General features: G+C 68.4%; 50 protein-coding genes and 1 tRNA gene (2 of these 51 cut by a window edge). 20 read left to right on the forward strand and 31 right to left on the reverse strand.

All coding sequences use genetic code 11. From position 1 onward, the window contains the following. On the reverse strand, positions 1-223 hold the 5' end (the start) of the coding sequence (locus AU196_RS08860) for an acyl-CoA thioesterase (protein ID WP_082695655.1). Its footprint begins 587 nt before the window's first position; 223 of the gene's 810 nt are visible here — the first part of the coding sequence; its start codon is at positions 221-223; the stop codon falls past the left edge of the window. A 1-nt stretch (position 224) separates the two neighbouring features. Next, the gene (gene polA, locus AU196_RS08865; RefSeq protein ID WP_197415744.1) at positions 225-2,885 is read right to left on the reverse strand and encodes a DNA polymerase I; all 2,661 of its coding nucleotides are present in this window, start codon (positions 2,883-2,885) and stop codon (positions 225-227) included. Positions 2,886-3,071: 186 nt separating this feature from the next. Between polA and AU196_RS08870 the strand changes: the two genes are divergently transcribed. Together AU196_RS08870 and AU196_RS08875 are read left to right on the forward strand one after the other, a co-directional pair. Next, the gene (locus AU196_RS08870) at positions 3,072-3,539 is read left to right on the forward strand and encodes a Zn-ribbon domain-containing OB-fold protein (RefSeq protein WP_059094741.1); all 468 of its coding nucleotides are present in this window, start codon (positions 3,072-3,074) and stop codon (positions 3,537-3,539) included. Next, complete coding sequence (locus AU196_RS08875; RefSeq protein ID WP_059094742.1) at positions 3,536-4,735, forward strand: lipid-transfer protein; 1,200 nt, start codon at positions 3,536-3,538, stop codon at positions 4,733-4,735. Before AU196_RS08870 ends, AU196_RS08875 begins: the two co-directional genes overlap by 4 nt. A gap of 20 nt (positions 4,736-4,755) precedes the next feature. Here the strand turns inward: AU196_RS08875 and AU196_RS08880 are convergent, their stop codons facing one another. From AU196_RS08880 to AU196_RS08905, 6 genes are all read right to left on the reverse strand, one after another. Continuing rightward, on the reverse strand, positions 4,756-5,499 hold the full coding sequence (locus tag AU196_RS08880) for an ABC transporter ATP-binding protein (RefSeq protein ID WP_059094743.1): 744 nt from the start codon (positions 5,497-5,499) through the stop codon (positions 4,756-4,758). Then, positions 5,483-6,310: an ABC transporter ATP-binding protein gene (locus AU196_RS08885; protein WP_059094744.1), complete on the reverse strand. Its 828-nt coding sequence runs from the start codon at positions 6,308-6,310 to the stop codon at positions 5,483-5,485. The genes AU196_RS08880 and AU196_RS08885 overlap by 17 nt, the downstream gene beginning before the upstream one ends. Further along, positions 6,307-7,485 (reverse strand): branched-chain amino acid ABC transporter permease, encoded by a 1,179-nt coding sequence (locus AU196_RS08890; RefSeq protein ID WP_197415745.1) that lies wholly within the window; start codon positions 7,483-7,485, stop codon positions 6,307-6,309. The genes AU196_RS08885 and AU196_RS08890 overlap by 4 nt, the downstream gene beginning before the upstream one ends. A 32-nt stretch (positions 7,486-7,517) precedes the next feature. Beyond that, positions 7,518-8,555 carry a branched-chain amino acid ABC transporter permease gene (locus AU196_RS08895; protein WP_059094746.1) on the reverse strand — a complete coding sequence of 346 codons (1,038 nt, stop codon included), beginning with the start codon at positions 8,553-8,555 and terminating at the stop codon, positions 7,518-7,520. An 82-nt stretch (positions 8,556-8,637) separates the two neighbouring features. Then, on the reverse strand, positions 8,638-9,849 hold the full coding sequence (locus tag AU196_RS08900) for a branched-chain amino acid ABC transporter substrate-binding protein (protein ID WP_059094747.1): 1,212 nt from the start codon (positions 9,847-9,849) through the stop codon (positions 8,638-8,640). 154 nt (positions 9,850-10,003) lie between these two features. Next, positions 10,004-10,624, reverse strand: a complete 621-nt coding sequence (locus AU196_RS08905; RefSeq protein ID WP_082695657.1) for an ANTAR domain-containing response regulator — start codon at positions 10,622-10,624, stop codon at positions 10,004-10,006. A 61-nt stretch (positions 10,625-10,685) separates the two neighbouring features. Between AU196_RS08905 and AU196_RS08910 the strand changes: the two genes are divergently transcribed. Continuing rightward, positions 10,686-10,759 (forward strand) — tRNA-Leu (locus AU196_RS08910). Between the two features lie 15 nt (positions 10,760-10,774). Here AU196_RS08910 and AU196_RS08915 read toward each other — a convergent pair. After that, a complete protein-coding gene (locus AU196_RS08915) occupies positions 10,775-11,989 on the reverse strand; it encodes a tyrosine-type recombinase/integrase (protein ID WP_082695658.1) in 1,215 nt (404 codons plus the stop codon). A gap of 147 nt (positions 11,990-12,136) precedes the next feature. Between AU196_RS08915 and AU196_RS08920 the strand changes: the two genes are divergently transcribed. The 7 genes from AU196_RS08920 (at position 12,137) to AU196_RS26270 (ending at position 19,920) form a co-directional block, all read left to right on the forward strand. Next, positions 12,137-12,337, forward strand: coding sequence for a helix-turn-helix transcriptional regulator (locus AU196_RS08920; RefSeq protein WP_059094749.1), 201 nt, complete (start codon positions 12,137-12,139; stop codon positions 12,335-12,337). 48 nt (positions 12,338-12,385) lie between these two features. Then, positions 12,386-12,811 (forward strand): hypothetical protein, encoded by a 426-nt coding sequence (locus tag AU196_RS08925; RefSeq protein WP_059094750.1) that lies wholly within the window; start codon positions 12,386-12,388, stop codon positions 12,809-12,811. 568 nt (positions 12,812-13,379) lie between these two features. Continuing rightward, on the forward strand, positions 13,380-13,778 hold the full coding sequence (locus AU196_RS25790; RefSeq protein ID WP_059094751.1) for a hypothetical protein: 399 nt from the start codon (positions 13,380-13,382) through the stop codon (positions 13,776-13,778). Positions 13,779-13,798: 20 nt separating this feature from the next. Beyond that, the gene (locus AU196_RS25795; RefSeq protein WP_197415736.1) at positions 13,799-14,200 is read left to right on the forward strand and encodes a helix-turn-helix domain-containing protein; all 402 of its coding nucleotides are present in this window, start codon (positions 13,799-13,801) and stop codon (positions 14,198-14,200) included. A gap of 6 nt (positions 14,201-14,206) precedes the next feature. Continuing rightward, the gene (locus AU196_RS08940) at positions 14,207-15,100 is read left to right on the forward strand and encodes a major capsid protein (protein WP_059094753.1); all 894 of its coding nucleotides are present in this window, start codon (positions 14,207-14,209) and stop codon (positions 15,098-15,100) included. Between the two features lie 5 nt (positions 15,101-15,105). Continuing rightward, positions 15,106-15,321 carry a hypothetical protein gene (locus AU196_RS08945; RefSeq protein WP_059094754.1) on the forward strand — a complete coding sequence of 72 codons (216 nt, stop codon included), beginning with the start codon at positions 15,106-15,108 and terminating at the stop codon, positions 15,319-15,321. Positions 15,322-15,777: 456 nt separating this feature from the next. Further along, positions 15,778-19,920 (forward strand): transglycosylase family protein, encoded by a 4,143-nt coding sequence (locus tag AU196_RS26270; RefSeq protein WP_286141098.1) that lies wholly within the window; start codon positions 15,778-15,780, stop codon positions 19,918-19,920. Positions 19,921-20,532: 612 nt separating this feature from the next. Here AU196_RS26270 and AU196_RS08955 read toward each other — a convergent pair. From AU196_RS08955 to AU196_RS08965, 3 genes are all read right to left on the reverse strand, one after another. Beyond that, entirely contained in the window at positions 20,533-21,498 is a 966-nt protein-coding gene (locus AU196_RS08955; protein ID WP_059094947.1) for a tyrosine-type recombinase/integrase, read from the reverse strand. Between the two features lie 62 nt (positions 21,499-21,560). After that, positions 21,561-21,830, reverse strand: coding sequence for a hypothetical protein (locus tag AU196_RS08960; RefSeq protein WP_157546171.1), 270 nt, complete (start codon positions 21,828-21,830; stop codon positions 21,561-21,563). 566 nt (positions 21,831-22,396) lie between these two features. Next, positions 22,397-23,425, reverse strand: a complete 1,029-nt coding sequence (locus AU196_RS08965) for an alpha/beta hydrolase (RefSeq protein WP_197415737.1) — start codon at positions 23,423-23,425, stop codon at positions 22,397-22,399. Positions 23,426-23,679: 254 nt separating this feature from the next. On the opposite strand from AU196_RS08965, the gene AU196_RS08970 reads away from it, so the two are divergent. Then, a complete protein-coding gene (locus AU196_RS08970; RefSeq protein ID WP_059094758.1) occupies positions 23,680-24,531 on the forward strand; it encodes a helix-turn-helix domain-containing protein in 852 nt (283 codons plus the stop codon). A gap of 336 nt (positions 24,532-24,867) precedes the next feature. On the opposite strand, the gene AU196_RS25520 is transcribed toward AU196_RS08970, so the two are convergent. From AU196_RS25520 to AU196_RS08980, 3 genes are all read right to left on the reverse strand, one after another. Further along, positions 24,868-25,332, reverse strand: coding sequence for a hypothetical protein (locus AU196_RS25520; protein ID WP_157546174.1), 465 nt, complete (start codon positions 25,330-25,332; stop codon positions 24,868-24,870). Between the two features lie 152 nt (positions 25,333-25,484). After that, positions 25,485-26,801 carry a lipase family protein gene (locus AU196_RS08975; RefSeq protein ID WP_059094759.1) on the reverse strand — a complete coding sequence of 439 codons (1,317 nt, stop codon included), beginning with the start codon at positions 26,799-26,801 and terminating at the stop codon, positions 25,485-25,487. Positions 26,802-26,854: 53 nt separating this feature from the next. Then, entirely contained in the window at positions 26,855-27,673 is an 819-nt protein-coding gene (locus AU196_RS08980; RefSeq protein WP_059094760.1) for a mycofactocin-coupled SDR family oxidoreductase, read from the reverse strand. A 99-nt stretch (positions 27,674-27,772) separates the two neighbouring features. On the opposite strand from AU196_RS08980, the gene AU196_RS08985 reads away from it, so the two are divergent. Beyond that, positions 27,773-29,065 (forward strand): HNH endonuclease signature motif containing protein, encoded by a 1,293-nt coding sequence (locus AU196_RS08985; RefSeq protein WP_059094761.1) that lies wholly within the window; start codon positions 27,773-27,775, stop codon positions 29,063-29,065. Positions 29,066-29,069: 4 nt separating this feature from the next. Here AU196_RS08985 and speB read toward each other — a convergent pair whose 3' ends face one another. After that, positions 29,070-30,011 (reverse strand): agmatinase, encoded by a 942-nt coding sequence (gene speB, locus AU196_RS08990; protein ID WP_059094762.1) that lies wholly within the window; start codon positions 30,009-30,011, stop codon positions 29,070-29,072. 93 nt (positions 30,012-30,104) lie between these two features. Here speB and AU196_RS08995 point away from each other — a divergent pair, with 93 nt between their 5' ends. Continuing rightward, entirely contained in the window at positions 30,105-31,424 is a 1,320-nt protein-coding gene (locus AU196_RS08995; protein ID WP_059094763.1) for an adenylate/guanylate cyclase domain-containing protein, read from the forward strand. Here AU196_RS08995 and AU196_RS09000 read toward each other — a convergent pair. The 9 genes from AU196_RS09000 to AU196_RS09040 are packed head-to-tail and all read right to left on the reverse strand — an operon-like array spanning position 31,390 to position 40,258. After that, entirely contained in the window at positions 31,390-32,982 is a 1,593-nt protein-coding gene (locus tag AU196_RS09000) for a phytoene desaturase family protein (RefSeq protein ID WP_059094948.1), read from the reverse strand. The genes AU196_RS08995 and AU196_RS09000 overlap by 35 nt on opposite strands. Continuing rightward, a complete protein-coding gene (locus tag AU196_RS09005; RefSeq protein WP_059094764.1) occupies positions 32,963-33,415 on the reverse strand; it encodes an SRPBCC family protein in 453 nt (150 codons plus the stop codon). The genes AU196_RS09000 and AU196_RS09005 overlap by 20 nt, the downstream gene beginning before the upstream one ends. 29 nt (positions 33,416-33,444) lie before the next feature. Then, a complete protein-coding gene (locus AU196_RS09010) occupies positions 33,445-33,933 on the reverse strand; it encodes a Dps family protein (protein ID WP_059094765.1) in 489 nt (162 codons plus the stop codon). A gap of 55 nt (positions 33,934-33,988) precedes the next feature. Continuing rightward, on the reverse strand, positions 33,989-35,770 hold the full coding sequence (locus AU196_RS09015; RefSeq protein WP_059094766.1) for a DUF2339 domain-containing protein: 1,782 nt from the start codon (positions 35,768-35,770) through the stop codon (positions 33,989-33,991). Positions 35,771-35,827: 57 nt separating this feature from the next. After that, positions 35,828-36,457, reverse strand: a complete 630-nt coding sequence (locus tag AU196_RS09020; protein WP_502687234.1) for a response regulator — start codon at positions 36,455-36,457, stop codon at positions 35,828-35,830. Between the two features lie 19 nt (positions 36,458-36,476). After that, positions 36,477-37,622, reverse strand: coding sequence for a MacS family sensor histidine kinase (macS, locus tag AU196_RS09025; protein WP_059094767.1), 1,146 nt, complete (start codon positions 37,620-37,622; stop codon positions 36,477-36,479). Continuing rightward, on the reverse strand, positions 37,623-38,375 hold the full coding sequence (locus AU196_RS09030) for an amino acid ABC transporter ATP-binding protein (protein WP_059094950.1): 753 nt from the start codon (positions 38,373-38,375) through the stop codon (positions 37,623-37,625). It lies immediately after the preceding gene. Between the two features lie 5 nt (positions 38,376-38,380). Continuing rightward, positions 38,381-39,304 (reverse strand): amino acid ABC transporter permease, encoded by a 924-nt coding sequence (locus AU196_RS09035; protein WP_059094768.1) that lies wholly within the window; start codon positions 39,302-39,304, stop codon positions 38,381-38,383. A gap of 18 nt (positions 39,305-39,322) precedes the next feature. Further along, on the reverse strand, positions 39,323-40,258 hold the full coding sequence (locus AU196_RS09040) for an ABC transporter substrate-binding protein (RefSeq protein ID WP_059094951.1): 936 nt from the start codon (positions 40,256-40,258) through the stop codon (positions 39,323-39,325). Between the two features lie 151 nt (positions 40,259-40,409). Here AU196_RS09040 and AU196_RS09045 point away from each other — a divergent pair, with 151 nt between their 5' ends. The 6 genes from AU196_RS09045 to AU196_RS09070 all read left to right on the forward strand — a co-directional run bounded on the left by AU196_RS09045 (position 40,410) and on the right by AU196_RS09070 (position 47,359). Further along, on the forward strand, positions 40,410-40,994 hold the full coding sequence (locus tag AU196_RS09045; RefSeq protein ID WP_059094769.1) for an HdeD family acid-resistance protein: 585 nt from the start codon (positions 40,410-40,412) through the stop codon (positions 40,992-40,994). Positions 40,995-41,088: 94 nt separating this feature from the next. Next, positions 41,089-42,558 carry a cytochrome ubiquinol oxidase subunit I gene (locus tag AU196_RS09050; protein WP_059094770.1) on the forward strand — a complete coding sequence of 490 codons (1,470 nt, stop codon included), beginning with the start codon at positions 41,089-41,091 and terminating at the stop codon, positions 42,556-42,558. Between the two features lie 14 nt (positions 42,559-42,572). Further along, entirely contained in the window at positions 42,573-43,625 is a 1,053-nt protein-coding gene (gene cydB, locus AU196_RS09055) for a cytochrome d ubiquinol oxidase subunit II (protein ID WP_059094771.1), read from the forward strand. A 23-nt stretch (positions 43,626-43,648) separates the two neighbouring features. Next, positions 43,649-45,214 carry a thiol reductant ABC exporter subunit CydD gene (gene cydD / locus AU196_RS09060; protein WP_059094772.1) on the forward strand — a complete coding sequence of 522 codons (1,566 nt, stop codon included), beginning with the start codon at positions 43,649-43,651 and terminating at the stop codon, positions 45,212-45,214. Beyond that, the gene (locus AU196_RS09065; protein ID WP_059094773.1) at positions 45,201-46,721 is read left to right on the forward strand and encodes an ATP-binding cassette domain-containing protein; all 1,521 of its coding nucleotides are present in this window, start codon (positions 45,201-45,203) and stop codon (positions 46,719-46,721) included. Before cydD ends, AU196_RS09065 begins: the two co-directional genes overlap by 14 nt. Before the next feature lie 11 nt (positions 46,722-46,732). Beyond that, complete coding sequence (locus AU196_RS09070; protein WP_059094774.1) at positions 46,733-47,359, forward strand: DUF4190 domain-containing protein; 627 nt, start codon at positions 46,733-46,735, stop codon at positions 47,357-47,359. Here the strand turns inward: AU196_RS09070 and AU196_RS09075 are convergent. The 6 genes from AU196_RS09075 to AU196_RS09100 form a co-directional block, all read right to left on the reverse strand. After that, complete coding sequence (locus tag AU196_RS09075) at positions 47,356-48,219, reverse strand: acyl-CoA thioesterase II (RefSeq protein ID WP_059094775.1); 864 nt, start codon at positions 48,217-48,219, stop codon at positions 47,356-47,358. The two genes, AU196_RS09070 and AU196_RS09075, sit on opposite strands and share 4 nt — an antisense overlap. An 11-nt stretch (positions 48,220-48,230) precedes the next feature. Continuing rightward, positions 48,231-49,649 carry a pyruvate kinase gene (gene pyk, locus AU196_RS09080; protein WP_059094776.1) on the reverse strand — a complete coding sequence of 473 codons (1,419 nt, stop codon included), beginning with the start codon at positions 49,647-49,649 and terminating at the stop codon, positions 48,231-48,233. A gap of 27 nt (positions 49,650-49,676) precedes the next feature. Next, on the reverse strand, positions 49,677-51,185 hold the full coding sequence (locus AU196_RS09085; protein ID WP_059094777.1) for a glutamate synthase subunit beta: 1,509 nt from the start codon (positions 51,183-51,185) through the stop codon (positions 49,677-49,679). Beyond that, on the reverse strand, positions 51,178-55,734 hold the full coding sequence (gene gltB, locus AU196_RS09090; RefSeq protein ID WP_059094778.1) for a glutamate synthase large subunit: 4,557 nt from the start codon (positions 55,732-55,734) through the stop codon (positions 51,178-51,180). Before gltB ends, AU196_RS09085 begins: the two co-directional genes overlap by 8 nt. 83 nt (positions 55,735-55,817) lie before the next feature. Continuing rightward, positions 55,818-56,231: a DUF2752 domain-containing protein gene (locus AU196_RS09095; RefSeq protein ID WP_059094779.1), complete on the reverse strand. Its 414-nt coding sequence runs from the start codon at positions 56,229-56,231 to the stop codon at positions 55,818-55,820. Continuing rightward, positions 56,221-56,628: an NINE protein gene (locus AU196_RS09100; RefSeq protein ID WP_059094780.1), complete on the reverse strand. Its 408-nt coding sequence runs from the start codon at positions 56,626-56,628 to the stop codon at positions 56,221-56,223. Before AU196_RS09100 ends, AU196_RS09095 begins: the two co-directional genes overlap by 11 nt. Positions 56,629-56,746: 118 nt before the next feature. Between AU196_RS09100 and AU196_RS09105 the strand changes: the two genes are divergently transcribed. Beyond that, positions 56,747-57,671 carry the 5' portion of a long-chain-fatty-acid--CoA ligase gene (locus AU196_RS09105; protein WP_059094781.1) on the forward strand. The gene runs 641 nt beyond the window's last position, so 925 of the gene's 1,566 nt are visible here — the first part of the coding sequence; its start codon is at positions 56,747-56,749; its stop codon lies off the right edge, out of view.

A 57,671-nucleotide genomic window follows, 5' to 3' on the forward strand; every position in this document is an offset into this window, starting at 1 on the left:
CGAAGGAACCGTCGGCGACGGGGGCGGCGAAATTGACTGTGAGCGAGAGCGGTTCACCGATCCGGTCCTGCTGCATCTCGACTGCCCGCAGCAGCACGGCCGCGGTCATGCCGCCGAATGGGCCGACCATGTTGGCCCAGTCCGCCCGGGTGTGGCCGCGCCACCGGCCGGGTTCGTCTGCGGGTTCAAGTGCGACGGCCTCGTCGAACGGGTGCGACGCCACGTCAGTGCGCCGCCGCGTCCCAGCTGCGGCCGTACCCGACACTGACCTCGAGCGGTACGTCGAGCGCGTATGCGCCGCCCATCTTGTCGCGGACCAGCTCTTCGAGCGTGTCGCGCTCGCCGTCGGCCACCTCGAAGAGCAGCTCGTCGTGCACCTGCAGCAGCATCCGCGACGAGAGCCCGGCGTCCTTGATCGCCTGATCGACATTGATCATCGCGACCTTGATGATGTCGGCGGCGCTGCCCTGGATCGGGGCGTTGAGCGCGGCCCGCTCCGCGGCCTCGCGCACGTTGCGATTGCTGCTGTCCAGTTCGGGCAGGTAGCGGCGGCGACCGAACACCGTCGAGGTGTAACCGTCCTTGCGGGCCTGGTCGACGACGTCGCGCAGGTAGTCGCGGATGCCGCCGAACCGGGCGAAGTACTGGTCCATCTGGACCTTGGCCTCTTCGGTGGAGATCTTGAGCTGCGCGGCCAACCCGTAGGCGCTCAGCCCGTAGGCCAGGCCGTAGGACATCGCCTTGACGCGGCGGCGCAGATCCGGCGTCACCTCGTCGATCGGCACGTCGAACGCGCGGGACGCGACGAACGAGTGCAGATCCTCGCCGGTGTTGAAGGCCTCGATCAGGCCGGCGTCCTGCGAGAGGTGCGCCATGATGCGCATCTCGATCTGGCTGTAGTCGGCGGTCATCAGCTCGGTGTAACCCGTGCCGACCACGAAGGCGTCGCGGATGCGCCGGCCAGCCTCGGTGCGGATCGGGATGTTTTGCAGGTTCGGTTCGGTCGAGGACAGTCGGCCGGTCGCGGCGATGGTCTGATTGAACGTGGTGTGGATGCGCCCGTCCGAGGCCACGGAGTTCAGGAGCCCGTCGACGGTGACCTTGAGCCGGGTGGCGTCGCGGTGGGCCAGCAGGTGCTGCAGGAACGGATGACCGGTCTTGTCGAAAAGCGACTGCAGTGCGTCGGCGTCGGTGGTGTACCCGGTCTTCGTCTTCTTCGTCTTCGGCATCTCGAGTTCGTCGAACAGCACCGTCTGCAGCTGTTTCGGGGAACCGAGATTGATCTGCTTGCCGATCACCGCGTAGGCCGCCTCGGCGGCGTCGCGGATCAGGTCGGCGAATTCGCTCTGGAGCTGCCGCAGCTGGTCGACGTCGACGGCGATGCCGATGTGCTCGATCTCGGCGAGCACCCGCTGCACCGGCAACTCCATCCGGCCCAGGAGCGAGGACGAGTCGATGCGGGCCAGTTCCTCGTCGAGGGCGTCGGCGAGGTCGAGCACCGCGACGGCACGCAGAATCAGCGTCTGGACCGCTTGATCGTCGCCGCCCTCACTGTCGTCGAGGAGTGAGAGTTGTTGCTGCGCAGGGTTGTCCGCGCGCAGTTCGCGACGCAGGTAACGCAGGGAGAGGTCATCGAGGCTGAAGCTGCGTTGCCCGGGCCGCACCAGGTAGGCGGCCAACGCCGTGTCGGAGGTGACCCCCGCGAGCTTCCAGCCGCGGCCGGCGAGGTCGTGCATGGCGAGCTTGGCTTCGTGCAGCGCCTTCGGCGGGCCGGGGTCGGCCAGCCACGACGCCAACGCCGCCTCGTCGTCCGGGTCGAGGGAGGACGTGTCGATGTAGCGGCCGTCGCCATCGGCGGCGACGATGGCCAGCGCGGTGGCGTCGGCGTCGTAGGCGAGGTGGGTGCCGACGACCGCGAGCCCGAACCGGTTCCCGAGGCTGTGTTCGGAGAGCCAGGCCGCGAGTTCGCCGCGCTCGAGCGCCTTGCCCCGCACGTCGAAGCCGTGCTCGACCTCGGGCTCGACGGACGCCAGCGTCTCGAACAGGCGGTCGCGCAGCACCCGGAACTCGAGGTCGTCGAACAGCCGGTGGATCTGGTCGCGGTCCCAGGTCTGCATGCGCAGCGTGTCGGGGGTGTGCGGTAGCGGGACGTCCTTGACGAGGTCGGTGAGCTCTCGGTTGAGCACCACGTGGGACAGGTTCGCCCGCAGCGCGTCGCCGACCTTGCCCTTGACCTGGTCGACGTTGTCGACCAGGGCCTGCAGCGACCCGTATTCGGCGATCCACTTGGTCGCCGTCTTCTCCCCCACACCGGGAATGCCGGGCAGGTTGTCGCTCGGATCACCCCGCAGCGCCGCGAAGTCGGGGTACTGCTGCGGCGTCAGCCCGTACTTCTCGAGCACCGCATCCGGGGTGAAACGGGTCAGTTCACTGACGCCCTTGCGCGGGTAGAGCACGGTCACGTCGTCGCTGACGAGTTGCAGCGCGTCGCGGTCACCCGTCACGACGAGCACCCGGTAACCCTCCGTCTCGGCCTGCGTGGCGAGCGTGGCGATGATGTCGTCGGCCTCGAAGCCGGGTTCGGCCAGCACGGCGATGCCCAGCGCGACGAGCACCTCTTTGGTGATGTCGATCTGCCCGCGGAACTCGTCGGGTGTGGACGAGCGCCCGGCCTTGTATTCGGGGTACTTGTCGACGCGGAACGTCTGGCGGGAGACGTCGAAGGCGGCGGCCACGTGGGTGGGCTGCTCGTCGCGGAGCAGGTTGATGAGCATCGCGGTGAATCCGTAGACCGCGTTGGTGGTCAGCCCGCCCTGGGTCTTGAAGTTCTCCGCAGGCAGTGCGTAGAAGGCGCGATAGGCCAGTGAGTTGCCGTCCAGCAGCATCAATGTCGGCTTGTCGTCCGCCTTCGTGGCGGCCGTCTTCTTGGCTGCGGAGGTGCTGACTGGGCTCACGGGCACAACTCTAGGCACCCGCGGTGACATACAGGCGCTCGCGGGGCCATGCCGACACCGTCGCCCGCTGACTGGAACACGTTTCAGTTTTGCCGGTCATCTGGGTACGCTGACCGCGTGTCAGCAGCTTCCACGCAACCGGCGATCGACGGCTGGTTCGGTACCGACGGGTCCGGTGAGGCCTATCTGATCGGCGGCAAATGCCATCAGTGCGGGACCTTCGTCTTTCCCCCGCGAGCGAACAACTGCCCCAACCCCGCCTGCGACGGCGACGACCTCGCCCAGGTCCCGTTGTCCCGGCGCGGAAAGCTGTGGAGCTACACCGAGAACCGGTACGCCCCACCCCCGCCGTATCCGTCCCCCGAACCGTTCGCACCCTTCGCCGTCGCCGCGGTCGAACTGGCCGACGAGGGCCTGATCGTGCTCGGCAAGGTGGTCGAGGGAACGCTTGCCGCCGATCTGAAGGTCGGCATGGAGATGGAACTGACGACCATGCCGCTCTACATCGGCGACGACGGCGTCGAACGGATCGTGCACGCCTGGAGGATCGCGGACGCGAGGAGCGGGGAAGGTCGAGCCCGATGAGCCCCGAACCCGTCTACATCCTCGGCGCCGGTATGCACCCATGGGGCAAGTGGGGCAACGACTTCACCGAGTACGGCGTGGTCGCCGCCCGCGCCGCGCTGGCCGAGGCCGGGCTCGACTGGCGCCAGATCCAGCTGGTGGCCGGCGCCGACACCATCCGCAACGGGTACCCCGGGTTCGTCGCCGGATCGACGTTCGCCCAGAAACTGGGGTGGAACGGCGTGCCCGTCACCTCGAGTTACGCCGCGTGCGCCAGCGGATCGCAGGCGCTGCAGAGCGCCCGCGCGCAGATCCTCGCCGGATTCTGTGATGTCGCGCTGGTGATCGGCGCGGACACCACGCCGAAGGGGTTCTTCGCCCCGGTCGGCGGCGAGCGCAAGAACGACCCCGACTGGCAGCGCTTCCATCTCATCGGCGCCACCAACACCGTCTACTTCGCGATGCTCGCGCGCAGGCGGATGGATTTGTACGGCGCCACGCTCGAGGATTTCGCCGCGGTGAAGGTCAAGAACGCCCGCCACGGCCTCGACAACCCGAACGCCCGCTACCGCAAGGAAAGCTCCGTCGAGGACGTTCTGGCCAGCCCGGTCGTGTCCGATCCGCTCCGGCTGCTGGACATCTGCGCGACGTCCGACGGCGCGGCGGCGCTCATCGTGGCCAGCAGGTCGTTCGCCGAGAAGCACCTCGGCTCGGTCGAGGGTGTGCCCTCGGTGCGCGCGGTGAGCCTGCAGACACCGCAGTACCCGCAGCACCTGCCCGAACTTCCGGACATCGCCACCGATTCGACGGCCGTGGTGCCGGCACCCGAGCGGGTGTTCAAGGACCAGATCCTCGACGCGGCCTACGCGGAAGCCGGGATCGGCCCGGAGGATCTGAGCGTCGCCGAGGTCTACGACCTCTCCACCGCACTGGAACTCGACTGGTACGAGCACCTCGGGCTGTGCCCGAAGGGCGAGGCCGAGCAGCTGTTGCGCAGCGGCGCCACGACGATCGGCGGCCGGATCCCGGTCAACCCGTCGGGCGGGTTGGCGTGCTTCGGTGAGGCCATCCCGGCGCAGGCGATCGCCCAGGTCTGCGAGTTGACCTGGCAGCTCAAGGGTCAGGCCACCGGCAGGCAGGTCGAGGGCGCGAAGGTCGGCGTGACCGCGAACCAGGGTTTGTTCGGCCACGGCTCATCGGTGGTCGTCGCGCGGTAAGCCGCCCCGGGTCCGGTGGCTCAGGCGACACCGAGATACGCGGCGCGGACGCTGTCGTCGTGCAGCAGTTCGCGCGCGTTCCCGGTTCGCGTCACCTCGCCGGTCTCGAGGATGTAGGCACGGTCCGAGCGGGACAGCGCCTGCTGTGCGTTCTGTTCGACCAGCAGCACCGTCGTGCCCTGGGCGTTGATGTCGGCGATGATCTTGAAGATCTGCGAGATCACCATCGGCGCAAGCCCCATCGACGGCTCGTCGAGGAGCAGCACCTTGGGCCGGGCCATCAGCGCCCGCCCGATCGCCAGCATCTGCTGCTCGCCGCCGGACAACGTGCCGCCGACCTGCGAGCGCCGCTCCGCCAGCCGCGGAAACGTCTCGAACACCCAGTCCAACCGCTCGCGATGCTCGGCCTTGGTGGCGAATTTTCTTGCGTAGCAGCCCATCTCGAGGTTCTCGGTCACGGTCATCCCGGGGAACACGCCACGCCCCTCGGGAGCCTGGATCAGACCGTCCGCGACCCGGCGGTGCGCCTTCACCCGTGAGACGTCTGTGCCGTCGAACCACACCGAACCCGAGGTGAGCGGGCGCAGGCCCGAGATGGCCCGCATCATGGTGGTCTTCCCCGCGCCGTTGGACCCCAGCAGCGTGACCAACTCGCCCTCGTGCACCTTGATCGAAACCCCGTGCAGCGCCCGGATCCGGCCGTAGTGCACGACGATGTCGCGGACCTCCAGCAGGACCTTGCGCGGCTCAGTTGATTTCGTCATCAGGCACTCCCAGGTAGGCGGCGATGACCTTCGGGTCCTCGCGGATCTCGGCAGGCAGCCCGTCGGCGATCTTGCGGCCGAACTCCAGAACGACGATCCGGTCGGTCACACCCATGACCAGCCGCATGTCGTGCTCGATGAGCAGCACGGTGTAACCGTCGTCGCGGATCTTGCGGATCAGCTCGATCAGCGCGGCCTTCTCTGCGGGGTTGAAGCCGGCAGCGGGTTCGTCCAGGCACAGCAGTTTGGGTTCGGTGGCCAGCGCGCGGGCGATCTCCAGCCGCCGCTGATCGCCGTAGGACAGGTTCTTCGCCTTCTCCTCGCCGCGGTGCGCGATGCCCACGAAGTGAAGTAATGCAGCCGCTCTTTCGATCGCCGACTTCTCCTCCCGGCGGTGCCGGGGTGTGCGGATCAAGGCCCCCGGCACCGACGTCAGGTGCCGCGCATCGGTGCCGACCATGACGTTCTCCAGCGCCGTCATCTCCCCGAAGAGCCGGATGTTCTGGAACGTCCTGGCGATACCGCGCCGGGTGATCTGGTGGCGTTTGATGCGGCCGAGCGGCTTACCGTCGAACGTCACCGAACCCGAACTGGGGCGGTAGACACCGGTGATGGCGTTGAAGCAGGTGGTCTTGCCCGCACCGTTGGGACCGATCAACCCGAGGATCTCGCCGCGCCGGATGTCGAAGGTCACCGAGTCCAGTGCGGTCAGCCCGCCGAACTTCACGGTGAGGTCATGGGTCTGCAGCAGGGTCTCACCCTCGGCAGCCTCGATATCGCGGTGCACACCGGAGAGTTCCTCGATCGTCATCGCGTCGCCCCCTCGTTCTCGCCGGACGCGCGACGCAACAGGTCGCGCGCCGCCTTGCCGTAAGTGAGCAGTTGCTGGCGCGCCGGGAACAGGCCCTGCGGCCGGAAGATCATCAGCACCACCAGGGCCAGTCCGAAGAACAGGTACTTCAGGTCGCCAAGGTTGATGCCGAGGAAGTGCACGCCCAGAAGGCGATTCGGCAGGTAGACGATGATGAACGCGCCGAAGATCACGCCCAGCTTGTTGCCCTGCCCGCCGAGGACGACAGCGCACAGGAACAGCATCGAGTTGATGATGTTGAACGTCGGCGGCGCCACGTACTGAACCTGCCCGGCATACAGCGCCCCGGAGAGCCCGCCGATCGCGGCGCCGATGACGAACGCCCACAGCTTGAAGCGGAAGGTGTTGACCCCCATGACCTCCGCCGCGTCCTCGTCCTCGCGGACCGCGACCCACGCCCGACCCACCCGGCTGCGTTCGAGGTTGCCGACCAGCAGCAGGATGGCCACGATCAACACCAGGCCGAGCCAGAACCACCAGGTGCCGTAGTTCGCCTCGCCCGTCGAATTGGCCCGGGAGAACACGCCTTCGGGGAGCCGCTCGCTCTCCCCCACGCGCGGGTACTCGACCTCGTTGAGGCCGCGGGGGCCGTTGGTGATGTCGGAGAGGTTGTCGGCGAGCAGGCGGATGATCTCGCCGAACCCGAGCGTGACGATCGCCAGATAGTCACCGCGCAACCGCAGTGTCGGGGTGCCCAGGATGAGCCCCGCGAGCGCGGTCACGGCCATCGCCAGGGGCACACACGCCAGCCACGCCCAGTCCGTCGTCAGCCAGCCACCGGGACCGGCCTGGTTCCACGGGCTGCTGGGGCTGGTCAGGAGCGCGACGGTGTAGGCGCCGACGGCGTAGAAGCCGACATAGCCCAGATCGAGCAGACCTGCCTGGCCCACAACGACATTGAGGCCGATCGCGATGATCGCCACCATCGCGAACTGGGCCATCGTGCCACCGAAGCTGATGCCGGGTGTGTTGAGGAACGGCGGGGTGAACAGCGGCAACAGGGCCAGCACGCCGAACACCAGCACCCCGAACAGCCACTTCATCGGCCGGCTCAGGCTCGCCCACCAGGCGCGTAGGCCGTCACCGGGCGCGAGCAGCTTGTCCATCCTCGTCATGGGCGCCCGCGTCGCACCCCGCTGCTGGTCTGTCATACCCGTGCCTTCCCGAGGCTCTCACCGAGTATCCCCGTCGGACGGAACAACAGGACGAGCACCAGCAGGACGAAGGCGACGACGTCACGCCACTGCGTGCCGAACACGGCCTGCCCGTAGTTCTCCATCACCCCCAGGATGAGGCCGCCGAGCAGCGCGCCGCGCAGGTTGCCGATACCGCCGAGCACCGCGGCGGAGAAGGCCTTGATGCCGAGCAGGAATCCGCCGGAGTAGATGATGCCCTGCGGGACCTTGAGGGTGTAGAGCAGCGCCGCCGCACCGGCCAGCAGACCGCCGATCATGAACGTCAGCATGATGACCCGTTCCCGCGACACCCCCATCAGCGTCGCGGTGTTCGGGTCCTGCGCCACCGCGCGGATGCCGCGGCCGAATTTCGTCCTGTTGATGGCGATGTCGGTGAGCAGGGCGAAGAACAGGGCGGCCCCGATGATCACCAGCGTGACGTTGGAGACGGCCGCGCCGAAGATCTCAAATTGGGTCTTCGGCTGCACCAGCGTGATCGGCTGCTGGGCATTGCTGCCCCCGTAACCCTTGATGATCTTCGGCAGGATGAAGTGGACGAACTCCTGCAGCACGAACGACATGCCGATGGCCGTGATGAGGAAGGTCAGCGGCCGCGCTCCCCGTCTTCGCAGCGGACGGTAGGCCACCGCCTCCAGACCGACGGCCGCAGACCCGGACACCAACATGGCGAACAGCATCGCGATCGCCAGATACAGCACCGTCAGCGCGATGCCTTTGTTGTAGGCGTTGCCCGACGGGGTGAAACCGAGGATGAAGTCGAGACAGAAGTAGGCGCCGAACATCCCCAGCATGAAGATCTCGGAGTGGGCGAAGTTGATCAGCCGCAGCACGCCGAACACCAACGTGTAGCCGACCGCGACCAGCGCATAGATGGCGCCCCACGACAACCCGTCGATCGTCAACTGCCAGAACCCGTTTCGCAGGCCCTCGAGGTTGAAGCTGATATTCGCCGCCAGACAGGCGTACTGGTCGACGCAATCGGCGATCACGGTGCGGTGGGCTCCTCGCGGGTGGGAGTGCTAAGCGAGACGCGTCCGAGCCAAGTGGTTCGGACGCGTCTCGTCTAGTCGATCACTGGACCTTGTACATCCAGATCAGCGTGGTGGTGAGTTCACCCTGCGGTGTCCACTGGTAGTTGCGCGCCACGCCCTGGCCGTTGTAGTTGCGCACGTAGTCCAGCAGCGCCTGGCGGGTGATGGCCCCGGAGTCGATGCCCTTCACCAGGATGGTGCCCAGGTCGTAGCCCTCGGTGCTGTAGGTGCCGGGCTCCTGGCCGAACTTCTGGGTGTACTCGTCGGCGAAGCCGCCGGTGGCCGGGCCGCAGGGGCAGGACAGCAGAGCCTCCTTGGACGCCTCACCGGCCTGCTTGACGAACTCCGGATCCTTCGTGCCGTCGGCGCTGACGAAGGTGCCCTCGAAGCCGCCGTCCTTGAGCTGCTGCACGAACGGCGCGGCCTCCGCGTAGTAACCGCTGAAGAAGACCGACTGCGGGCTGGCACCCTTGACCTGGGTGACGGCGGCCGAGAAGTCCTTGTCGCCCTTCTTCACCGAGATGTTGCACGCCGGGTCCGCGACCGGCCCGAGCGTCTCGCGGACCGCCTGGGCGAGGCCGAGGCCGTAGTCGGTGCTGTCGTCGACGACGCAGACCTTCTGGTGGCCCAGCGTGTTCTTCAGGTAGTTGGCGACCGACGGACCCTGGACGCCGTCGTTGGCCAGGCCGCGGAAGAAGGTCCGCCATCCCTTCTCGGACAGCGTGACGTTGGTCGCCGAGGCGGTCGCGGCGACCAGGCCGGCCTGGTTGAACACGTCGCCGGTTGCGTTGGTCTCACCCGAGAAGGCCGGGCCGACAAGGCCGATCGTGTACTGGTCGTCGACGATCTGCGGGGCGATGGCGCTGGCCTTCTGCGGGTCACCCTCGGTGTCGAACGTCTTGAGCTGGACCTGACAGCCGGGGTTGGCGGCGTTGTGCTTGTCGACGGCCAGCTGCACGCCGTTCTTGATGTTGATGCCCAGCGCCGCGTCCGGGCCGTTGAGCGCGCCTGCCATCGCGATCGAGAGCGGCGGGCAGGTCGCCTTGCCGTCACCGGCCGGATCTGCCGGGGCGGCGCCTTCTGCGGCCTTGACCTCCGCGCCGTTCTCGTCGATCTGGACCTGCTCGACGATCTTCAGATTCGTCTGCGCCGCTTCCTCTTCGGGTGTCGACTGACTGCAGCCGCCAAGGGCGAGCGCCAACAGCCCCGCGCTACCGAGAGCGAATGCGTTCCGTGCCACGCGACCGCGCACGTTTCACCTCCTGGTCGATGTTGTCGTCGGCATCGACTCCCGTGGCCGCAACGGCCTGGGCGCTGACGCTTCCGGTAGAACATAGCCAACACCCGGCCATGGTGCGTGTTGTTGGAAAACGCGCGGCGCGTCCGCGCAGGTGGAACGGGCCGACCTAACCGGCCGACGGCTCGCTCTTGGGGGTGTCCAGCGTCTCGAGCACCACCTCGGCCACCCGCTTCATGGTGGTTCTGCGGTCCATCGCCGCGCGCTGGATCCACTTGAACGCCTCGGGCTCGGTCATCCCCTGATTGGCCTGGAGCAGCCCCTTCGCCCGCTCGACCAGCTTGCGGGTCTCCAGGCGGTCCGAGAGCGTCGCGACCTCTTCTTCGAGCGCGTGGATCTCGCTGAAGCGGCTGACGGCCACCTCGATGGCGGGGATCAGGTCGTTGACGTTGAACGGTTTGACCAGGTAGGCCATCGCGCCGGCGTCGCGGGCCTTCTCGACGAGGTCTCGCTGGCTGAAGGCGGTGAGGATCACGATCGGGGCGATCCGCTTGCCCGCTATCTCCGACGCCGCGTCGATCCCGTCGCGGCGGGGCATCTTCACGTCCATGATGACGAGATCGGGGCGCAGCGCCTCGGCCAGTTCGACGGCCTCCTGGCCGTCGCCGGCCTCGCCGACGATCTCGTAGCCCTCGTCACGCAGCATCTCGGCCAGGTCCATCCGGATGAGCGCCTCGTCTTCGGCGATGAGCACGCGGCGGGGCGTCGGTGAGCCGGTCATGGATGTCATTGTGGCGGTAACCCGGGCGATCAGCGACCTCGGGGCCATCCTCTATGGTGGGAGACCGCACGCCCTCGTATCCCAACTGGCAGAGGAAACGGATTCAAAACCCGTACAGTGTGAGTTCGAATCTCACCGAGGGCACCGCATAGCCGCTGATCAGGCCATACTTCGGCCAGCCGGAACCGTCTTCAGCGCCGGGACCGTCCGCAGACCGTCCGCAGCAGCGTCGAACGCGTCCGCAATCGCGTCCAGATCGTCAGCGAACAAATGCCCGTACCGGTCGAGCGTCATCGTCGCCGTCTTGTGGCCGAGCAGCCGTTGCAGAACCTTCACGTTGCAACCGGCCGCGATCGACAGTGACGCGCAGGTGTGGCGCAGATCGTGCGGCGTTAGAGCGGCCTGGCCGATCGCTTCCGCGGCCGGATCGAATGCCCACCGCAGTTCGCCGATCGTGACGAAGCCGCCGCCGCGGCGCGACGGGAACAGCAGCTCATCCTCGGCGCGGGATGCAGCCTCGGTCGAGAGAAGGTCGGCGAGGAACCTCGGCACCGGCACCGTGCGGGCGCTGTGATTCTTCGTTGGCCCCTCCACGAGTCCGCGGCCCGTCACGTTCGTGACGGATCGCCGAACGCGGATACGACGCGCCGCCAGGTCGACATCACCGACCCGGAGCGCAGCCGCCTCCCCGAAGCGGAGGCCGCAGTATCCGAGGACGAACACGAGCGTCCGGAAGCGGCCGGCGGCGATCGCGAGCCGGTGCAACTGCTCATGCGTCAAAAACCGCTGCTCGACCTCGCCGACGCGCGGCAGCTCGATCCCTTCGGCGGGACTGGCCGGGAGATGCTTCGCACGGACGGCGAACTTCAGCACCGCGCCGACGAGCTGGTGTGTCTGGCGGACCCGTGAGGCGCTGAGTCCGCGGCCCTCGAAACGCGTGGATCCCGTTGCCGACAAGGCGGCGATCCAGACCTGCAAGTCGTCAAAGCGCACGTCCCGCAGCGGCACGTCGCGCCAGCGCGGCAGCACGACGGTATCGAGCAGGGAGCGGTATCCGGCGACCGTCTTCGGCGCGCGGGTCGCCTTCGTCCCGTACCAGCGTTCAGCGATCGCGCCGAACGTGACCACCGCGAGCGCGGGGTCCGTCCATGTGCCGGTCACCTGATCGCTGACTTGTTGGTCGAGCCATCGCTGCGCATCAGTCTTGCGGGCGAAGCCTCGCGCGTGCTCGCGGCCTTGCTCGTCGACGTACCGCGCGCGCCACCGGCTGCCCTTGCCATGGCTCGCGCTCGGAACGCTCTTTGTCGAGCCGTCTGCCTCGCGGACTGTCCTCGTCCAGCGGTCCTCAACGCCTGCTCGGCGATTCCGCTTCATAACTTTTCCTGCCTGTCCTGATCAGCAAAGTATGCGTTGAGCGAATAGTCCACGCGGACAATCAGTCCGAGTTCACAAGCGAAGTAAACACCGACTCCCTAGCGTCCACTGTATCGGCAGTTGCCAACACAGGAAGGCGCAACACAAGTGAGTACGCAGGAAGAGTCGACACCGGAGTTTCTCAGCGCAGCAGACCTCGAGAAACTCACCGGAACACCGAAGGCGACCTGGCGCTATTGGGCGCACACCGGCTACGGACCGCAGTCATTCAAGATCGGTCGCCGCCGGGTGTGGCGGAAGGCCGTCGTCCTCGCCTGGCTCGAAGCGCAAGAGGCCGCCTCGGCATGACACCCGTTCGAACTGTTCGCTCGGTGATCAAGAAAACGGGAGTTCGACGTGGGACGAAGGAATCCGATACAGGTAGTCGGCGAGCCGATCCGGCAAGGCGTCACCTGGATCTCGGACGATCTCATTCGATCAGGCGCACACGATGACGCGCTCGGTTCCGATGGGCTTGTCGTGATGGTGTTCATGCTGTCCTGGGCAATCACGCCAGGCTCGGCGCGGCGACCTTGGGAAACCTCGGCCGCACAGATCTCCGAGCAATTCGGCTGGGGTCTCAACCGCGAACGCGCGAAGCGTGCGCTGGACCGCGCCGTGAAAGACCGCCGCCTGATCATCCGTGAGTACATCCGCGACGGGCAGGTCGTTCCGCGCCGCTGCGCCTATGTCGTGTGCGCCGGCGGCCGCCGATTCACCGACGAAGAGTTGCTTCGGCACTCCGCGCCCGTCTCACTACCACCGAAGGCGAGACCGGTATGACACCCCACCTTGCACGGAATCCGTGCATGTCCCGCGGACCGATGTTGCACGGCTGCCGTGCATGTTCCGTGTGCGGATGTTGCACGGAAACCGTGCATGTTGAACTGAGCGACCTTGCACGACTAGGGGTGCAACATCAGCGCCCGAACCTTGCACGGCAGCCGTGCAACACACCTTGCACCCCCGTGGGTGCAACACAGGACAACCTACCTACGGACTACAGATCCCTTCATGCACTGGCGTGCAAGAAGGCGCGCAAACCCCTACCGCAATTGACCACCCCCACCGGTATGCAAGCCGGGGACGTACGCAACCACCGACCGCGCGCGCGGAGAACGGGATCGAACGCATGATTCGCCATCACGGCCGTGTCCTCGTCCGCGCCTACCTCGATACCCGAGCACTCGGCCGCGCCTGCCCGGTGTGTGGCGCAGCTCCGGCGCGATGGTGCTCCGAGCCGGACGGCCGCGACCGCCGAACCCCCTGCCTCGCACGGACCCGAGAACTCACACCGGCACAAGCCGCGGCGATCGCCGCCGCGGTCACTCAACCCGCAGAAAGGCAACCCATGATCACCGACTACGAAGACGTCCCCGGCGCGAACGCCGCAGCCCGTGCCGGCCGCGCGCGCCAGTTCGCCGCGATGCTGCTCACCGCCGCCCGCAGCGGCGACCAGGACTTCGAGCTGGTCGCCAACCTGAGCGTGGACTACATCCGCGCCGGGTTCACACCCGACGACATCGCGGCCGCCCGGCACGAACTCATCCGCGTCTATGCGCTCGACGACCGCAACCCCGACGACGCGCTTCGCGTGCTTCGCGAGATCGTCGAACCCGTCGTCGACGACAGCGACCCGGGCGATCCGGGCGTCACCGACTACGCGCACGGCGACGCCGCGGACGGCGCGAAGTACGAGGCTGCGGCATGGTTCGACGACGACCAGGGCGACGAGGCGGCGAGCTGGTGATCTGCGCCGTTCCCGCGGGGGTGCTGCTGTCGGTCGACGAGGCGCGGACCGTGCTGGATGTCCTCGAGGCGCAGGACTTCCCGCCGGCGAACGTCCGCATCGCCGCGCTGAACCTGCGCCGCGCGATCGGAAAAACTGGCATCGCCGCGAATCGCGACGCCAGTGGGTCGACCAGGAGAATACCCGCGCAGCGCGTCGCCGACGCCAGCGCGAGCACTGGCATCCCTGCGCGACAACGGAATTCGGCGCAACATGGCTCGCATGCAACCCTCAGCGCCGACGAAGCCGCGGCCGTCCTCGGGATCACCCCGAACGGCGTCCGCGACCTCCGCCGGCGCGGCCGACTACCCGCCGAACGCGTCAACGGCCGCTGGCGGTTCATCGCAGCCAACGTCGAAGCCCGAGCACGAAACGGAGCATGATCACTGATGGCCGGATTCCTCACCCCCGAGCTGAACGGGCTGAACCTCACGGTCAGCGTCGCGTTGAAGCAGCCGAATCGGATCACCGAGCGCATCGCGAATCTGGCCGCCGATCAACTGGTGCTCGACAAGATCTTCCACACGCTCGGCACACCCGTCACCGGCGGCGCGATGCTGTTTAACGAGGTCAAGATCGACGACTACTTCCTCGATCCCAACCAGACCATCGAAGAGCGCGCACCGGGCACCGAGTACCCGATCGTGAAGCGCGTCGACCCACGGCCGCAGCTCGCGAAGCCGCAGGACTGGGGCGGCAAGTTCGCCGTCGAAGACGAACGCGTCCACCGCAACGACACCGAGTACCTGAACGACCAGACGACGCAGCTCACGAACACCATCGTCGAGCGCCTCAACACTCGGGCACTCGAGATCCTCGACGCCGCCGCCGGCACCGGGCAGAACACCATCCCCGGCAATGACTGGATGAACGCATTCACCAGCGGCCCGGAATCAACCCTCACTCCGAACACAGAACTGCCGGCCGCCGACCTGGCCGCCGCGCTGATGGTCGGGAAGAACGAGCGGCTCGGCACGACATACGACACGCTGCTCGTCAACCCGCAGGAAGAGATGTCGTTGCGCGTGGCCTACGGCGACCGGCTCGAAGCGATGCTCCGCAGCCTCGGCCTGACGATGTTCTCCCACGTCCACATCACCGCCGGAACGGCGTGGGTTGTCCAGCGCGGGCAGGTCGGGATCATCGGGTTCGAGGAGATCCTCAAGACCGAGACGTGGCGCGATCCGCACAAGCGCACCAGCTACGTGCAGGCATACGCGGTGCCCGCGATGGCGGTCAACAAGCCCCACTGCGCGAAGAAGCTCACCGGCTTGGCGGGCTGAAGCTGATGCATCGCGGCCCCGGTCCGGATCCCGAATGGATGGCGCGGCAACGCCCGCTCGCGGTGAAGCGCCGCGCCGAACGCGCGCAAGCAGCGCAGCGCCGAGCCGACCGGACCGCCGCACTCGACCGAGCCGAAGCCAGCACGACCGACCTCGGCTGGTTCGACAACACGGCACCGACCACGCCGGCCGCACCGCGTACCGACCTCGGCTGGTTCTGATGCCCGACGACCAGGACGGCGACGAATGGCCGCGCGAACTTCGACGCTGCACCTGCGCGACACGGTCCTACGCGCCCGAGGACCACAGGAACGGCTGCGCAGTCGGGGAGCAGCCGCCCACATCATCGGCGACACCACAGCGTCGACCGTGGGCACCACACCGCCCCTTCTGATGCTCGCGGCGAGCCAGTCCCTTCGCTCGATTGCGGCGGTCGAGTTCCGGGGAGTCGACCGCGTGGTTCGTCTAACCCCAGACTCGCGGCCCCCTTCGCCGCGGGGAACGGCGCAGCGCTGGACGAGGGCAAGTCACGGTTCCGCCAGCGCTGCGCCAACACCCCCGTCGCTTTTCTCAAGGGGCCGGGGTGCCCGACTCCTTCGCGGTGAGTCGGGATTTTTTTTATTTCGACCCGAAACTTCGCGATAACCGCGGCATATAGAAAGGCGTGGTGACACGAAATGACCAGTCCCGGAACAGATATCGGCTACTATGCGCTTCCGATAATCCCTTCGTTCGAGGGTGGGGTCGGCAAGATCTCCCGCGACCTCGATCGCGCCTTCGATGGCGTGTCGAAGTCGGCGTCGAAGGCGATCGCCGGCGGCGTTCAGGACGGGGTCAAGTCGGCCGAGGCGGCGGTGAAGCGGTCATCGGACGCGATCTCGAAGCTGCGCGATAAGGAGGCCGCGGCGGCCGATAAGCTCCGCGTCGCCGAAGCGCGCATCGCAGAGGTACGTGAGAAGGGCGGCTCGTCGCTGGCGCGGGCGGAGGCGCAGCGCAACACGGCGCTTCGGGCGCAGGAGTCCGCCCTGCGGGACATCGAGACACAGAGTCGGCAGCTCGAGCGGGCACAGCAGCGGCTCGCCGATGCGCAGCGCGAAGCGGCCGATCCACCCGGGGCGGCGCGGGCCGGCGGCTGGCTCGATCGGATACGGGAGAAGGCGTCGGAGGCGACGGACGCGCTTCAGGAGATGGCCGAGGGGGCGCTGTCGGGCGGCGGGCTCGAGTCGGCTGGCAGCGGCGGCGGAGACGGCGCGGGAGCGGCGTTCGTCGCCGGCTTCGGCGCGCAGGTGACCAAGCTCGGCACGAAGGCCGGACCGATCGGGCTCGCGATCACGGCGGCGGCCGGCGTCGCGTTGGCGGGTGGCTCGCTGATCGCGCAGCAGGTGCTCGCCGGCATGGACAGGGAAGCCGCGGGCGATCTGGTGCAGGCGCGGCTCGGCGTGGATGACGCCACGATGGCGCGAATCGGGCAGCTCGCCGGCCGGGTGTACGGCCAGAACTTCGGGGAATCGAGTGCGGCCGTCCTCGAGGCGGCCCAGGAAGCGTGGCGGGCGGGCCTGATCAATCCCGAGATGACTGATCGGGAAGTCGAGGGCGTGCTGAAGCAGGTCAGCGGGATCAACGACCTGATTGCCGGTGACCTGACCGGAACGATCAACACGGCGCGCACGCTGGTGACGAGTGGGTTAGCGACCGACGTCGGGAACGCGTTCGACATCATCACTCGCTCGTTTCAGGCGGGTCTCGGCGACGACATCATCGACTCACTTCAGGAGTACGCGTCGGGCTGGATGAACGCGGGGCTGACCGCGGAGCAGTCGTTGGCGTTGATCAAGCAGGCGCAGGAGAACGGCGTCGATGTGAGCGACCGTTCGGCGGATGCGTTGCGGGAGTTCGGCCGTCGTCTCTCCGAGGAACGCGACACGATGGTCGAGGCGATGGATTCGATCGGACTGAACGGGCGGGAGATGTTCGAGAAGTTCCGGGCGGGCGGGCCTGAGGCGTTCGGGGCGTTCGATCAGGTCTTCGACAAAATCCGCGGCATCGAGGATCCGGTAGTGCGTAATCAGGCGGCGATGGCGCTGCTCGGCGATACTGCCGGCGACTTCATCGGCTCGTTCGCGCGGTGGGATCCGTCTGTCGCGGTGGAGAAGTTCGGAACTGTCGAGGGAGCCGCGGAAGGCGCGCTCAACACGATGGGTGACAACGCGGCCGGCTCGGTTGAGTCGGCGCGTCGTGCGGTTGAGCTCGGTGTGGCCGGGATGCAGAGCAGCCTCGCCGGCGCGTTCGCCCCTGTCTTCGCCGATGCTGCGGACGCGATCGTCGAGCACAAGGACGACATCATCGGTTTCTTCGCCAAGGTGGGCGACGTCGCGATCGGCTTCGGGCAGACGCTCGTCAAGACGGTAGGCGATTCGATCCGCACCGTGGCGCTGCTGGTGAACGCGTTCGGCGACACGTACGGGGCGGTCGCGAAGGTCAGCGCGGCGATGAAGCGGTTCTTCGGCGACGAAGCCGGCGCTGCGAAGCTCGAGGCCGAAGCCGAGAAGGGCTTCGGGCTCGCTGACGGTCTGTATCGGGCGGCCGACAGCGCCGACGCGCTCAACGGCCGGCTCGACGTCACGCGGCACTCGATGGCGGAGCAGGCCGAACAGGCGCAGCGTTCCGCGCAGCTGAACCAGGCGCTCGGCGACGCCGTGCTGTCGATCCCGGACGGCAAGACGATCACGATCGACGACAACTCGCCGGAGACGATCTCCCGGCTGCGCGCGCTCGGACTCGAGGTTCAGCAGACACCGACCGGGCTCGTCGTCACGGCGACCACCGATGAGGGCGAGCGGATCCTGCGCGAGTTCCGCGACCGCGAAGCAGGCGTTCCGATTCAGCCGCCGGTCGAGCCGCAGCTCAAACCGGAGCAGCTGCAACGCCAGCTCGACGAGTTCTTCGCGAAGTACCCGATGCTCAACCCGAACGCGGCACCGCCGGCGGGCAATCCGAACGCGAAGCCAGCTGCTCCCGGCGCATCAATCACCGATCTGCTGACGCCGGCCGGACGCGCGGCCGGGGGACTGTTCGCCGGCATTGATCCGCTGCCCGATAGCGCGGTGATTCAGCCGCCGGTCGGTAACGGCGGCGTCGTTCAGTGGGCCGAAGCCGGAGACCCGGAGGCGTTTATCCCGATCAACGCGTCGCAGCGGTCGAAAGACATCTGGCTCGAGACCGGCCGCAGGTTGGGGATGCTTCAGTCGTTCGCGAACGGGGGGCTCGGCGACGCCGGCGGGATGCTCCCGTTCACCGCGCAGATGAAGAAGCTCATCGCGTCACAGTTCCCGCAGATCAAGACGATCGGCGACTATCGGCAGCCGGACGGCCCGAATGAGCACAGCTCGGGCCGCGCGCTCGACGTGATGATCCCGAACTGGCAGCAGGAAGACGGGATCGCGCTCGGCAATCAGGTCGCACAGTTCGCGCTGTCACTTCCCGGCGTCGATCGGATCATGTGGCGCGGCAAGCTGATCTACCGCGACGGCCGCGAACAGGACGCTTCGGGCCGCGGCTCGCCGACCGATGATCACATGGATCACGTCCACGTCTTCGCGAACGACGTCGCCGCCGCGGCGACGACCGGCGCTGCGCCGGATCTGGCCGGCTTCGGCGGCACCGCGACACCGGCGACGACGACGACCGTCCCGGATTGGGACGCGATCGCGCAGAAGGAATCCGGCGGCAACTGGCAGATCAACACCGGGAACGGCTACTACGGCGGGCTGCAATTCGACCAGCCGACGTGGAATGCGTACGGCAAGCAGTACGCCGAACGCGCCGATCTGGCGACGAAGGATCAGCAGATCGCCGCGGCCGAGAACCTGCTGCGTGACCGCGGGCCGGAGCGCGGACCGAAGGCATGGCCGAACACGTTCACGACCAAGCAGCAGGCGGTCGGCGGCGACTACGCGGTGTCGGCCGGCGCTCCCGGCGTCGACCCGGAGACCGGCGAATCGGGCTACTACGTGCCTGATCCGAAGTCGGTCAAGTCCGCGCAGGACAAGCTGTCCGACGCGCAGCAGCGCATCACTGAGGCCGACGCCGCAGTGGCGCAGGCCGAGCAGCGACGCCGCGAGCTCGACGCCGACGCCGAGCAGTCGCAGGTCATGGCCGCCGACGAAGCGGTCCGTAAAGCGCAGTACGACGCCGACGTCGCGCGCCGCGAAGCCGACGACGCGCGCGCCGAGCTCGGCGAAGCGCAGAAAGGCAAGTTCGAGAAGGACAAGACGAAGACGGGCACCGGATCCGGATCGTCGTCGTCGGATGCCGGCGGCGAGCTCGATCCGCTCGGCGGGATCCTCGGCTCATTCGTGAAAGAGACGTTCGGGCTCGGCGACCTGTTCCCCGACTTCGGCGAGATCGGTCTCGTCAAGCTCGCGAACGCGATGCTCGGCACCAAGTACACCCCGCAGGGCAAGGGCTTCCCCTGGCAGACCGGCTACGCCAACGGCGACGGCACACCGTGGTCCGGTTCACCGGTGGCCGGCGGCGATCAGCCGATCCTCACGCCGGCCGCGGCGAGCGGACTTCCGTTCGGGATGATCCCGTCCGCGATCGACGCCGCCGGCGCAGCAATGCCCGGTATGGCACCGCCGGGAACACCGGCGTCCGGCATCGGCACCGGTCCCGCTCCCGGGCCGGTCGACAACTCGAAGCACGTCGCGGTCACCGTGAACGGCATCGACGAAAACAGGGTCGCCGACAACGTGCGGCGGCAGATCCTCAACGTCGACCGACTGAACACGTACGCCCCGAAGGGCACAGCCACGATCTGAGAAAGTTATCCACAGGCCGCGGAGTTTGCTGAGCGGTTGACGACAATGCCGTCCAAGTCGGTATAAACCCTAAGAAAACGCCTGCGTCGGCGAGGGTTCTTCACTCGACGAGCCGCGTAGCCAACGCATGCAGATTGCGGCTGAGTGATGCAGAACGACGCAAAACGACTCAAAACGCACTCTGTCGAAGTAGACGATTCTGAGAAAACGCGCAGTGCTCGGTGCGTGACAGTGGTTGACAAGAGGGCTACAGTCAAGTTCGCCAGCCCGAAAAGTAGTCCACAGGAGTAGTTCGACGGCTGGACGCGCGAAAAAGTGGAGCCTGCCGGATTCGAACCGGAAACCCCGGGTGGCAAACGCGAGGACACATACCAACGTGCAACAGGCCCCACGAGATCGCATGCCGGGCGGGTGTTGGCGCACCCGCCCGGCAACAGCGGTCCCGCAGGACTGAGCCTACTGCCGCGCGGAGGCGTTCCCCGGCAACCTGTGGATAAATTTGGCGGCCATATGCATTTCTGCTGGTCAGCGCGATAAATTTCGGCCGTGAGTTCGTCAGGTCACGGCGTGTCGGGCGTGTCGCGGCAAACATTCGTTGACCGGCGAGCGACATCAGTTCTGCGCCTCCATGGCTGCGGCCCGGACTTCGTCGTCGTCGACGGCGGTGTACCGCTCGGTGGTCGCGACCGAGGCGTGACCGAGCAACTGCTGCACTGCCCGCAGATTCCGGCTGCCGCGGTACGCGCGGGTGGCGAACCGGTGCCGGAGCTTGTGCATCGACCAACCGTCCGGCAGCGCCGCGGCGACGATCTTCCCCACCTGGTGCTCGCCGATGTGGCCGCCGACACCGGTGGGGAACAGCCAGCCCGACGCCGGCATCCCTGCGGTGTGGCCGGCCGGTCCGCGTCGCAGCACGTCGGCCAGCGCGTCGCTGATCGGCACGACGCGCATCTTGCCGCCCTTGCCGTGCACGACGAGCTGAGCGCCGCCAATGCCCTCGACGACGTCACGCGTGTGGACCCGGGCGACCTCGGCGCGACGCAGCCCGGCTTCGGCCGCGAGCCGCATCATGACGGTGACGCGGGGATCGGCTACGGCGAGCGCTTCTCGCCAGGCGTCATCGGGGACCGGCCGGGCGACCGCGGCGGGCACCCGCACCGCCGGCAGCCCGTCGCCCAGGTACGTCGACACCCGGCCGGTCGTGTACGCCCACGAGAAGAACCCGCGGGCTGCGCTGCGGTAGAACCTGCGCGTCTCCGGTTTCCAGTCCTGCCGGCCGAACCAGTCGACGATCTGCTCGGCGGTCACCTGTTCGGGCGGGCGGCGCAGCGCACGGGCGAGCCGCGTGATGGCCTTGCGGCGGGCGTCGATCGTGCGTGCCGTGTGGCCCGCCGCCGCGAGGTGGACGAGGTAGGCGCATGTCATCTCTCGCCACGCCGCGGGCATCTGGGACCGCTCTGGACCTGGTTGCCGCGATTCGTGCAACTCCCGGAGGTACGTCTCGGCGGCGGCGAGCCCGCCGGCGAACACCCGGCCGGTGATGTCGCGCAGCTCGATCTCCGTGCCGCGCTGCACCATCCGCAGGTCGAGTGCGGCCGCCTGCCGCCGCGCGACCCGGGCTCGGCTCTCGAGGCTGGCGCTCACCACAGACCGTCCAGGACCTCGGCGGCGTCGAGAAGAGCACCGGCGAGCCGCCGAGCGTCAGCGGCCGCCAGCTCGAGGCAGCCGGCGATCGGGTAGGCGGCGACGTGGCGCTCGATCCGGCCGTCCGCGTACTGCGCTCCCTCGACGGCCACGACGAGCCCGGCAGCGTCGTGGCGCGACCACGTCAGGCACCGGAACACGTCCTCGGGGTGCTCACTGCGGTGCCAGTCCCCCACGACTGCGGCCGGGGTCGGAAATTGTGTCATGCCGCGAACGTTAGACCACCGAAAACCATTGTGGAACAGCACCTTTCAACTTCGCATAGGTCAACCGGTGGGCGCATGAGCTATGCGTGTGGCGGGTCGAAATGCGGTCAGGTCGCGGACCGTCCGCGCACCGTCGAGTCTCGGTCGAGATACGGGCCACCCCGCCGCAGTCGTCCGCAGGCCGTCCGCAGCAGATTCGTCGACAGCTCGATACAACCAACGCTGCCAACGCCGTGAGCTGCAGGTTTCCTCACCACCAAACACAGCCGATAACCACAAACGTCGAGAGGGACAGATTCAAAACCCGTACAGTGTGAGTTCGAATCTCACCGAGGGCACCACATAGGGCGCAACCGCCGACGCCCGCCAAGCCCAGCGAATTGTCTACTTGGATTCCAAGCCGTATCTGGCTGTCTTGACCGCACCGAGGGCCCGACGATTACCGAGACCTCTAGTCACTAGAAGGCCCCCGTTTCGGCATCTGCGGTCATCGCAGCGGAGGCGAGGTCCCGGAGATCCAGCCAGTTGGCGTACCAACCGTGTGCCGGACCCCGGCGAGGCGTCAACTAGACGAGCTGCTCACGGAAGAATCGCGTCAGGTTGGCAACGGCGTTGTCGATCTGCGCGGGCGAGTCGTAGTAGTCGAAGTGTGTTCCGTCCGCCCAGACGAGTTCCTTGGGACCCTTGAGCACGCCGTAAAACTTCTTCGCCTCGTCGGGGAACGCGCATCCATCGGAGTGCACGACCATGGTCGGGATAGTCACCTGCGCAGCCTGCGAGAGGGGGTCGAAGTCGAGCCACGGGTCGAGTGACATCACTGCAAACTCGTTCCTCCACTGCGGCACGCCTCCTCGGGAGGGGTTCAGGTAGTAGTCGTAGGACCCCGGTTCGGGCTTGAAGTTCAACGCCGACTCGTCGACCTCGCTGTACGCGGGGATCGTCGTCGCCGTGCCGGTCTCCTCGAACTCGCGTGCGGCGACGGTGCCCTCGGCTCGACGTCGAGCGAGCCCCTCATCCCCGCCATTCATCGTCTTGAACAGTTCTGGACCGGCGAGGAACGCGGCAACGGTCGCCACCGCCGTGACCCGCGAGTCGTCCGCGCCGAGATACGCGGCGTTGCCTCCCGAGGTGCAGATGCCCACCATGCCGACCGTCTGCACGTACGGCAGGCCACTGAGGTAGGTGACGGCAGCTTCCAGGTCGGTCAGCTTCTCCGACGGAGACTCGTACTGGCGGGGCTCGCCCTCGCTAGCGCCATAGTGGCTGTAGTCGAAAGCGAGAGCGACGAAGCCTTGATCGGCGAGTTTCTGCGCGTAGGTACCGGGCATCTGTTCCTTCACCGACGTCAGGGAACCCTGGACGATGACGGCCTGGTACATACCGCTCTCGTCGAAGTCGGCGGGAGTGAACAGGTTGCCCGCCAAAGTCAGACCGTCGCGAGTGAAGGTCACGTCACGCTTCTGCATATTGTCTCTCCTGGGTTGATCGACGGCGGCAGGATCGTTTCCTGGCGGGGCGCATGAAAGCCCCGCTCCTCCGGCGCAGGCCGCTGCCACACCGGCCAACAGGACCCGCCGTGACACTCGCAGCCCCATCGTTGCCTCCGTCCTGCTTCACAGTCTGATTGCCATCGTGAGACGACGATGTCCGCCCTATCGGCGCGGAGTCAGGGGCACGCATGGCCCCCACACGATGGTGACGACTACTGCGCACCGCGACAATGGGAGGAAATACTCCTACGCAGGCGAGGGCCACAGTCAGAGGTCAACTGCGTCCCTAAAATGAATCAGGTGCGCCGCCCGTCACTACGTCGAGCCACTGCGCCGTCCCGGCGACCGCCAGGGGCGTCGTGACCAGCAGAAGTCCACACCTCGTCGAACTCGGGCACTTCCTGAGGAGCCGGAGGGACGAACTCGCGCCGAAAGACATCGGGCTGACACGCGGCGAGAAGGGGGCGGCTCGCCGCCGGGTCAAGGGCCTGCGGCGGGAGGAGATCGCCGACTTTGTCGCCATCAGCCGGGACTACTACACACGGATTGAGCAGGGCAGGTTGGCACCGTCGCATGCGGTGTTGACGTCGATTGCCGACGCTCTGCGGCTCACCCCGGTTCAGCGGACGTACGTGGAGGGCCTCGTACGGCACGCCGAGGGGTCAGCGCCGCCCGGACCCAGGACTGGACAAGTCCGCCCCCAAATTCAGCGCCTCCTCGATCAGCTGGTCGATACGCCCGCCATGGTGCTCGGAAAGCACCTCGACATCCTGGCGTGGAACTCGTTGATGGCGGCGCTGCTCATCGACTTCGGCGAGATCGCGCAGCAGGAGCGCAACTACGTGCGCATGGTGTTCACCCACCCGAGCGTCCGAATGCTGTTCCCCAACTGGGAAGACGTCGCACGAACCTCCGTAGCTGTACTTCGGATGGAAGCCAGGGAGCATCCGGCAGACCCCCAACTGGCCGGCCTGGTCGACGAACTGTCGCTACTGGATCCGCAATTCCGACAGTGGTGGACCGCTCGCCACGTCGCTCAGCCAGATTTCGGATCGAAGACAATTCGTCATCCCGACGTCGGCGTAATGACTTTCGACTGGAATATCTTTCGGGACATCAGCGACCCGGATCTAAGACTCCAGTTGTGGTCACCCGCGACCCGCGACGGCACCTTCGACAAACTGCGGGTGCTCTTGCCGAGGGACAGCTAGGACGTGTCGAGGCGCGGCCCGCCACTGTGACGCCAACCGGGCCAGCAGGGGCGGCACCGGGTTGCCACGAGGACGGTGACAGCGGTCCGCAATTTGACCCATGCGCTGGGTCGGCACCCGGTCCCGTCAGCCCGCAGCCAGCCTGCAGGAGTCCGGTCAAGCCATCCAAAGCCATCAAGACTCAGCACGAGTCGCCGCAGCTCAACGGTCAGAAGCGGCAAAGCCACCGAAACCAGTCAAAAGCCAAAACGCCAGTTCGCGGCACCGGAGATCATTCCAAAACCCGTACAGTGGAAGTTCGAACCTCACCGAGGGCACCACACAGATGCGGCGGTATCAGCGACGCTTCCCCAAGCCCGGCGCGCCGCCGGAGACGATCTTTATTGGCGGCGGCTTACGAGCCCTGTTCGGTTTCACGCTCTTCGTCATCCGGGGGGACATTCTGCTCTTGCGCTCGGGTGGCGGCTGGCGTCGCGGTGACCGCTTCTTCGCTTCGTTGAACTGTCTCAGAGCTCGTCGCTGATTCTCTGCATGCACCTCGACCTGTTCGAGTCTCCGGCGGGTTTCGGCCAGTTCGGTGTCGAGCCGCTCGGCAATCTCGCGCCACAAGACACCGTCTGCTCGAGGCAGCAGCGCCTGACATGCCCGGCATACCGCCTTCGGCCGAGCGACGTATCCCAGGTCGACCGGAGCTTCGAAGGCGTGTCCACACAGAGCGTGGTCATTGCGGTTCTTGAGGTAGTCCCAGTGATGCGCCGCCGCCCCTTTGTCGCGGACGTAGAAATAGCGCGGCCCCTCCATGCTGCGACTATAAGAAAAGTGCCCGATAGCTGCGGCCGCTTCAGACCGGTCGCCTGTGCTCGTTCGGGTCCTCGCCGGCCGACCGGCGATGCAGTCGGTTCGTACCGATGTCGGCGCGACGCGCAACGAAAGCCGAATAGCTCGGTACCCGCCTACCGGTCCAGCTGCGACAACGGGCGGCGCTCGACGCCTCGACCGGCGATCACCTTCCCGCTCACCACGGCGAGCCGAGCCATACCCCGATACGTCGACGGGTTCAGCAGCGTGGGCCAGGTGGTCCGCGCTCTACGCTCCTCGACGGGGAGGCCCTCGAATCGGTCGCGAAGCCACCGCAGCGACATCGGCGCCGAGAGCGGATGCAGGAGGATGTGTTCGCAGAACCGGTCCCGGTGGTAGGTGACGTCGGTGCCGCCGAGGGCATAGGTCTGTGCCAGCTGATCGATGTCGCTGACGGCGATGATCCGATCGTGGACGGCCTGGATGATGAGGACGGGCATCGTGGGGGCGGCGGTGCCCAGGCGGATGTTGTCGAACACGTGCTGGACTTCAGGCAACTCGAGAACCTCGTCGAGCGATCGGCTCAACATGGTCGCCATGTCCTTCTTCGCCAGCCGCATCACCGCATGCGCCGTTGTCATCCTGGCCAGCTGTTCCAGCGTCGCCCTGCCTTCGTCGGTCAGGTGTTCCCCGATGACCCTCCGGAACTCGGGATAGGTGTGCATCAGCGCCGCCACCACCATCACCGGCAGCCCGGAGAAGAATTTGCCGTTGAGACGGTGATAGGTGTTGCCGAGGTCCCCGACGGGTGACCCCAGCACTGCGGCGACGATGTTGAGTTCGGGCGCGTAGCGGTCGTACATCTCGGCGGCCCACGCGGTCGCCAGGCCGCCGCCCGAATAGCCCCACAAACCGATCGGCGCCGTCGACGACAGCTGCAGGGGTTCGAAATTCAACGCGGCGCGCAGCCCGTCCAGCACGCAGTGCCCGGGTTCGAACGGCGCCCCGAACACGCCGTGGGGCCCGCCGTGGTCGGGGATCGACACGGCCCATCCTTCGGCGAGCACCGCGGCGATCAGCAGGAGTTCGACCTGCGCGAGGGCGCCCACCGCCCTGGCCCGGCGGCGCAGGGCGTAAGAGGGGAAGCAGCGGCCCGCCATGGCGTCGATGGCACATTGGTACGACACGATCGGACAGGGCTCGGTGCGGGCGGAGGGGGTCAGCACGGTCGTCACCGTGGCCAGTGGGTTGTCGGCCATGTCGGCCGTCCGGTACAGCAACTGCGTCGCGGTGAATCGCTGGGGAACCACGCCGAGGAACGCCAATTGCACCTCACGCCAACGCAATACCGTTCCGGGTTCGGTGTCCTCCCAGCCCGCGGGCGGTCGGTAGAAGGGGTCGACATCGGGCAACTGCGGGCGGCCTCCGACGTGTTGTGGTTCGTCGGCCACCGACTCGCTGCTCGGATTCATCCCAGTCTGGTACCCGCCAACCTGCGTCCGGCAACCTCGCCGCACCGCAGGCGTCAATCCAGGCCGTTGGCCAGGGTGAGCGTCTCCCCCGTTCTGCAACGTCCCTGATCGGACACCAGATACAGCACCGCGTTCGCCACGTCTTCGGGTTCGAGCAGTCCCGGCAGCGGCCGCCCCTTCGCGAACACCTCGTCCACGTCCTGGCGAGTCGGATGGTCCAGATCGGGCCGGATCATCCGGTAGATGCCCGGGTTGTGGATCATCGTTGTGTTGACGCCGGCCGGCAGCACGGCGTTCACCACGATCCCGTGCTCGGCCACCTCGTAGGCGACCGACTTGACCAGTGCGACGACGCCCGCCTTCGCCGCCGCGTAGTGACCCGAATTGGACGCCCCGGTGGTGGCCACGCTCGACGACGTCGCGACGAGCCGACCCGCCTTGCGTTCGATCATGTGCGGCAGGACGGCCCGGAACGTGTTGAAGACCCCGGTGAGGTTGACGTCGAGCATGGTTCGCCAGCACCGCTCCGACATCGATGCGATCGGCGCGCTACTGGCGATCCCGGCGTTGGCCACCGCCACGTCGATGCGGCCGAACGCCTCGACCGCGCGCTCCGCGAGTGTGAGCATGGACGCGTGGTCGCGGACGTCGACGGTGGCGGCGAGGCAGCGACGGCCCAGGCCTCGAACCATCTCTGCGGTCTCGTCGAGGTCGGCGGCGGAGGCCGGCGGGTAGTCGACGTCCTCCACAGCGCCGGCGATGTCGCAGACGACGATGTCCGCGCCCTCGCGGGCGAGCGTCGCGGCGTGCGCCCTCCCCTGCCCGCGCGCTCCACCCGTGATCAGCGCGACCCTGCCGTCCAGCGCACCCATTGCGACACCCTTTCCCGTGATCGACGTCCATGGGCTGACCCTGTGAGCCCGCCGGAATCATCGTGGCGTGTTGTCGGCCAGATTGGTATAGTCGAACACATGTTCGACATCGAGGTGCTCGCGGCGGTCGACCCGATGGCCGACGAGGCCGCACTGGTCGCCCGTATCGCTCATCTCGAGCGGGTCAAGGCCGCCGCCGCGCCCGGTCAGGCCCGCGCGACCGCAGCGTTGGACGCCGCCCGGCGGAGCCGGGAGGCGGCCCAAGGGGTACCCGCCGCCAAACGCGGCCGCGGGCTGGCCGGCGAGGTCGGCCTCGCCCGGCGTGACTCGCCGGTCCGCGGGGCCACACACCTGGGTTTGGCCAAGGCGCTGGTGGTCGAGATGCCTCACACACTGAGGGCTCTCGAGTCCGGGGTGCTCTCGGAATGGCGGGCGACCCTGATTGCGCGCGAATCGGCCTGCTTGAGCGTCGAACACCGCCGCCAACTCGACGCCGAGATGTGCGCCGACGTCACGGCCCTGGAAGGCAAGGGCGACAAGGCCATCGAAGCGGACGCCAAGAGAATCGCCTACCGGCTCGACCCTCAGGCCGTGGTCGACCGGGCCGCCAAGGCTCCCGCCGAACGCACCGTCACGTGCCGCCCGGCGCCCGACACCATGGTCTACGTGACCGCGTTGCTGCCCGTGGGCCAGGGTGTCGGGGTGTACGCCGCACTCAAACGGGCCGCCGACACCACCTTCGACGACCGCTCCCACGGACAGGTCATGGCCGACACCCTCGTCGAACGGGTCACCGGAATCCCCGCCGAGGTGGCCACGCCGGTCGCGCTCAACCTGCTGATGACCGACCGGAGCCTGATCGCCGGCGGTCGGGAACCGGCCGAACTGGCCGGCTACGGGCCCATCCCCGCCGCGGTCGCCCGGCAGATGACCGCCGCTGCACTCACCGATCCCCGCTCGACGGCGTCCGTGCGCCGGCTCTACCGCCGCCCCGCCGCCGGGTCCCTGATCGCGATGGAGTCACGGTCGCGTCGATTCCCGAAAGGCCTCGCCGCCCTCATCACCCTCCGCGACCGGACCTGCCGCACCCCTTACTGCGACGCTCCGATCCGCCACATCGACCACGCCCGCCCCCACCGCGACGGGGGGCCCACCGACGCGGTCAACGGGCAGGGCAAGTGCGAACGCTGCAATTACGATAAAGAAGCCCCTGGCTGGCGCGCGACCACCGATACCCGAACAGGACCGCACACCGCCCACCTCGTCACCCCCACCGGGACGCGGTACCGATCCACCGCGCCCCCGCTGCCGTGGGCTCCGGTCATCACCGTGGCCAGGCTCGGCACCCGGGTCCTGGTCGATGTCGACGGCGTACGCTGCCACGCCGCCTGACCGCTCACCGGTTGGCGGCCAGCACCGAGATGAGTTCGTAGGCCACGTGCGCGGCCGCGATTCCGGTGATCTCGGCGTGGTCGTAGGCCGGGGCGACCTCGACGATGTCGGCGCCGACGACGTTGGCACCCACCAGACTTCGCAGGCTCAGCAGCAGCTCCCGGCTCGTCATCCCGCCGGCCTCCGGCGTACCGGTGCCCGGCGCGTGGGCCGGGTCGAGGACATCGATGTCCACCGATACGTACACCGGCGCATCGCCGAGCCGGGCCCGCATCCGCTCGATGACCGTCGCGAGGCCGTCGAGTTGGAAGTCGTCGGAGGCGATCACCTGGAACCCGAGCACGCCGTCGTCGGACAGATCGGTCGGCGCGTACAGGGGGCCGCGGATCCCGACGTGCAGACAATGCTCCGGATCGAGCAGTCCTTCTTCGCCGGCGCGCCGGAACGGTGTGCCGTGGGTGAACGGTGCGCCGAAGTAGGTGTCCCACGTGTCGAGGTGGGCGTCGAAGTGCACGACCGCGATGGGACCGTGCTCCCGGTGCAACGACCGTAGCAGCGGCAGCGCGATCGTGTGGTCGCCGCCGAGCGTCACAAGTTTCGTTCCGCCGCGGCGTAATTCGTCGGAATGCCGTTCGATAGTCGCGATGGCCTCGGCGATGTCGAACGGGTTGACCGGGATGTCACCGGCGTCGACCACCTGTTGTGTCGCGAACGGCTCCACGTCCAGGCGCGGATGGTAGGGACGCAGCAGCTTCGACGACGCGCGGATGTGAGCGGGACCGAACCGGGCACCCGGCCGAAAGGACACCCCCGAGTCGAAGGGCACCCCGACGACGGCGACGTCCGCGTGGGTCACCTCGTCGAGCCGCGGCAGGCGGGCGAAGGTTGCGGGCCCGGCGTACCGGGGCACCTTGGTTGCGTCGACGGGACCGATGGGCGTGTTCATGGACCCAGCCTCGCCGAGGTCCGCCGATCTCGCGCGTCCGACCGGCCGCGCGAATGCCGGCCGACCGGACGTCCCCGGCGATACGCTGCGTCAATGGCCGTCCGCGACGCTTCGCGCGCCATCTGCGTGCCGGAACTGGCACTGCAGAGCCGCATGCCCGCACGTACCCGGCATTACGCCGAGGCGGTGGTCCGCCGGCTGCGTGTGCTCACCATCGCGACCTGGATCGCGGCGGTCGTGTCGGGGCTGTTCGGCGCGCTGCAGGTGGCGATGGGGGGCCCGGGCTGGTGGATCGGCGCGCTGAACCTCATGTTCGCGGCCTTGTTCCTGGCCAACCCGCTGCTCTACCGCTTCGGTGAACTGATCGCGCCGCTGACGTTCTTCTTCCTCGCCTACCTCTCGGTGACGTTCATCTGCTACTCCGTCGGCACCGGTTCCGGTCTGCAGTTCTACTACCTGGTTGCCGCATCGCTGGTGGTGCTCGTGCTGGGCATCGAACGGATCGTGATGTCGGCGGTGATCGTCGGCGTCGGCCTCGTCGCCTGCATCGTGATCGAGGTGACGGTGCCCGAGGACCGCGATCTGGGTCCGCCGGGCATGATGACCGTCGGTTTCGTCCTGTCGGCGGTGTCGGCGACGGTGATGGTCTTCGCCACCGTCTGGTACGCACTGCGCGAGACCGACCGCGCGGAACGGGCGATGGAGTCGGAGTATCAGCGCTCGGAGCGGCTGCTGGCCAACATCCTGCCCGCCTCGGTCGCCGAACGCCTCAAGGATCCGACGCACACGATCATCGCCGACCGGTACGACGACGCCTCGATCCTGTTCGCCGACATCGCCGGCTACACCAAACGGGCCAGCGACACCTCCCCGACCGAACTGGTGCGGTTCCTCGACCGGCTCTACACGGATCTCGACGGGCTCGTCGACCGTCACGGGCTGGAGAAGGTGAAGACCAGCGGCGACAGCTACATGGTGGTCAGCGGTGTCCCGCGGCCGAGGCCGGACCACGTCGAGGCGCTGGCCTGCCTGGCTCTCGACATGGCGGAGGCGGTCGCCGACCTCAAGGATCCGCTGGGCCGTGCGGTGCCGCTGCGCATCGGCCTGGCGTCCGGACCGGTGGTCGCCGGCGTGGTGGGCGCGCGAAAGTTCTTCTACGACGTGTGGGGCGACGCGGTCAACGTCGCCGCCCGGATGGAGACCACCGACGAGGAGGGTCGAATCCAGGTGCCGCACAACGTCTATGAGCGCATCCGTAGTTCATTCGTCCTCGAGGAGCGCGGCGACGTCGAGGTCAAGGGTAAGGGTGTGATCCACACCTGGTACCTGGTCGGGCGGCGCAACGACAACGCGGTGCGCGCGGCGGTCGAACACCCCGCTAACGGACGAACAGCGACATCACCAACTGGTTGACCTTGCGCCGCGGCCAGCCGGTCAGCCCGTCGCTCGCGATCGCGGCCGCGGCGGCGTTGCGGCCGCAGACACCGTGCACCCCGCCGCCGGGATGGGCGCCCGCGCTGCCGAGGAACAGCCCTTCGATCGGCGTCTCGGCGCGGCCGAAACCGGGTGTGGGCCGGAAGATGAGCTGCTGCTGCAACTGGGCGGTGCCACCGTTGACGGCCCCGCCCACGAGGTTCGCATCGGACGCCGTCAGCTCCGAAGGACGCTGGATGAACTTGCCGACGATCTGATCGGAGAATCCGGGCGCGTGCTCCTCCAGCACCCGGTCCACCGCCTCGGACAGCCGGTCCGCCGACGCGTCGTCGGTGACGTCGCGCGGCAGATGCGTGTACGCCCAGGCGCTTTCGGTGCCCTCCGGTGAGCGCATCGGATCGGCGGTGGTCATCTGGCCGAACAGCATGAACGGATGGTCCGGGACAGTGCGGGTGTTGAGATCGGCCATCCACCGGACCAGCCCGTCCGCGTCCGCACCGAGGTGGACCGTGCCGACCTCGTTGAGATTCTTCGACCGCCACGGTATCGGCGCGTCCAGCGCGTAGTTGATCTTCAGGACCGGGGTGTCCCATGTGAAGTGCTCGAGGTCCTCGAGCACGCGGGGCGGTACGGCCGACGACGGCAGCAGTTCGCGGTACAACGCGGGCGCCGACACGTCGGCCACCACGGCGCGGCGCGCGGAGATCGTCCGGCCGTCGGCGGTGCGCACGCCGACGGCCCGGCCGCCGCGCACCTCGATCCCGGTGACCGGCCGGCCGCAGTGGATCTCCGCACCGGCGGACCGGGCCCGGTTGACCAGGGCGGCGGTGAGTTGCCCGGCGGTGCGGACGGGGACGGGCCAGCCCCCGTCCTGCGCCATCATGATCAGCATGAAACCCATGACGCCGCTACCGGGGGCGTCGACGGGGACGTCGGCGTGCAGGGCGTTGCCGAGGAGCAGCAGGCGGGCCGCGTCGCCGGCGAACAGCTGCCGGGCCATCTCACCGACAGGCAACACCAGCCGGTGCACCAGGCGCAACGCGTCGGCGGTGCCCAGCCGCCTCAGCAGCCCGGCCGCACCGCGCACCGGCGGGAACGGCGAGAAGAGGCTGCGCAACAACGGATCCCTGACCTGCTGCCAGAGCTCGAACAACCGCAGCCAGTTGTCGCCGTCCGCAGGGTGATTGCGCGCGAGTTCCTCGGCGGTGCGGGCGATGTCGCGGTAGATGACCGGGGCGTCGTCGTCGGTGGCCGAACGCGGGTGACCGACGACTGCGGGCGCGTGCGTCCACCGCAGACCGTGGTCTTCCAGGTGCAGGCCGGACAGCACCGGCGACGCGACCGACAACGGATAGAACGCGCTGTAGAGGTCGCTGGTGTAGCCCGGGATGCGTTCGGCGCTGCGCACCGCCCCGCCGGGCTCCGGCTGCGCCTCGAGCACCACGACGTCCCACCCCGCGTCGGCCATCAGCGCAGCGGCGACCAGTCCGTTGTGGCCGGCGCCGATGACGACCGCGTCAGCTGCCGTCGACGTCACGGTCGTCACGGCGCTCGGCGAGGAAGGCGAGCCGCCGCAGGGTCTCGTTGTTGCGCGGCCACACCGCGGCGTCGGCGAGACGCTCGGGCATGAGCTTGCCGATTCCGCTGATCGGGAACTCCTGCATCGAGATCCGGCACCCGTCGGGAGTGTCGCTCAGGTCCAGCACGATTCGGGCGCCGCCGAACGGTCTGCCCTTGGCGTGCAGGACAAGCCGCTCCGGCGGGGTGGCCTCCTCCACCACGGTCTCGTCGTTGAGCAACACGGGCCACACGCCGATGGAGTGGTGGATGGTGGAGCCGGACGCGGGCCAGTCGGGGTCCACGGCCCGCATCCGGCTGTTGCCCACCACCCATTGCGAATACGTCCAGCCGTCGGCGATCACATCCCAGACGCGCTGGCGCGACGCGGCGATATCTCGGGTCACAGTCACGCCCGGACGGGTACCCGTCGTGGACCGGTTTAGACCTTCCGGTTCTCCGATTTGATCAACCAGGCCAGCTTCTCCAGGCCGTCGATCAGTTGATGCAGGATGTCCGCGGTGCTCGGATCCTCGGCGTCGACGGTGTCGTGGACGCTGCGCATCGTGTCGACGGCGGCGTGGATCCGGATGGTGATCAGGTCGACCACCTCCGCGGTGCTGCGCTCGTAGGCGGGGAACTCGGGAAGGCTCGTCATCGCCGCGACGGTGTCGGACCGGCCGTCCGGCACGGCGTCGAGCGCCCGCAGGCGCTCGGCGATGGTGTCGCTGCCCTCACGGGCGAAGTCGACCAGTTCGTCGAGCTGCAGATGCAGGTCACGGAAGTTGGTGCCGACGACGTTCCAGTGCGCCTGCTTGCCCTGCAGGTGCAATTCGATCAGGTCGACCAGGACACGCTGCAGGCTGGCAGCGAACCCGGGTGAGGCGGTGAATCCCTGTACTTCTGCTTCGGTGCGACGCGTTGTGTTCATGTCTGTATCAACGGCCACCAATCTGGAATGACTCCAGAATACGGGGTGACTCTCCTCACACCACCCGGCGGTCCTGAACGGCCAGCAGTCGGGCGTAGCCGGCACCCATACCGAGCAGGATCAGGCCGACCACGAGGAACACCGTCACCCGGAAGATTCCGTCCAGCGTGCCCAGGTCGAAGAGGAACAGCTTGGCCATGGCCGCGCTCACCAGGGCGAGCGCGGCGGCGAGGAACGGCGGCCGCTCGGTCCTGGGTCGGCGGGCGGCGTATCCGAACAGGGCCGCAGCGGCGCCGATCCAGCAGATCGTCGCGGCCACGTGGCCGCCGAAGAATCCGCCGCCGGTACCGCCGATCAGCACACCCGTGGTCACGCAGAACACCGTCACCGCGTAGGTGGCGACGCCCCCCGTGGCCGCCCACAGCATGCGGGCGTTGTCCTCCCCCGCGCCGGTCCGGCCGGTCCAGGCGCGCGCGATCGCCACCGCCGCCGCGATGAGCAGCAGGCTGGAGACCAAAACGGCCGCCGCGTCGGGGCCGCTGGTCTCGACCGCGTACACCAGCGCACTCGGCGGTGCGTAGGCGACGTACAGACCGCCGCCGGTCACGGCGAACCCGAGCGCCGACCACCTGGCGACCTCGTCATGGCGCCCGGCCACCGCGACCACCGCCGCCATCGCCAGCAACAACGGTGCGGCGACCTCCCCGTCGAACGCGACGGTGACCGCGATCAGCGCGCTCACTGCCGACAGCGCCGACCAGATCTGGCGGACGGGCCCGGCCACCGCGGGCAGCCACTGAGCGCTCAACACGATCGCCAACAGCGCCGCGGCCAGTGCCGCGTTCATCAGCGACGCCACCACCCGGTCCGCGGTGAGCGACACGCAGAGCACCGGCGCCACCCCCGCGGCGGTGAGCAGCGACATCGCCACCCGCCGAGACGTCCGTGGCAGCACAAGCAGGGCACCGGCCAGAGCGAGCAGCGCGGCGATGCCGCAGGCTCCGGCCACCAGCAGATCGTGGCCGCGGTCGAACACGAGCGCCGCCAGCAGGGGCAGCGTCACCGCCGCCGTCCGGGCGGCATGCAGCCACAGCCAGTCCCTGTCCAACTGCACCGGAAGCGTCGCGGCCGACAGCGCGAGCATGAACGACACGAGCAGCAGCGTCACCCCGTCGGTGAGCACCGGGGCGAGTGCGATCAGCGGCACCAGCACCAGCAGCCCGAGATGCTCGGAGTCCCACCGGCGGGCCAGCGCGAGCCCGCCCCCGCCGACGGCCGCGGCGAGCACCAGACCGACGGGGGCGGCGATCCATTGGTAGATCGTCGTGACGGCGATGACGTCGAAGTACGCCGCGGCGATCCCGGTGGCCGCCAAGGCGATACCGCCCACCCGGCCACCGTCCCTGGCGTTGAGCCGGCAGCCGACGGCGACGAGCGTCGCCGCGAGCACTGCGCCCGCGCCCACACGGATCTCCGGCCGCAGGACGCCGGCCTGCGCCGCGAGCACCAGGAGCAGGACCACACCGATCAGCGTCACGGCCACGCCGGCCACCGCCAGCACCTTGCCGATCCACCCCTCCGACCGCTCGCGCCGCACACGCGGCGGCGGCGGTGGCAGCGGCGCGGGCGGTGGTGGCGGGAGCGGCGGGACCGGCCGCGGTACCGGGGACGGCATGTAGATCGGAAGCGGTTGCGGCGCCGCCTGCGCAGCGGGCGGCCGGTCGGCCAGCAGTCGGTCCAACTCGGTCAGATCCGCCGACACGCGGGCGAGTTGCCGGGAGATCGCCGCGAAATCGGTCGACAGCCGGGCGATCACGGCACGGTGGGGTTCGGTCATGCACTCATCGTCGACGCCGGGGCACCCGGTGCGGATGAGTAGGACTACCCGACTTCGCTATTCGTCGAGCCCGTGCTCGATCGCATAGCGCGCGAGTTCCACGCGATTGGCCACCTGGAGCTTGCGGAAGGTCGCCTGCACATGGTTCTCGACGGTGCGGTGACTCAGGGAGAGCCGGGCGGCGATCTGCTTGGCGGTCAACCCCTTCGCCACATGGCGCAACACCTCGGTCTCGCGTTCGGTGAGCGTGGGCGCCGACGCGTCGGCGTCCGGTCGCTGCGCGATGCGCCGGTACTCCCCCAACACCAGCCCGGCCAGACCCGGGGTGAACACCGCGCGCCCCTCGGCAGTCGCGCGCACCGCGTCGCTCAGTTCGGCTTTGGAGGCGCTCTTGACCAGGTAGCCGGTGGCACCGGCCTTCACCGCCTCCAGAACGTCCTCGCGTTCGTCGGACGCGGACAACACCAGTACCCGGGACGCCGGTGACACCGCGAGCACCTCGGCGGTGGCCCTGGCGCCGTCACCGTCGGGCAACCGCATGTCCATCACCACCACGGCCGGTTTCACGACAGCGGCGCGGCGGCGGGCCGCCTCGACGCCGTCCGCGGTCGCGACCACGGCGAAGCCGTCGTCATCGAGATCGCGGGCCACCGCGTCGCGCCAGATGGGATGGTCGTCGACCACCATCACGGTGGTCGGCCGTTCGTCAGCCACGCCCACCATCCTGCCGCCTGCGCGGCACGGTCAGCTCCCATTCCGTGCCGTGACCCGGTTCGGTGTACAGCTCGGCCACCCCGCCCAACGACTTCATCCGTCCCACAATCGATTTCGCGACACCCATCCGGCCCTCGGCGGCGGCCTCGGCGAGCCGGCCCTCGGCGATGCCCACCCCGTCGTCACGCACACTCACCGTCACCGCGTCACCGAGATCCTCGACCAGGACGTACGCCCGGGCGCTCGGACCGGCGTGGGCCGTCACGTTGTCGAGCGCGTTGACCGCTGCCGCACAGAGTTCGGCCGCGACGTCGGAGTCGAGCAGGACAGGGTCGGGCGGCAGGCTGACCGAGACCAGGTCGGACGCGTGGCGGCGCAGCAGCGCGCCCACATCGGACAGGGCGCCGGACGCGTCGGCGGTGTCGGGATCGCTGACCAGCCGGCGCAACGCACGCTCCTGTTCGCCGGCGAGTTCGGCCAGTTCCGCCGTCTCCCCGCCGATCTCCCTGCCCCGGCGCGCGACGAGCGCCAGCACCTGGATGGCGCCGTCGTGAACGTGCCGCGAGAGCCGCTCGCGTTCCTCCAGTGCGGCGGCCAAACGGGTGGCGCGTTCGAGGTCGGCGTGCGCGCGGCGGGCGGTCTGGGCGGCCATCCCCACCACCAGCCCGACCGCGAGTTCGATGACGATCGTGGCGTTGCGGAAGACGTTGATGGTGACGTGACCCTTGAGCAGGGCGTAGGCCGCCATCACCACCAGACCGGTGACCATCCCGGCCACCGGCCCGCGCAGAATCGCCGCCGAGATGACGGCATTGGTGGCCCACAGCGTCGTCGGCCAGGACTGGTTGTCGGCCACCCACTGGTCATCGGCCACCAGGGCGGTCGACAACATCAGCGCCGCCACGACGCCGACCTCGGCCGCCACCCAGGCCGGTGTGCGCCCGAACCCCCGCAGATACGCGACGGCGCAGGCACCGCTCCAGGCGGTCAGTGCGGCGAACAGTGTCCACGCGACGCCACGGCGCACGAGGTCGTCGTTGACCGCGAGCTGGAAGCCCAGTGCGTAGAGCCAGCTCAGCAGCCGGAAGACCTGCGCCGCCCGCCACAACGGGGTCGCGGGATCCACCCGCTGGGGCATCTACATCACCTTGGACAGGAAGGCCTTCGTGCGTTCCTCGCGCGGGTTGGCCATCATCTCGCGCGGGTTCCCCGACTCGACGATCACCCCGCCGTCCATGAACACGAGCTTGTCGGCGACCTCGCGGGCGAACCCCATCTCGTGGGTGACCACGAGCATCGTCATACCCTCCGAGGCCAACTTCTTCATGACCCCCAACACCTCGCCGACCAGTTCCGGGTCGAGCGCCGACGTCGGCTCGTCGAAGAGCATGAGTTTCGGGTTCATCGCCAGCGCCCGCGCGATCGCCACGCGTTGCTGCTGACCGCCCGACAGCTGAGCGGGATAGGCGGTGGCCTTGTCCGCCAGCCCGACCAGTTCGAGCAGATCCTTCGCCCGCGCCTCGGCGTCATGCTTCTTCACCCGTTTGACGTGCAGCGGCGCCTCGACGACGTTGCCCAGCGCCGTCCGGTGCGGGAACAGGTTGAAGTGCTGGAACACCATGCCGACATCGCGGCGCTGCTTGGCCGCCTCACGGGGTTTGAGCTCGTGCAGCCGGCCACCGCGCTCCCGGTAGCCGACCAGGGCGCCGTCGACGTAGAGGCGTCCGGCGTTGACGTGCTCCAGGTGGTTGATGCAGCGCAGGAACGTCGACTTCCCGGATCCGGACGGTCCGACGATGCACAGCACCTCGCCCCGTTCGACCTCCAGCGTCACCCCCCGGAGCACCTGCAGCGCGCCGAAGTTCTTGCAGACGGCTTCGGCTTTGACCATCGGCGTCACGGGTGTTCACCCACTCTCTGCGCCTTCGCGAGCGCCTCGAGCTGTTTGGTGGTCAGCTTTCGCGACGCGCCACGGGAGAAGTAGCGCTCGAGGTAGTACTGACCGACCATCAACACGCTGGTGATCGCGAGGTACCAGGTGGCGGCGACCATCAGCAGCGGGATGGGCTGGAAGATGACGCCGGCGATGTCGCGGGCCCGGCCGTAGAGCTCGAGGCTGTACGGCACCGCGGTCACCAGCGAGGTGGTCTTGAGCATGCTGATGATCTCGTTGCCGGTGGGCGGGATGATGACACGCATCGCCTGCGGCAAGACCGTGCGGCGCATCGTCATCGCCCATGACATACCCAGCGCGGTGGACGCTTCGGACTGCCCCTCCGGCACCGAACTGATTCCGGCCCTGATGATCTCGGCCATGTAGGCGGCCTCGTTGAGGCCCAGACCGATGATCGCCAGCGTGAAGCTGATCGACAGACCCTGCAGATCGAACTCGAAGAACGACGGCCCGAACGGGACGCCGATCCGGATGTTCTGGTACAGCGTCGGGAACAGCCCCCAGAAGACCAACTGCACGTACACCGGTGTGCCGCGGAAGATCCAGAGGTACACCCAGGCAACCGATTTGAACACCGGATTGGGCGACAGCCGCATCACGGCCAGGATCACGCCGAGCACCAGCGCGAGCACCATCGAGAAGATGGTCAGCTGGAGGGTGTTCCACGCGGCCTCGGAAATACGTTGGTCGAACAGGTATTTGCTGTAGGTCGACCATCCGTAGGCCTCGTTGGTGGCCGCCCCGTAGAGGAACAGGCCGACCAGGATGATGATGACGACCGCCGCCACCCACCGCCAGGGATGTCGAAGCGGTACGGCATCGATGGGAGCGGGGTCGGCGCGCGGCGACGAGTCGGCATCGGTCATCGTGTCGGGTCGGTTTCGCTAGCTGATCGCGCCGTTGATCACCGGCTTGTCGATCATTCCGTCCTCGACACCCCAGTTCTTCGCGATCTGTTCGTAGGCGCCGGATTCGATGAGGTGCTCGAGCGCCTGCTGCAGCGACTGGCCCAGCGGTGATCCCTTGGCGACGGGCCACCCGTAGGGCGCCGCGTCGAAGATGTCACCGGCCGTCTCGAGCTTGCCGTTGCTCTGCTTGACGGCGTAGGCGGTCACCGGCGAGTCCGCCGACATCGCATCGGCCTGTCCGAGGACCACGGCGTTGGCCACCGCGTCCTGCTCGTCGAATTTCACGATCTCGATGGCCGGCTTGCCGGCATCGGTGCACGCCTTGCTCTTGGCCGGCAGTTCCTCGGTCTCCTCGATGGTCGTCGACTGCACGGCGACCCGCTTACCGCAGGCGTTCGCGGGATCGATGCCGCCGCCCGCCTTCTGCGCCCACTGGATGCCGGCCGAGAAGTACGTCACGAAGTCGACCGACTCCTCGCGTTCCTTGGTGTCGGTGAACGACGACATACCGACGTCGTAGGTGCCGCCCTGGATGGACGGGATGATCTTCTCGAAGTCCGATTCCCGGTACTCGGCCGTCACGCCCAGCGTGGAGGCGATCGCGTTCATCAGGTCGACGTCGAAGCCGACGATCTTGCCGCTGGGGTCCTTGAACTCGTTCGGGGCGTAGGGAACGTTGACGCCGACGATGAGCGAACCGCGGTCCTTGATCGGCTGCGGCAACGTGTTGGCGATCTCGTCGACCTTCTCCGCGGTCGCCGCCGTCGTCTCCTCCGCCGGACCGGTGGTGTCGGTGTTCTGCGCACATCCCGACAACGCCATCGCGCCGCTGACAGCAAAAATCGCTGCGAAGCGCCACATCTTCCCCGTACGGATCTGGCATCGTGACACTGTTGCCTCTTTCTCTTGCATCGGGCCGTTCCCGGTCTCCAAACCGACGACGTTAACCATCGCGGTCGCGGCACGCACTTCCGGTAACGGAACATTAACGACCTGGCACCGAAGCCACAGGCGTACCGCCAAATCGTCAGCCCCGCACACGGCGCTGTGCCACACTGCGCGCATGGAAACTACCGCTGCCCCAACCATGTTGCGGCACCTGTGGATCTACACCGTGGTGTCGGGTCTCCTGGCGGTGCTGCTCGGCGTCCTCATCTTCATCCGTCCGGGTGCGGCCATCCTGGTGACAGCCATCTTCTTCGGCGCGTACCTCCTCGTGACCGGTGTCGCGCAGGTCGTCCTGGCCTTCAGCGTCCGCTCGTCGTTCGGCGGGCGCGCGCTGTTGTTCATCAGCGGCGCCGCCGCCCTGGTGCTCGCCGTGCTGTGCTTCATCAACCTGTCCAACTCGATCGACCTGCTGGCGATCTGGATCGGCGTCGGCTTCATCTTCCGCGGCGTCGCCACCGCGATGTCGGCGTTCAGCGACCAGTCACTGCCGGGCCGGATCTGGGAGATCATCGTCGGCGTCATCAGCGTCATCGCCGGCATCATCATGTTCGTGGCGCCGCTCGAGGGCCTGGTCGCCCTCACCCAGGTGACCGGCGTCATCCTTGTCGTGATCGGCATCGTCGAGGTCATCGCCGGGATCCGGATGCGCAGGGAGTCCGCGGCGGCCGCCGCCCCGTCCCGCGCGGACAACGTGACGTAACGCACCCAGTAGGGGACCAAAGTCCCTGGTCCAGGACCCCGCAGCGCTACTACACTTCGTCGTAGATACGTGGGTAATCGCGGGAGTTGGTCAGATGGACGCTTTGGACGTGTCACGGTGGCAGTTCGGTATCACCACCGTCTACCACTTCATCTTCGTACCGCTGACCATCGGCCTCGCGCCGCTGATCGCGGTGATGCAGACCGTGTGGGTGGCCACCGGCAACCCGACGTGGTACCGCCTCACCCGATTCTTCGGCAAACTGTTCCTGATCAACTTCGCGATCGGCGTCGCGACCGGCATCGTCCAGGAGTTCCAGTTCGGGATGAACTGGAGCGAATACTCACGCTTCGTCGGTGACGTCTTCGGCGCGCCGCTGGCGATGGAGGGCCTCGCCGCCTTCTTCTTCGAATCCACCTTCATCGGCCTGTGGATCTTCGGCTGGACGCGCCTGCCCCGCCTCGTGCACCTGGCGTGCATCTGGATCGTCGCGATCGCGGTCAACATGTCCGCGTTCTTCATCATCGCGGCGAACTCGTTCATGCAGCACCCCGTGGGCGCGCAGTTCAACCCGGAGACCGGGCGCGCCGAACTGACCAGCATCGTCGCGTTGTTCACCAACAACACCGCGATCGCCGCGTTCAGCCACGCGGTGGCGGGGTCGTTCCTGACGGCGGGCACATTCGTCGCGTGCGTGTGCGCCTGGTGGATGGTCAAGGCGCACCGCGAGGGGCGGACACCGGCCGAGAAGCACATGGCCGCCGCGCTCTACCGGCCGGCCACCATCCTCGGCTGTCTGGTCGCGGTCGTCTCCGCCGGCGCGCTGTTCTACACCGGTGACGTCCAGGGCAAGCTGATGTTCGAACAGCAGCCCATGAAGATGGCATCGGCAGAATCGTTGTGCCACAGCGCCACCGACCCGGCATTCTCGGTCCTGACCGTAGGCACGCACAACAACTGCGACAGCGTCACCCACCTCATCGAGGTGCCCTACGTGCTGCCGTTCCTCGCCGAGGGCGAGTTCAGCGGTGTCCACCTCGAGGGCGTCAAAGACCTGCAGGAGCAGTACGAGCAGCAGTTCGGCCCGGGCGACTACCGGCCCAACCTGTTCGTCACCTACTGGTCGTTCCGCGCGATGATCGGGTTCCTCGCCGTACCCGTGCTGTTCGCGGCGGCCGCGCTGTGGCTGACCCGCCGCGGCCGCGTCGCCCATCAGCGCTGGCTCTCCCGGTTCGCGCTGCTCACGCTTCCGACCCCGTTCCTGGCCAACAGCGCCGGCTGGATCTTCACCGAGATGGGCCGGCAGCCGTGGGTGGTGGTGCCCAACCTCGACGGCGACCTCAGCGTCCGGCTCACCGTGGACCAGGGCGTGTCCGGGCACTCGATCGGGATGGTGATCACCTCACTGGTGACCCTCACGCTGGTGTACGGCGTGCTCGCCGTCATCTGGTTCTGGCTGCTCAAGCGCTACGTCGCCGAGGGTCCACAGGAACACGACTCCGAACCCACTCCCCCCAATCCGCCCGGTGACGACGAGGTCGCACCTCTGTCCTTCGCGTACTGAGGGGGTTGACGACAATGGGACTTCAGGAACTCTGGTTCATCCTCCTGGCGGTGCTGTTCCTCGGCTTCTTCGTCCTGGAGGGCTTCGACTTCGGCGTCGGGATGCTGATGGGCTTCTTCGGCCGCGCCGCCCGCGACCGCGGACCCGAGGCCGTCGAGGTGCACCGGCGCACCGCCCTCAACACCATCGGCCCGGTGTGGGACGGCAACGAGGTGTGGCTCATCACCGCGGGCGGGGCGATGTTCGCCGCGTTCCCCGACATGTACGCCACCATGTTCTCCGGGCTGTACCTGCCGCTGCTGGTCATCCTGTTCGCGATGATCCTGCGGGTGGTGGCGATCGAATGGCGCGGCAAGATCGACGATCCGGACTGGCGCCGCTGGGCCGACATCGGTATCGCCACGGGTTCGTGGCTACCCGCGGTGCTGTGGGGCGTGGCGTTCGCCGCGCTGGTGCGCGGCCTGCCCGTCGACGCCGACAAGCAGGTCCACTTGTCCATCGGCGACCTGCTCAACGCCTACACCCTCCTCGGCGGGTCGGCCACCTGCGGGTTGTTCCTCCTGCACGGTGCGGTGTTCACCGCGCTGAAAACCGAAGGCGCCGTGCGGGATGACGCGCTGCGATTCGCCGGCGCGCTGGCACTGCCGGTCACCGTGCTGGTCGCCGGGTTCGGTCTGTGGACGCAGCTGTCCTACGGTAAGAGCTGGACGTGGTGGGTGCTCGCCGTCGCCGTCGTCGCGCAACTGGCCGCGGTGATCCGCGTCTGGAGCCGCAGCGGGGAGGGCTGGGCGTTCACCTACACCGCGGTGGTGGTGGCGGCCGTCGTCGTGCTGCTGTTCGGTTCGCTCTATCCCCAGCTGATTCCCTCGACGCTCGACCCCGCCTGGAGTCTGACCATCGACAACGCGTCCTCGTCGCCGTACACGTTGAAGATCATGAGCTGGGCGGCGCTCATCTTCGCTCCCCTTGTGGTCGCGTACCAGGCGTGGACGTACTGGGTGTTCAGCAAGCGGATCTCCGCCGAACGCATCCCCGAACCGATCGGCCTGCGGAGGCGGTCGAGCTGAACCTCTGGCGCAGTTCACCGGCGATGCGGCGCTTCCTGGCCGCATCGGTGATCTGCGGTGTGGTGATCAGCGCCACCACCATCGCCACGGCGGTCGTGCTGGCCCGCGTGGTGGCCGGGGTCATCACCGACCCGGGCTCGCGGACCCTGTCGGCGTGGTCACCCATGCTGGTGCTGCTCGCCGGACTGTGGACGGTGCGGTTCCTGGCCCAATGGCTGCAGGGCCGGTTGTCGCAACGGGGCGCCACGGCGGTGATCGCCGACCTGTCCGCACAGGTGCTCAACACCGTGACCACGCTGCCGCCGCGGCAGCTGGCCGCGGTGCGCGACGATGCGGCCACCGTGGTCAGCCGCGGTCTCGACGGTTTGCGGCCGTTCTTCACCGGATACCTGCCCGCCGTCTTCCTCGCCGGGATCCTCACGCCGGCAGCGGTGTTCGCGATCCTGGTCGTCGACTGGCGTTCGGCGGTCATCGTGCTCATCGCGTTGCCGCTGATCCCGATCTTCATGATCCTGATCGGGCTGGTGACCCGTGACCGGTCGGCGGCCGCGCTAGCGGCGATGACGACGCTGCAGTCCCGGCTGCTCGACCTCGTCGCCGGCATCCCCACCCTGGCCGCGCTCGGCCGCGCGGGCGGATCCGCGCAGCGCATCGCCGAACTGTCCGCCGCCCACCGCCGCTCGGCGATGGCGACGCTGCGGGTGGCGTTCCTGTCCGCCCTCGTCCTCGAACTGCTGGCGACGCTCGGCGTTGCGCTGGTCGCGGTGAGCGTCGGGCTGCGATTGGTGTTCGGCGACATGACGCTCTTCGCCGGCCTGGCCGCCCTGCTGCTCGCCCCCGAGGTGTTCTGGCCACTGCGCCGCGTCGGTGTCGAGTTCCACGCCGCCCAGGACGGAAAGACCGCCGCCGAGCGGGCATTCACGCTGATCGACTCGGGCACCGCGACGTCGTCGGGCACCGAGACCGTGACGGGACGCGGTGCCGTGATCCACGTGGACGGCTTGCCGTCCGACCTGCTGCCCGGACGGGTGACGGTGCTGACCGGCCCGAACGGCTGCGGCAAGTCCACGACCCTGCAGGCCATCCTCGGGCTCGGCCCGCCGCTGTCCGGCCGGGTGACCGTCGCCGGTGTCGACGTCGCCGAACTCGACCTGCCCGCGTGGTGGAGGCAGATCGCCTGGCTGCCGCACCGGCCGGTGCTCATCCCCGGCACCGTCCGCGACAACCTCGACCTGTTCGGACCCCTGACCGACGTCGAGAGTGCCTGCCGGGACAGCGGATTCGACGAGGTTCTGGCTGGGCTGCCCGATGGCCTCGACACCGTGCTGGGCCGCGACGGGGTCGGCCTGTCGCTCGGTCAACGCCAGCGGCTGGGCCTGGCGAGGGTCTTCGGCTCCGACGCCGCGGTGCTGCTGCTCGACGAGCCGACCGCCCACCTCGACGCGGCGCTGGAAGCCCGGGTCCTCGCGGCGATCGCGGCGCGGGCGCGGGCCGGCGCAACGGTTCTGGTGGTCGGACACCGAGACAGCGTGCTGGCCGTCGGTGACCAGGTCGTCAGGATGGGAGGCGAGGTCCTTGTCGACCACTGACCCCCTGCTGCGCGTGGCCGTGGACCTGCTGCGCCCCCGCCTCGGACGGCTGATGCTCGCGATCGGCCTGGGCGTGCTGTCGCTGGGCAGCGCCCTGGCCCTGGCCGCCATCGCCGCGTGGCTGATCACCCGGGCCTGGCAGATGCCGCCGGTCCTCGATCTGAGCGTCGCCGCCGTCGCGGTGCGGGCGCTGGGCATCTCGCGCGGTCTCCTCGGCTACTGCCAGCGACTCGCCGTCCACGACACCGCGTTGCGCGCGGCAGGTCAGGCCAGGACGGGGCTGTACCGCACGCTCGCCGCGGCGCCGCAGGAGGTCGCGATGCGGCTGCCGGGCGGTCAACTGGTCGCCCGCATCGGCGCGTCGGTCGACGATCTCGCCGACGTGCTCGTGCGGGCGGTGGTGCCGATCGCGGTGGCCGCGGTGCTGTCGCTCGCCGCGGTCGGCGTGCTGGCTGTTATCTCGCCGGGGTCCGCGGCACTGCTGGCGGCCTGCCTGCTCGTCGCGGGCGTCGCCGCACCGGCGCTGTCCGCACGCGCGGTCGCGTCGGCCGAGAACGCCGCGGTGACCCATCATGCGGATCGCGACGTCGCCGCGCTGCTCGCCCTCGACCACGCCGCCGAGCTGCGGGTCTGCGGCCGACTGGCCGGAGTGGTCGCCGAAGCTCAACGCCGTCAACACGATTGGGGTGAGGCCGCCGACCGTGCCGCGGCGCCCGCGGCGCTGGCCGCCGCCGTCCCCGGTGCCGCGATGGGCGTCAGCGTGCTCGGCGCCGCCGCCGCGGGTATCGCACTCGCCGGATCGGTGGCACCGACGACGGTGGCGATTCTCATGCTGCTTCCGCTGTCCGCGTTCGAGGCGACCACGGCGCTGCCCGCCGCGGCGGTGCAACTGACCCGCTCGCGCATCGCCGCCCGGCGGCTGTCCGAACTGACCGACCCCGCGCCCGCCGACCGTCGACGCCCCGTGGTGCCGCCCATCCCCCTGCACAGGGGCGACCGCGTGGCCGTCACCGGACCGAGCGGTTCGGGGAAGACCACGCTGTTGATGGCGATGGCCGAGCAGCCCGACGACTTCACCGGTGCCCGCGCGTTTTTCGCCGAGGACGCGCACCTGTTCAGCACCACCGTGCGGGACAATCTGCTGGTCGCACGCGGGGACGCCACCGACGCGGACCTGCGGTCCGCGCTCGCGAAGGTCGGCCTGCTGCCGTGGCTCGACGACCTGCCCGACGGGTTGTCCACCGTGCTGGTCGGCGGCGCCGCCGCGGTCTCCGCCGGCCAGCGCCGTCGCCTGCTGCTCGCACGCGCACTCGTCTCGTCGTTCCCCGTCGTGCTGCTCGACGAGCCGACCGAACACCTCGATGCGGACGACGCCACACGACTGCTCACCGAACTACTCACTCCCGGTGCGCTTTTCCCGGCCGACCGCACCGTCGTCGTGGCCACCCACCACCTACCCGACGACGACCTGCCCTGTCTACGCCTGAATCTGGCCGTCAGCGGGTAACGTCAGCACACATGACCGAGTCGGACAAGCCCGAACAGTCGCCGTCGGCACCGCCGCCGCCACCCCAACCTGATCCGGCACAGCAACAGGGCTACCCACCGCAACAGGGGTATCCGCAACAGGGGTATCCGCAACAGCAGCAGCCATACCCGCCGCAACAGCCGTACCAGTACGGCGCCTACCCCGGCGGCTATCCCCCACCGCCGCAGGGCTCCTACGGGGGCGGCTACCCGGGGGGTTACCCGGGCGGGTACCCGACGCAGACCGCACCGAAGAACGGCCTCGGCATCGCCTCCTTGATCGTCGCGATCGTCGGCCTGCTCTCGGTCTACGGCGGGATCCTGCTCGGGGTCGTCGCGGTGATCCTCGGTGTCCTCGGCCGCGGCCGGGCCAAGCGGGGTGAGGCGACCAACGGCGGTGTGGCGATGGCCGGCATCGTCCTGGGCGCCCTGGCTGTCGTGGTGTCGATCGCCGCGATCGCGATGACGGTCATGTTCGCCAGGGAGGTCGGCGCGGGCGATCTGTTCGAGTGCCTGCAGCAGGCCGGCAACGACGTCGATGCGCAGCAGGAGTGCCAGGATCAGTTCCAGCGCAACATCGAAGACCAGTTCAGCGTCACGCTGACGCCCTCGCGTTAGCGGCCGGGGAAGTACTTCACGACCGCGTCCGACGCGACTGTCGCCAGCAGCGCGCCGGACCGGTCGAAGAAGTGACCGGTGCCCAGGCCGCGTGATTCGGCGGCCGCCGGCGACGACGTCGAGTAGAGCACCCACTCGTCGAACCGCACCTGCCGGTGGAACCACACCGAGTGGTTAATCGTCACGGCGAAGATGCGGTCGAATCCCCACGACAGGCCGTGGGTGGTGATGATCGAGTCCAGCACGGTGGTGTCCGACGAGTAGACCAGCGCCGCGGTGTGCAACACCGGATCCTCGGGCATGGCGCCTTCGGTCTTGAGCCATACCCGGTTGTGGTCGAGGCGCTCCCCCTTGTCACGCATCACCCACGCCGGATCGTTGGTGTAGCGCCACTCGATCGGCCGCAGTGCGTCGACGAAGTGCGGCACGGTCTCCTCGTAGCCGCGCAGCAGTTCCCCGATCTTCGGCAGCTCGTCGGGTGCCGGGACCTCGGGCGCGGCGACGCCGTGTTCGAGGCCGCGCCCGCCGTTCATGTACGACACCATCGCCGTGGTCAACAGGTCGTCACCCTGGCACACGTCGACCCGGCGGTTGGCGAACCGTCGTTCGTCGCGCAACCGCGTCACCCGGAACTCGAGGTCCCTGGCCGGGTCGCCGCCGGCGATGAAATGCACCGACAGCGCGCTGGGCGAGATCCGGTGGTCGACCGTGCGGCTGGAGGCCACGAACGCCTGGGCCATCATCTGCCCGCCGAACGTGCGGACCGGATTTCTGCTCGGATGCGATCCGAGGAAGGTGTCGTCGTCGAGGCGTCGGAGGTCGAGAACCGCCAGCAGCTCTGCGAAATCCGCTGCCGACAAGATCGCCCCCTCTAGACGTCGTCCTCCCCGATCCGGTGCACGTGGATCAGATTCGTGGAGCCTACTGTGCCCGGCGGCGCGCCCGCGACGATGACCACCAGATCACCGCGCTTGTAGCGGCCGAGTTCGAGCAGCGACTTGTCGACCTGACGGATCATGCCGTCGGTGGTGCCGATCTGCGGCACGATGAACGTCTCGGTGCCCCACGTCAGCGCCAACTGGCTACGCACCTCGGGCAGCGCGGTGAAGGCGAGCACCGGCAGCGGCGTGTGCAGCCGGGCGAGGCGCCGAACCGTGTCGCCGGACTGGGTGAACGCGACCAGCGCCTTGGCGTCCAACCGCTCCCCGATGTCGCGGGCGGCGTAGGAGATCACGCCGCGCTTCGTGCGCGGCACATGGGTCAGGGGCGGGACGACGACGGAGTTCTCCTCGACCGCGGTGATGATGCGCGCCATGGTGCGCACGGCCTCGAGCGGGTACTTGCCGACCGAGGTCTCACCCGAGAGCATGACCGCGTCGGCGCCGTCGAGCACCGCATTCGCGACGTCGGAGGCCTCGGCGCGGGTGGGCCGGGAGTTCTCGATCATCGACTCCAGCATCTGGGTGGCGACGATGACCGGCTTCGCGTTCTCGCGCGCCATCTGGATGGCGCGCTTCTGGACCAGCGGGACCTCCTCGAGCGGGAGTTCGACGCCCAGATCGCCGCGGGCGACCATGATCGCGTCGAACGCCAGCACGATCGCCTCGAGGTTGTCGATCGCCTCGGGCTTCTCGAGTTTGGCGATCACCGGGACTCGCCGTCCGACGCGGTCCATCACCTCGTGCACGAGTTCGACGTCGGCGGGGGAACGCACGAACGACAGCGCGACCAGGTCGACCCCGAGCCGCACCGCGAACTCGAGGTCCTCGATGTCCTTCTCCGACAGCGCAGGCGCCGAGACGTTCATCCCCGGTAGCGACATGCCCTTGTTGTTGCTGACCCGCCCGCCTTCGGTGACCTCGCAGACGACGTCGTTGCCCTCGATGGCGTTGACCACCAGCGCGACGTTGCCGTCGTCGACCAGCACCCGGTCGCCGGGGGTGGCGTCCTCGGCCAACCGCTTGTAGGTCGTCGACACGCGGTCGTGGGTGCCGTCGATGTCGTCGACGGTGATCCGGACGGTCTGACCCTCTTTCCACTCGGTCGGCCCGTCGGCGAACCGGCCGAGCCGGATCTTCGGGCCCTGCAGGTCGGCGAGGATGCCGACGGCGCGGCCGGTGTGGTCGGAGGCCGCGCGGACCCGCTTGTAGTTGGCTTCGTGATCGGGGTAGTCGCCGTGGCTGAAGTTGAGCCGCGCGACATCCATCCCGGCCTCGACGAGCTTTCGGACGGCGTCGTCGGAGGCCGTGGCCGGGCCGAGGGTACAGACGATCTTCCCGCGTCTATTCACGTTGACTCATCGTAGTCGTTGATCGATTCAGACGACGGCCAGCGGTAGCGCGCCTGGTCGCACCGGTGCCGGGAGGTCGGACTCGCCCATCAGGTAGGTGTCGACGGCATGGGCGGCGCTGCGCCCTTCGGCGATCGCCCACACGATCAACGACGCACCGCGGTGGGCGTCACCACAGACGAACACCCCCGGCGCGTCGGTCTGCCAGTCGCTGCCGCAGGCCAGCGCACCGCGGTTGTTCAGGCGCAGCCCGAGCCCGTCGAGCAGCGGCATGTGCTCGACGCCGTCGAATCCGATGGCGAGCAGCGCCATGTCGCACGGGATCTCCAGCGTGTCGCCGACCGGCACGATCCGCCTGCGGCCCTGGGCGTCGCGTTCCACCTTCACCTCGGCGATCTCCATGCCCCGCACGTGCCCGCGCTCGTCACCGAGGAAGCGCTGCACGGCGACCTGGTAGCGACGCTGCCCGCCCTCGGCGTGGGCCGGGGACAGCCGCGTCCGCAGCACCAGCGGCCACGTCGGCCACGGGGTACGGGTGTCGTCCCGGGTCTCCGGCGGTTCCGGGTTGTAGTCGAGCTGGGTGACCGACCTGGCGCCCTGGCGGTGCGCGGTGCCGAGACAGTCCGCGCCGGTGTCCCCGCCGCCGATGATCACGACGTGCTTGTCGCGGGCCGACAGCGGCGACGGGCCGTCACCCTCGCATTCCTTGTTGGCGGGCACCAGGTGCTCCATCGCCAGGTGCACGCCGTCGAGGTCCCGGCCCTCGACCGCGTTGTCCCGGGCGCGCAGCGCACCGACGGCCAGGACCACCGCATCGTGGCGTTCGCGCAGCTGTTCCACGGTCAGGTCGACCCCCACCTCACAGTCGGTGACGAACCGCGTGCCCTCCGCGCGCATCTGCGCCAGCCGCTGGTCGAGCGTCCGCTTCTCCAGCTTGTACTCGGGAATGCCGTAGCGCATCAGTCCACCGATCCGGTCGTCGCGCTCGAAGACCGTGACATCGTGGCCGGCCCGGGTGAGCTGTTGCGCCGCAGCGAGACCCGCGGGCCCGGACCCCACGACGGCGATGCGCTTACCGGTGCGGATCGACGCCGGTTGCGGATCGACGAGGCCCTGCGCCCACGCCTGATCGGCGATGGTGTTCTCGATGCGTTTGATGGTGACGCTGCCGCCGGTGTGGTCCTCGCTGATCGAGAGGACACAGGCCGCCTCACACGGCGCCGGGCACAGCCGCCCGGTGAACTCCGGGAAGTTGTTCGTGGCGTGCAGGCGTTCGCTGGCGGCGTCCCAGCGTCCTCGCCGCACCAGGTCGTTCCACTCGGGGATCAGGTTCCCCAGCGGGCACCCGGCAGAACCGGAGTGGCAGAACGGGATTCCGCAGTCCATGCAGCGGCGCGCCTGCTGGGACACCTCGTCGGCGCGCTCAGGCAGGCTCTGCCGTTCGTACACCTCGCGCCAGTCGCCGACGCGCTCGTCGACGGGCCGCTTGGCGGCCTCGACCTTGGGCACCTTGAGGAATCCGGTGGGATCAGCCACGGCTGGCCTCCATGATCGCGGTGTCGACGTCGCGCCCCTCGGCCTTGGCCATCCGGGTGGCCTGCAGGACGCGCTGGTAGTCGGTGGGCATGACTTTGGTGAACTGGGCGCTGCGCCGCGGCCAGTCCGAGAGCACCGAGGTGGCCACCGTGCTGCCGGTGTTCCTCGCGTGCCGGGCCACGACGTCGTGCAGCCACACCAGATCCTCCGGATCGAGTCGCTGCAACTCCACCATGGCGGTGTTGACCTTCGCCGGGTTCAGGCCGAGCACGTAGGCGATGCCGCCCGACATGCCGGCGGCCATGTTGCGGCCGGTCCTGCCGAGCACCACCACCCGGCCCCCGGTCATGTATTCGCAGGCGTGGTCGCCGACACCCTCGACGACCGCCAGTGCGCCGGAGTTCCTGGCGCAGAACCGCTCTCCGACCTTGCCGCGCAGGAAGACCTCACCCGACGTGGCGCCGTAGAGCAGGGTGTTGCCGGCGATCACGTTGTCCTCCGGCAGGAACAACACGTCGTCGGCGGGTTTGACGATGATCCGGCCCCCTGAAAGCCCCTTGCCGACATAGTCGTTGGCGTCCCCGGTCAATTCGATCGTGATGCCGGGCGGCAGGAAGGCGCCGATCGACTGCCCCGCCGACCCGGTGAGCCTGACGCGGATGGTGTCGTCGGGGAGTCCGGCCGCTCCGTAGCGACGGGTCACCTCGCCGCCGAGCAGGGTGCCGACGGTGCGATTGACGTTGCGCACAGGCAGTTCCAGCGTGACCGGGTGGGCGTCTTCCAGTGCGCCCTCGGACAACTGGATGAGGGTCTGGTCGAGCGCCTGATCCAGCGCGTGGTACTGGTCGGTGAGTTTGCGTCGCTGAGTCGTACCGCTGTGCGCGTCGGCCGGGACGGCGAAGATCGGCGTGAGGTCCAGTCCCTTGCTCTTCCAGTGCTCCACACCGGTTGCGGTGTCGAGCATCTCGGCGTGGCCGACGGCCTCGTCGACACTGCGGAAGCCCAGTTCGGCCAGGTGACGGCGGATGTCCTCGGCGATGAACCGGAAGAAGTTCTCCACGAACTCCGGTTTGCCGTTGAACCGTGCCCGCAGTTCGGGATTCTGGGTGGCGACGCCCACCGGGCAGGTGTCGAGGTGACAGACCCGCATCATGATGCACCCCGCCACCACCAGCGGGGCCGTCGCGAACCCGAACTCCTCGGCGCCGAGCAGCATCGCGACCATCACGTCGCGCGCGGTCCGCATGCCCCCGTCGCACTGCACGGTGATGCGATCGCGAAGGCCGTTGAGCACCAGCGTCTGCTGGGCGTCGGCCAGGCCGATCTCCCAGGGCGCACCGGCGTGTTTGAGGCTGGTCAGCGGGGCGGCCCCGGTGCCGCCGTCATGTCCGGAGATCAGCACCACATCGGCGTGGGCCTTGGACACCCCCGCCGCGACCGTCCCCACCCCGACGCTGCTGACGAGCTTGACGTGGATCCGGGCCCGGTCGTTGGCGTTCTTGAGGTCGTGGATGAGCTGCGCGAGGTCCTCGATCGAGTAGATGTCGTGGTGCGGAGGCGGGGAGATCAGGCCCACCCCCGGTGTGGAGTGCCGGGTCTTCGCGATGCTCGGGTACACCTTGTAACCCGGAAGCTGACCGCCCTCACCGGGTTTGGCGCCCTGGGCCATCTTGATCTGGATGTCCGTGGCGTTGACGAGGTAGTCGCTGGTCACGCCGAACCGGCCGCTGGCGACCTGTTTGACCGCGCTGCGCCGCCGCGGATCGTAGAGCCGGTCCACATCCTCGCCGCCCTCACCGGAGTTGGAGCGGCCACCGAGGTTGTTCATCGCGATGGCCATGGTCTCGTGCGCCTCGGCGCTGATCGAGCCGTAACTCATCGCCCCGGTGTTGAACCGTGTGACGATCTCGCTCGCCGGCTCGACCTCGTCGAGCGGCACCGCCGGACGAGTACCCGTCTTGAACTCGAACAGCCCGCGCAGGGTGCCGCCGTCGCGTGACAGCCGGTCGACCTCCTCGGCGTACTGCCGGAAGACGTCCTCACGGCCGGTGCGCGTCGAATGCTGCAGCAGGAAGACGACCTCCGGGGTGAACAGGTGGAGTTCACCTTCGCGGCGGAACGCGTACTCCCCGCCGACCTCGAGCCGGCGGTGCACGCGTTCGGTCGGGTTCTCCGGGTAGGCGCGCCGGTGCCGGAGCTTGACCTCCTCGGCGATCACGTCGAGGCCGATGCCCCCGAGCTGGGTGGGCGTCCCGGTGAAGTACTCGTCGACGACGTCGCGGTCGATGCCGACGGCCTCGAACGCCTGTGCGGCGGTGTACGAAGCGACCGTGGAGATGCCCATCTTGCTCATCACCTTCGTCACCCCCTTGCCGAGCGCCGTGAGGTAGTTGCGCACGGCGGCCGCGGTTTCGATACCGGTGAGTTCGCCCTCACGGATGAGGTCCTCGATGGATTCGAAGGCGAGGTAGGGGTTGACCGCGGCGGCACCGAACCCGATGAGCATCGCCACGTGGTGCACCTCGCGGGCGTCACCGGACTCCACGACCAGCGCCACCGCGGTGCGCTGTTTGGTGCGCACGAGGTGGTGGTGCACCGCGGACACGGCGAGCAGCGACGGGATCGGTGCGCGGGTGTGGTCGGAGTCGCGGTCCGAGATCACCAGGGTGCGGGCGCCGTCCGCGATGGCCTGACTGGCACGGGTGCGCAGATCGTCGAGCGCTTCGGCCAGCCCCTCCCCGCCGCGCTCGACGTCATAGAGCGCCTTGAGGACCGTCGCGCGCAGGCCCGGATGCTCGCCGTCGTCGTTGATGTGGACGATCTTGCCGAGTTCGTCGTTGTCGAGCACCGGCCACTTCAGCAGGATCTGCCGACAGGACGCCGCCGTCGGCTCGAGCAGGTTCTGCTCCGGGCCCATGACGCGGGCCATGCTGGTCACCACCTCCTCGCGGATCGCGTCCAGCGGCGGGTTGGTGACCTGGGCGAAGAGCTCCACGAAGTAGTCGTAGAGCGGCCGGGACCGTTCGGACAGGACCGCGGTCGGGGTGTCGGTGCCCATCGACCCCAGAGGTTCGGCGCCGGACGCCGCCATCGGGGTGAGGAGGATCCGCAGTTCCTCCTCGGTGTAGCCGAAGGAGATCTGGCGGCGGACAACGGATTCGTGGTTGGGCTGCACGCGCACGCGGTCCGGAAGCGTGCCGAGTTCGAGCAGCCCGGCGTGCAGCCACTCACCGTAGGCCTCGGCCTTCGACAGTTCGAGCTTGATCTCGTCGTCGCCGACGATGCGGCCCGCCGCCGTGTCGACGAGCAGCATCTTGCCGGGCTGCAGGCGGCCCTTGGCGACGATCCGCTCGGGCGGCACGTCCAGCACACCGCTCTCGCTGGCGAGGATGATCCGGTCGTCGAGGGTCCGCCACCAGCGGCCGGGCCGTAAACCGTTGCGGTCCAACACCGCTCCGACCAAGGTGCCGTCGGTGAAGGTGACGCAGGCCGGACCGTCCCACGGTTCCATCAGCGAGGCGTGAAACTGCCAGAAGGCGCGCTCGTCGGCATCCATCGACGCGTTGTTCTCCCACGCCTCGGGGATCATCATCAACACCGCGTGCGGGAGGCTGCGGCCGCCGAGGTGGAGCAGTTCGAGGACCTCGTCGAAACTGGCCGAGTCCGACGCGTCGGCCGTGCAGATCGGGGACAGCCGGCTCAGGTCGCCCGGGATGTCGGCGCTGGCCAGCATCGCCTCCCTGGCGTGCATGCGGTTGCGGTTGCCGCGCACGGTGTTGATCTCGCCGTTGTGGGCGACGAAGCGGAACGGGTGCGCCAGCGGCCAGGACGGGAAGGTGTTGGTGGAGAAGCGACTGTGCACGATCGCGATGGCGCTGGTGCACCGCGCGTCGCGCAGGTCGCCGAAGTACAGCGGCAACTGCGCCGTGGTGAGCATGCCCTTGTAGGCGATGGTGCGGCTCGACAGGGACGGGAAGTACACCTCGGCGGACCGCTCTGCGCGTTTGCGCAGCGGGTACACGCGCCGGTCGAGCTCGATCCCGCCGGGGCGGACACCGTCGACTTCCGGTGCGGCCACGAACAACTGCGCCATGTACGGCATGCAGCCGAGCGCGGTCTGCCCGACGTCGGCGCCCTGGGGGTCGACCGGGACCGGGCGCCACCCGAGCACCTCGAGGTTCTCCTCGGCGGCGAGCGCCTCCACGCGCTGGACGGCGTGGGCGCGCGCGGAGGGATCCTGCGGCAGGAAGCAGGTGCCGGCCGCGAAGGTGTTGCAGCCCTCGGCGGTGGGCCGCGGGAGGTCGAAGTCGACGGCCTCGGCGAAGAGCTCCACGGGCAGCTGCAGCAGGATGCCTGCGCCGTCGCCGCTGTTGGTCTCGGCGCCTGCTGCGCCGCGGTGGTCGAGATGTTCCAGGGCGACCAGACCGTCGGCGACGATGGAGTGCGAGCGTCGGCCCTGGATGTCGGCGATCATGGCGACGCCGCACGAGTCCTTCTCGTGCTCGGGGTCGTAGAGTCCCTGTGCGCCGGGGGTAGCCGAGTAGAGCATCGAATTGCACCTCCGCAGTTCCGGAAAATCGTTGCCGGGACTGCGGCGGCCCGAGGTGCCAGTGTATCAGCGCAGGTGAGCGCCTACCCGCCGAGCGACGTCGGGACCAGCGGAAATCCGGGCAGGTTGCGCACCACGGTCCAGGTGACGGTGGCCACTGCGATGGCGACGATCGCGGCCACCGGCATCACCGACCTGTGTCGACGGCGCCGGATGAGCACCCACACGGCCAGCAGCGGGAGACCGACGAGGAGGAACACGTTGTCGGCCACGGCCGCCGCGATGTCGCCGTGCAGGAGGTCGTGGGTCATGCGCAGCCCCCCGCACGCCGGGCAGTCCCACCCGGTCACATGCTTGAACGGGCAGAGCGGAGCGAGAAAGCCCGGCCGGTGCGGGTCGGCGACACCGATGTAGGCCAGTGCGCCGGCGAACAGGGCGCCGGCGCCGAGGGTGAGGTAGAGCGGCGTGCGAGTCGGTGCCGGTGCGTCAGGTTCCATCGCGCAGGGGAAGACCGTTCGGGTCGCGGACCTTGTCGGTGAAGATGAGGACCGCGTCGACGATCCCCCAGATGACCGCGCCGATCCCGCAGGTGACGAGCCCGACCACCAGCTGGGCGACACCCAAGCCGACCTGGCCGAGGTACATGCGTCCGATGCCGACGATTCCGAGCAGGCCCGCGAGTTGGAGCAAGCCGGCCACGACCTTCGACTTGTCCGAGTACGGCTCCCCGGTCATCGGATGCCTGCCGTACGGGGCGGCGGGGTCGTAATAGGGCGGCGGGTAATTGCCCGGCGGGGGCGGGTAGTTGCCCGGCGGCGGGTACGACGGTGAGTAGCCTCCCGGCGGCGGTGGCGGGCCGTCGGGCGTGCTGCCGAACTGCGAGGGATCGGTCATGTGATCAGCATGCCAGAAGCGCCGGGTGTGAAGCTCCCATACGGCGACGGCGTGCTTGCCGGAATCGATTTCTGGGCGAATCCTGAATACCGGCAAGCGGATCTCGAGCGGGGCGTCCATGTATCTGACCCAGGGGTTGCGTCGAGCGGCACAGATCCGTCCACGGGAAGAGTCCACCGTGTTCCGGGAGCGGCGGCGCGTGTGGGCGGAGACGGTTGACCGCGTCGCGCGGATCGCGGGAGGACTCAGGGAAGCCGGCGTGCGCCCCGGCGACCGCGTCGCGATTCTGGCGCTCAACAGCGACCGCTACTTCGAACTGCTCTACGCCATCCCATGGATCGGTGCAGTCCTGGTGCCGGTGAACACCCGGTTGGCTGCGCCGGAGACCCGGTACATCCTCGAAGATTCCGGAGCCCGTGTGTTGTTCGTCGACAACGCCACGCAAACGCATGCCGTTGAGATGGCCGACCGGGCGTCATCCGTCGGAGCGACCTTCTACCTCGACGACGACACGCCGCCGACGGGCACGCGGTTCTTCGAGGACCTCGCCGCAGCAGAACCGGTTGCGGACGTGGGCGCTGGTGGCGACACGCTGGCCGGTCTGTTCTACACCGGCGGCACCACCGGAAAGGCCAAGGGGGTGATGCTCAGCCACAGCAATCTGGTCTGGAATGCGATGAACGTCATCGCCGGGATGTACTACGACCAGGACATGACCTATGTCCACGCGGGCCCGATGTTCCATCTCGCCGATGGCGGCGCGACGTTCGGTGTGACCACCTGCGGCGGGCGTCACGTGTTCCTCCCGCGCTTCGATGCCACCGACTTTCTCCAAACGGTGGAACGGGAACGGGTCACGCACGCAGCGCTGGTGCCGACGATGATCAACATGCTGACCACCAACACGGCGGTCGACCAGGTCGACCTCTCGAGCCTTCGTCACCTCACCTACGGCGCATCGCCGATGACCGGAGGGCTGCTGCGCAGGGCACTCGAGACCTTCCCCCAGTGCGGATTCATCCACGCCTACGGCATGACCGAGG

This window comes from Mycobacterium sp. IS-1742 (assembly GCF_001500125.1).
Classification (GTDB): Bacteria; Actinomycetota; Actinomycetes; order Mycobacteriales; family Mycobacteriaceae; genus Mycobacterium.

Bases quoted from the DNA above. Each gene is read 5' to 3' on its own strand.
- polA (WP_197415744.1), bottom strand. From the start codon at position 2,885: ATGCTGCTGGACGGCAACTCACTGGCCTATCGCGCCTTCTACGCACTG.
- AU196_RS08875 (WP_059094742.1), top strand. From the start codon at position 3,536: ATGAGCCCCGAACCCGTCTACATCCTCGGCGCCGGTATGCACCCATGG.
- AU196_RS08880 (WP_059094743.1), bottom strand. From the start codon at position 5,499: ATGACGAAATCAACTGAGCCGCGCAAGGTCCTGCTGGAGGTCCGCGAC.
- AU196_RS08885 (WP_059094744.1), bottom strand. From the start codon at position 6,310: ATGACGATCGAGGAACTCTCCGGTGTGCACCGCGATATCGAGGCTGCC.
- AU196_RS08890 (WP_197415745.1), bottom strand. From the start codon at position 7,485: ATGACGAGGATGGACAAGCTGCTCGCGCCCGGTGACGGCCTACGCGCC.
- AU196_RS08905 (WP_082695657.1), bottom strand. From the start codon at position 10,624: ATGACATCCATGACCGGCTCACCGACGCCCCGCCGCGTGCTCATCGCC.
- AU196_RS08915 (WP_082695658.1), bottom strand. From the start codon at position 11,989: ATGAAGCGGAATCGCCGAGCAGGCGTTGAGGACCGCTGGACGAGGACA.
- AU196_RS25790 (WP_059094751.1), top strand. From the start codon at position 13,380: ATGATCACCGACTACGAAGACGTCCCCGGCGCGAACGCCGCAGCCCGT.
- AU196_RS08940 (WP_059094753.1), top strand. From the start codon at position 14,207: ATGGCCGGATTCCTCACCCCCGAGCTGAACGGGCTGAACCTCACGGTC.
- AU196_RS08945 (WP_059094754.1), top strand. From the start codon at position 15,106: ATGCATCGCGGCCCCGGTCCGGATCCCGAATGGATGGCGCGGCAACGC.
- AU196_RS26270 (WP_286141098.1), top strand. From the start codon at position 15,778: ATGACCAGTCCCGGAACAGATATCGGCTACTATGCGCTTCCGATAATC.
- AU196_RS08955 (WP_059094947.1), bottom strand. From the start codon at position 21,498: ATGGTGCAGCGCGGCACGGAGATCGAGCTGCGCGACATCACCGGCCGG.
- AU196_RS08960 (WP_157546171.1), bottom strand. From the start codon at position 21,830: ATGACACAATTTCCGACCCCGGCCGCAGTCGTGGGGGACTGGCACCGC.
- AU196_RS08965 (WP_197415737.1), bottom strand. From the start codon at position 23,425: ATGGGGCTGCGAGTGTCACGGCGGGTCCTGTTGGCCGGTGTGGCAGCG.
- AU196_RS25520 (WP_157546174.1), bottom strand. From the start codon at position 25,332: ATGGAGGGGCCGCGCTATTTCTACGTCCGCGACAAAGGGGCGGCGGCG.
- AU196_RS08975 (WP_059094759.1), bottom strand. From the start codon at position 26,801: ATGAATCCGAGCAGCGAGTCGGTGGCCGACGAACCACAACACGTCGGA.
- AU196_RS08980 (WP_059094760.1), bottom strand. From the start codon at position 27,673: ATGGGTGCGCTGGACGGCAGGGTCGCGCTGATCACGGGTGGAGCGCGC.
- AU196_RS08985 (WP_059094761.1), top strand. From the start codon at position 27,773: ATGTTCGACATCGAGGTGCTCGCGGCGGTCGACCCGATGGCCGACGAG.
- speB (WP_059094762.1), bottom strand. From the start codon at position 30,011: ATGAACACGCCCATCGGTCCCGTCGACGCAACCAAGGTGCCCCGGTAC.
- AU196_RS08995 (WP_059094763.1), top strand. From the start codon at position 30,105: ATGGCCGTCCGCGACGCTTCGCGCGCCATCTGCGTGCCGGAACTGGCA.
- AU196_RS09010 (WP_059094765.1), bottom strand. From the start codon at position 33,933: ATGAACACAACGCGTCGCACCGAAGCAGAAGTACAGGGATTCACCGCC.
- AU196_RS09015 (WP_059094766.1), bottom strand. From the start codon at position 35,770: ATGACCGAACCCCACCGTGCCGTGATCGCCCGGCTGTCGACCGATTTC.
- AU196_RS09020 (WP_502687234.1), bottom strand. From the start codon at position 36,457: ATGGTGGTCGACGACCATCCCATCTGGCGCGACGCGGTGGCCCGCGAT.
- macS (WP_059094767.1), bottom strand. From the start codon at position 37,622: ATGCCCCAGCGGGTGGATCCCGCGACCCCGTTGTGGCGGGCGGCGCAG.
- AU196_RS09030 (WP_059094950.1), bottom strand. From the start codon at position 38,375: ATGGTCAAAGCCGAAGCCGTCTGCAAGAACTTCGGCGCGCTGCAGGTG.
- AU196_RS09035 (WP_059094768.1), bottom strand. From the start codon at position 39,304: ATGACCGATGCCGACTCGTCGCCGCGCGCCGACCCCGCTCCCATCGAT.
- AU196_RS09040 (WP_059094951.1), bottom strand. From the start codon at position 40,258: ATGCAAGAGAAAGAGGCAACAGTGTCACGATGCCAGATCCGTACGGGG.
- AU196_RS09045 (WP_059094769.1), top strand. From the start codon at position 40,410: ATGGAAACTACCGCTGCCCCAACCATGTTGCGGCACCTGTGGATCTAC.
- AU196_RS09050 (WP_059094770.1), top strand. From the start codon at position 41,089: ATGGACGCTTTGGACGTGTCACGGTGGCAGTTCGGTATCACCACCGTC.
- cydB (WP_059094771.1), top strand. From the start codon at position 42,573: ATGGGACTTCAGGAACTCTGGTTCATCCTCCTGGCGGTGCTGTTCCTC.
- cydD (WP_059094772.1), top strand. From the start codon at position 43,649: ATGCGGCGCTTCCTGGCCGCATCGGTGATCTGCGGTGTGGTGATCAGC.
- AU196_RS09070 (WP_059094774.1), top strand. From the start codon at position 46,733: ATGACCGAGTCGGACAAGCCCGAACAGTCGCCGTCGGCACCGCCGCCG.
- gltB (WP_059094778.1), bottom strand. From the start codon at position 55,734: ATGCTCTACTCGGCTACCCCCGGCGCACAGGGACTCTACGACCCCGAG.
- AU196_RS09095 (WP_059094779.1), bottom strand. From the start codon at position 56,231: ATGGAACCTGACGCACCGGCACCGACTCGCACGCCGCTCTACCTCACC.
- AU196_RS09100 (WP_059094780.1), bottom strand. From the start codon at position 56,628: ATGACCGATCCCTCGCAGTTCGGCAGCACGCCCGACGGCCCGCCACCG.